Here is a 57,671-nt window from a genome sequence, read left to right on the forward strand (position 1 = left end):
TCAGTAGTGGGTACCTAAGTATTACCCTAGGTAGGTTTCCCCATTCGGAAATCCACGGATCAAAGCCTGCTTGCGGCTACCCGTGGCTTATCGCAGCTTACCACGTCCTTCATCGACTCCTGGTGCCAAGGCATTCGCCCTATGCTCTTAATAACTTGACCAGAAATTGTATTTCATTTCATTTGCATTGTTTAATTTTCAAAGTACATTGGTGGGCTTGGGAGGACTCGAACCTCCGACCTCACGCTTATCAGGCGTGCGCTCTAACCACCTGAGCTACAAGCCCATGGAGAGTTAACCTCTCAAAACTAGACAGCTCAAGAAATGATTTGCTCCTTAGAAAGGAGGTGATCCAGCCGCACCTTCCGATACGGCTACCTTGTTACGACTTCACCCTAGTTATTGATTTCACCTTCGGCAGCTTCTTCCTTGCGGTTAGATCGCTGACTTCGGGTGCCCCCAACTCCCATGGTGTGACGGGCGGTGTGTACAAGACCCGGGAACGCATTCACCGCGACATTCTGATCCGCGATTACTAGCAACTCCAGCTTCATGTGGGCGAGTTGCAGCCCACAATCCGAACTGAGACTGGCTTTTAAGATTGGCTCCAGATTACTCTTTCGCTACCCGTTGTACCAGCCATTGTAGCACGTGTGTAGCCCAGAACATAAGGGGCATGATGATTTGACGTCATCCCCACCTTCCTCCGAGTTATCCTCGGCGGTCTCTTTAGAGTGCCCACCCAAAGTGCTGGCAACTAAAGACAAGGGTTGCGCTCGTTGCGGGACTTAACCCAACATCTCACGACACGAGCTGACGACAACCATGCACCACCTGTCTCTCTGTCCCCGAAGGGATTTCCCCGATTAAGGGTAATGCAGAGGATGTCAAGTCCTGGTAAGGTTCTTCGCGTTGCTTCGAATTAAACCACATGCTCCGCTGCTTGTGCGGGTCCCCGTCAATTCCTTTGAGTTTCAGTCTTGCGACCGTACTCCCCAGGCGGAGTGCTTATTGCGTTAACTGCGGCACCGAGGGGGGTAACCCCCGACACCTAGCACTCATCGTTTACGGCGTGGACTACCAGGGTATCTAATCCTGTTCGCTACCCACGCTTTCGTGCCTCAGCGTCAGTTACAGTCCAGAGAGCCGCCTTCGCCACTGGTGTTCCTCCTAATATCTACGCATTTCACCGCTACACTAGGAATTCCGCTCTCCTCTCCTGCACTCAAGTCAGTAAGTTTCCAAGGCTTACTACGGTTAAGCCGTAGCCTTTCACCCCAGACTTTACTGACCGCCTACGCACCCTTTACGCCCAGTGATTCCGGATAACGCTCGCCCCCTACGTATTACCGCGGCTGCTGGCACGTAGTTAGCCGGGGCTTCCTCCTAAGGTACCGTCATTATTCTTCCCTTAGGACAGAGTTTTACGACCCGAAGGCCTTCATCACTCACGCGGCGTTGCTGCATCAGGCTTGCGCCCATTGTGCAATATTCCCCACTGCTGCCTCCCGTAGGAGTTTGGACCGTGTCTCAGTTCCAATGTGGCCGATCACCCTCTCAGGTCGGCTACTGATCGTTGCCTTGGTAAGCCGTTACCTTACCAACTAGCTAATCAGACGCGGGCCCATCCTATACCGATAAATCTTTGACTCCTATATGATGCCATACTAGAGTTTTATGAGGTATTAATCCCGGTTTCCCGAGGCTATCCCTCTGTATAGGGCAGGTTGCCCACGCGTTACTCACCCGTCCGCCGCTAACTCCTTTTTATTCCACCCGAAGGCTTCCTAAAAATTTGTTCGCTCGACTTGCATGTGTTAGGCACGCCGCCAGCGTTCATCCTGAGCCAGGATCAAACTCTCAATTAAAATCTTCGAGGTTTGTGCTTCTTGCTCAAAATATCATTTTGGCATTTTGCATGTTTTTGCTTGTCATTTCTTGTGCTGTTTAGTTTTCAAAGGTCAATCTCTTTTTCAAGGCCGCCGTTGTTTTGACGACTTAATCATCTTAGCATTTTTTGTCGAACATGTCAACACTTTTTACAAAGTTTTTTAGAATAAATTTTCTTTTTATAGGTCATACTCTTACATAATGTATATTATCAATGAAAGGATTTTTATAAATGGTTATCATTTTAGTTCGTACATTATTACTATATATATTTGTTTTAATTGCCCTTCGCTTAATGGGAAAAGGTCAGCTTAGTGAAATGCAACCCTTTGAACTTGTCATCATCTTAATGATTGCAGAGCTTGCATCTTTACCAATGGAAGAGACGGGTGTTCCTTTGATCAATGGATTTATAGCCATATCTACCCTTTTATTTTTACAAGTCACCATCTCTTATTTAAATTTAAAAAGCGAAAAAATAAGAAGATTGATATGTGGTAAACCAAGCATATTAATCAATCACGGAAAAATTAATGAAAAAGAATTAAAACGTCTTCGTATCACTATAAATGATTTGGTAGAACAATTAAGAATAAAAGATTATGCGAATATGGCCGATGTGGAATTTGCCATATTAGAGACCAATGGAGATTTAAGTGTGATTCCAAAACCTGAAAAAAGGCCGCCTACATTAGGTGATTTAAACATTGCTGCTCCTTTTGACGGTCTTCCTGTTACTTTAGTTATTGATGGTCAAATATTATATGACAATCTCCAAAAGCTTGATGTTTCAAAGGATTGGTTGATGGATCAACTTCACATGTATAATGTTAAGGATCCAGAAGAAGTACTTTTTTCTTATATAGATGCTTCTAAAAATATTTATGTACATAAAAAAAGCAAAGGATGATTGATTATGAAAGTATTCATCGCTTCACTTCTTATTATGTCTTTTATTGTAGGAGGATGGTTCTTTGTCTATGATCGTGTTGAAAATACATCATATTCTTTCATAAATTCTTTAGATAAAATCATAGAGAGCATTCATAAAAATGATTGGGCCAATGCTTCCCATGAATTTGAAGAAGTTCATAAAAAATGGAGTCGTACGAGAAATACATGGTCTATCCTACTGCCTCATCACGAAATTGATAATATTGATTTAGCCAGTGCAAAAGCAAGAGAATATATCAATGCCCAGAATACATCTTTATCTCTTGGTGAGATCGGAACATTAAAAAAGCTTTTTCATATTGTAAGAGAAAATGAAGGTCTTACTCTTACCAATATATTGTAATCATCAATCAAATACAATCAAGTCTCCATCAAATACAGGACCATCTTTGCATGTAGTTGCATATGGATTCTTTTCTTTTTTTAGTTTGCATACACATACTAGACAGGTTCCCACTCCACAAGCCATTTTTTCTTCTACAGAAAGCTGTGAAGAAATATTTTTTTCTTTGCAGATTCTTTGGACTACCTTTAGCATGACTTCTGGTCCACAAGCATAAACTCTGTGAACTTTTTCATCTGCTATGTTTTCTAAAAGATCTACTACATAGCCTCTATATCCATTACTTCCATCTTCTGTAGCAACCTCTACATGTCCATATTTTTTGAATTCCTCTACAAGATATGGATCACTCCTATAGCCTAATAAAATCTTTGTATTTTTATGATTCATCTCTTTTGCTACTTGAAGTAGAGGAGCTACCCCTATTCCTCCACCTATAATAATAGAATTTTCATTTTGATCTATTGAAAACCCATTTCCTAAAGGACCTAAAACATCTAATAAATCTCCTTCTTTTTTTCTGCAAATTTCCTCTGTTCCCTTTCCTGCTTGTCTTATCACTAAACGCAAAGAATCATCTTCTACAGAACTAATACTAATAGGGCGTCTTAATAATGATCCTTGACTATCACATTTGATATGAAGAAACTGTCCAGCTTTACTATCTACAAGAGTACCCTTTTTCTCAATAAAAATTTCATAAATATCTTTGGCAATCTCTTTATTTTTTAATATTTTACAAATTACAGCTTTCTTCATTCTATCCCTCCTACCAAAATTTTTTGTTGTTTTCTTCTAAAGTATGATTAATGTCATTCATCATTTTAATAGTTTCACATCTTGCTGCTTCCCCATAATTTTCTTCCCTATATCCATCCTTTTTATAAGCAAATATAATTCCTCTTGAAGAATTGATGATAGCTCCTAATCCATCTTCATTAAAACAATCTATAATATCCTTTGCAGTACCTCCTTGTGCTCCGTATCCTGGTACTAGTAAATAAGAAGTTTTCATAATTTTTCGAAGCTTTTTAGCTTGTTCAGGAAAAGTTGCTGCCACCACTGCTCCTACCTGTCCATAGCCATAACTTCCTAAAGTTTCTTGACTAAAATCCTCTACCATATTTGCAACTACTTCATAAATTTTCCTGCCCTCTACTTCCAGATCTTGTAATTGTCCAGATCCTTTATTAGAAGTCTTGACAAGTACAAACATCCCTTTTCCTTTTTCTTTGATATCTCCCATAAACTCATCCATACTATCTCCACCTAAATAAGGACTGACAGTTATGGCATCTACTTGAAAGGTTTTAAATTTTTCTCCTTCTATATCTATATCTCCTATATGGGCATTTGAATAAGCTTTAGAAGTTGTTCCTATATCTCCTCTTTTAATATCTCCTATAACAAGCAATCCCTTTTCTTTTGCATAATCACATGTTTTTATATAAGTATCTAGCCCTTCTATCCCATATTGTTCATAAAATGCAATTTGAGGCTTCACTGCAGGAACCAAATCATATACATGATCAATGATTGTTTTATTAAACTCTAATATGGCTAGAGATACCGCTTTTAGATTTTTTCCATACTCTTGAAAATATTTTTCTTTTATCATACTTGGAATAGATTCAATTCTTGGATCTAACCCTACCACTACATTACTTCTTTTTTGTTTAATTTTTTCAATCAATTCATCTATAAACATATTAACTCCTCCTTTTATAGTAATTTGCCTAAAATTATCATAAAAAATTCGCACAAAAAAACCTTTTGCTAGAGGCAAAAGGTTAGAATGATCCTATTTTAAACAAAGATCTCGTTATTTTCTCCTTTTTGGCCTCTCTGGACCAAGTTAAAGGCTATATAGATTTTTATTATCATATCACATAAAAAAGTCAGTTGTCAATTCTATTTATTTTTCCAAAAAATCAAATATATTATCATATTCACTGTGTACAAATTCATAAATCAAAGAATGGTCTACCTCTATTCTTTCTCTAAAATCAAGGTAAGTTGCCCATTTTTTCTTTCCAAATTCCCTTTGTATTTCTTTTAAATTCTTTTCATTATAACAAGCAACTACAAATTGATGGGCCAATGTAATATAATACACTCCATATACATCTCCATTTAAATAATAGGTCTCTTGTTTCACGTGATCATTGGTAGGATAAAACTCTGTATATAAGTATCCTGAAGGATAACTATGTTTCATAGCGTGCATCTTCTCTTCATCTAATATACTAATCATCTCTATCAAATCTTCTACATCATATACAAGTAAATATTCTCTTCTAGTCAAAGTAAAGGCAGCCTCTGTCATTGTAATACGCATATTAGATTGAATAACAGCATCTATAATTTTACAGCTTTCTTCATCTACTTTAATCTCTGAAATGACCATTTCATAATGATCCTCTACATCGATTAACGACTCTGTCATGTAGGATACTTCCTTGTTATGTTCTATTTTTTCAATCGTATTTTTAATAAGTGCTGAAGGTCTATCTACTGGCATATAACCTAGATCCTTTGTAGATAAATAATCCATTCCTATCTGATCCATTCCTACCCCTCTCATAACAAAATAATGAATCAGTTGTGTCACACTCTCTATAGGTTCACAAATTTTATCCCACAGATTCTTTGTTTCTTCTTCTGATAAAACAATCTTTTTATCAACAAGAAATAAATACTCTTCTTCTGGCTCGGGCAGAGGTTCTTGCCAATTCTTATTTTTATCTATAAATTCTTGTACTAAATAGAGCGCTTGTTTTTTCGTTAAAGAAATTAATCTACCTCCTAATCCCCCCATCATACTTGCCATAATTTTTTGTACTTGATAAGTTTGTTCTCCCATCACACTTTTGTAATCATCTAGTCCAAATTCTTCAGAATCTAAATGAAAAAATTGATAAAATATTTCTTCCTCTTCATTTTTCCACTTGATCCTAAGACCCATAACCCCCATAAGTCTTGTATTGGTCACATGTGCACTTACAAACTTATATTTATGTTTTTCTAATTTTTTCTGTGTTCCTTTGATTACTTTCAGTCTACTTTTGTTCATTCCATTCTCCTTTTATTTCTATCAAACCTTCCGGTCAATTTTGTAAATCAATATTCATTTTATTTAGATTATCTTTCATAGTAATTATAGTATTTTTATAAAAATAAAACAATGGATATAAGAAAAAAGCCTCAATCCATAAGATTAAGACTGTCTTTATACATTATCTATTCTTCACAACTTGCTGCAACTTCTAAACATACTTCCTTCAATATTCCATTGGTCATTAGTTCTCTTAAGTATGCTTTAAAATCATCTTTAATATCTTCTCTTTTTAGAGCAAACTCAATGGTAGCTTGCAAAAATCCAAGTTTATTTCCTACATCATATCTTTTTCCACTAAAGGTATATGCATACATGGCTTGACTTTCTGATAAAGTTTTTAATCCATCTGTCAGCTGAATCTCTCCACCTGCTCCTGGAGTAGTATTCTCCAAAATTTCAAAAATCTCAGGAGTGATAATATATCTTCCTAATATGGCAATATTTGAAGGTGCATCCTCTACCTTTGGCTTTTCTACCAAATTCTTCACCTTATATACTCCATCTTCTATATACTTTCCATCTACAATTCCATATTTGTCCACATCTTCATTCGCTACCGTTTGTACTCCTAAAATAGTAGTTTTATACTCATTATATACATCTATCATCTGCTTTAGACAAGGAGTATCTGCATCTACAATATCATCTCCTAATAAAACTGCAAAGGGCTCATTTCCTATAAAGCTTTTGGCACAATGAATAGCATGACCTAGTCCTTTTGGCTCCTTTTGACGGATGTAGTGGATATTCACCATATCAGAAATATTTTGCACCTCTTCTAAAAGATCTGTTTTTCCTTTTTTCTCAAGCTCTAATTCAAGCTCTATAGATTTATCAAAATGATCCTCTATACTTTTTTTATTTCTCCCTGTAATAATTAGAATTTCTTCTATTCCAGATGCTACAGCCTCTTCTATAATATATTGTAGAGTTGGTTTATCCACTATTGGTAGCATCTCCTTTGGCTGTGCCTTTGTAGCTGGTAAAAACCTTGTTCCTAGTCCTGCTGCTGGAATGATAGCTTTACGTACCTTCATAAAATTGCCCCCCTAAAATATTTCAACTCCAAAATGGATCTTTATATTTTATTTCATATATCATCTTATTTTATCATATAATACGAAAAAACAAAAAAGAGAAACCACCTCAAATGGTAATTTCTCTTCACTTTATAAAATTACTTGTGACTTGCAATCACATGAGAAAGTTCTTGAATGCTACTACTTAGCTTATCTAGCTTTCCTTCAATTCGTACCAAAAGATATATAGATACAGCAATAGGAAAACCTAAATTTGCTATATAAGTATATAGATCCTCCATATTACCTCCTTATGAAAAAGGCTTGAGAAATCTCCCCAAGCCTTTTATTATACAATCATCTCTTCTACTTCTGTAGTTACAATCTTTGCTTGATGTACTCCCACAAGCTCTCCACTGCTTACAGAAAATATATTTTTGCTCATAATACTTTCCATAGCCTTTTGTATCTCTTCTTTTGTCAAATTCTCTTTTGCATGATCTACAGAAATTTTTGCTGTTTTTCCTTCTGTTGTTTTAAAAATCATATCTAGTCTTCTCATCTAAATCCTCCTTTCTTTAAGCTCCTTGGCTTATTTCTTTTTCATCCACTCTACCTACTTCTAATGCTTCATTTTCTTGAAGATCAATCAGTGTAAGAGCCACATTATATAGATCTTCATCTGTTGCAGTAGGTTTTACATTTGGATAGGTTTTACTTCTTTTTTTCTCCTTTCCATTCTCATCTACTCCGTTGCTAAAAATAACTTTTAGCTTGGAAGGTGCTAGGTTTACGTTCACTGCCATTCTTATCACCTCCTTTCACTTATATAGATGATTATTTTTCATAAAAGTTAGTACTCTTATTTTAAAATTTTTCTTTTAATTTTTTTATAGCTCTATTCTTTATCTTTACAATGCTTTGATAATGAACACCTTCAAGCTTTGCAATTTTTTTCATATTCATACCTTTTCCATAATAATAGATCATCACTTTTTTCTGTTTTGGACTTAGAGCTTTTAATGCATCCTTTAGCCTCATACATTGTTCTGTCTCTAAAAGCTCCTTCTCAATATTCATATCCTCATCCTTTAATAAATCAAGGAGTTCATCCTCCCCTTCTCCTATAGGTGTATTAAGTGAAATATCATACACTCTTTTTCGTCTTTTTTCCATATAAAAATACTTAAGCTGAATCTTTACATACCCTAAAAAATGAACCTTTCTCTCTTCATCAAAATCATCCATACACTCCAATATCTTTATATATCCATCCTGCAAAAGATCCGAAAAATTTTTAGCATCATAAAAATACCTCTTCATAGAAGCAATCACCAAAGGCCTTAATCTTTTTAATATCTCTTCTTTCATAGATTCATCCTCTTTTTTACAAATTCTAACTAAATCATCTATATTATTCACAATTATCCTCCTAAGTGGAGGACCGGTCCTCTTTTGTACCATGGTCTATAGAAATATTAAGACTTATTTGCAAAAAAGAAAAAAGCCAACCTCGTAAAAGTTGACTTTCCAAATAAAAAAAAGAACTCATCCCAAAGGATAAATTCTCTCTTTTCTATTGCCATCTTTCAATCATTTTACTTGTTTTAGTCTTGCAATATCTGCCCAATTATTAGCTGTAGCTTCTTCAACTCTATACATATCTTTTTTAATTGTTTATACGTTTCCTTTAATATATGCTATATCATTTAGCATATTATCATGTTCTGCTTTGTTCACTTGTGACGAATGTTCTAAGCCTTTCACGATCTCATAAGTTTCATCCATTCTATTTTTCATCTCTTTTATTTCATTTTTCAAGGGAGCAAATTCTTCTTTAAGCATTTCTCTAATTGCTAATAGTAATTCTTTTTCCATTCCTTCACCACCTCAGCGGTATTATAAATTCTCTCTTTTCTACAAGTTATAAACTAAATAACTAGATCTTGTTCTGTTTGTTGTTCTTTATGTTTAATAAAATCCATATCATCAGATATTTTATCAATTTTCATATTACTTTCAGTTATATCTTCTGTTATTTTAGCTGTATGTTCATAAACAGAATCTAATTTTTTCTCTATTCTGTCTTGTCCTTCTTTAATACCTTTTAATTCATCCAATATTTGTTGTATCATTTCATTCATGCCAACACCCCCTTTTAAATCTGTTCAAAATATTTATTAAAAGTAGTGCTATTCCAATTCCAACAGTAGCCCCAGCACTATCAATACATACATCCTTTATACCTGGTCCTCTCCCTGGTACAAACATTTGATGAACTTCATCTGATATAGCATACACCACACAAATCAACAAAGCCCATCCAAATTTCCTATATCCACTACTTCTTAAAGCATTTATAACCAATATACCAAGGATTAGATAAGCGAAAAAATGTGCATTTTTTCTAACTATATGATTCAATTTGCTCATATTAAAATCTGTCTTGGGAGCAACTTTTTCCACTGTTTTTACAATAACTTTTGTGACTTCCTTGCTTAGTTTGTTTGATTCATGTGATACTTGGGATGATAAATTAAAAATAACAGCCATCCAAAAGATTACTAATATCCACAAAATCATCATTCCTATTTGTTTTTTAGTTTTCAACATGTTTTTATAATTCCTTCTCAATAAATTAATACATTACATATCTATTACCATGACTTCCATTTTCACTATTATTTTATCAGAAAGAACACTTTTATTCTATATCCAAAAATAAGAAAAGAAAGAACTCATCCCAAAGGATAAATTCTCTCTTTTAAAAGCTCATGTCATACACCAAAATTCTACTTCTAGTCATATCCTGGTTTTCCTAAAAGCTTAAACATATTATTCTTATAAGCTTCTACTCCTGGTTGATCAAAGGGATTGACCCCCAACAAATACCCACTCATTCCACATGCTTTCTCAAAGAAATATACCATATAACCAAAATAAAATGGAGATATTTCAGGTATATTGATGACAATACTAGGTACATTTCCTTCTAAATGAGCATTTAAGCTTCCTTCTAGTGCCTTTTGATTGATAAAATCCAAAGACTTTCCCGCTACATAATTAAGTTGATCTAAATTATCATCATCTTCTTTTACTATCATTTCTTCTTTAGACTTTTCAATATAAAGTACTGTTTCAAATATATTTTTTCTTCCCTCTTGTATGTATTGTCCCATAGAATGTAAATCTGTTGTAAAATTCATAGAGGTAGGAAATATTCCTTTTCCACATTTTCCTTCACTTTCTCCAAAGAGCTGCTTAAACCATTCTCCAAAATAAAATAGACTTGGTTCAAAGCTCGCCATAATCTCTATAGTCTTTCCCTTATCATATAATAAATTTCTAATAGCCGCATATTGATAAGCTGGATTATCCTCTAAAACAGGAGTAAAAAGTTCATCATATGCAATCTTTGCACCTTCTATCACCTCTTTGATATCAATTCCTGATACAGCCATAGGCAATAATCCTACAGAGGTAAGTACAGAATACCTTCCTCCTACAGCTCTTGGAATCACAAAGGTTTCATAGCCCTCTTTTGTAGCTAGCTCTCTAAGTGCTCCTTTTTTCTCATCTGTAGTAGCATAAATTCTTTTTCTTGCTTCTTCTTTTCCATATTTATTTTCCATATATTCTTTTAAGATTCTAAATACCAAAGCAGGCTCTGTAGTAGTCCCTGATTTAGAAATTACATTGATAGATACATTCTCTTCTTTGATAATCTCTATTAGATGCTTTAAATAAACAGAACTTATATTATAACCTGCAAAATAGATCTTGGGTCCATTTCTTCTTTCTTTAGGAAGTTCATTATAAAAAATATGATTTAACATTCCTACGGCAGCTCTTGCCCCTAAATAAGAGCCTCCTACCCCTACTACTATAAAAACATCTGATTGATCTTTAATTTTATTAGCTGTAGCTTCAATTTTTTTTATTTCATCTTGTGAAAAAGTATTTGGTAGATCAACCCATCCTAAATATTCACTACCTTTTCCTGTCTTTTTATGAAGCATATTATGGCATAGATTTACTTTTTTCTCTATAATATTGATTTCATCTTTACTAACAAAATCAAATACCTTTGAAGCATCTAAATTTATCTTTTTCATCCCTTAGACTCCTTTGATTCATCCCCTTTATTTTTTACCTTCAGCTCGTTCTTGTATAAGTAGGTACCATATGCTCAATATAATCCTTTAGGTCTTCTTTTTCATCTATTAATATTTCTTTTAATCTATTCAGCTCTGTTATCAATACTTTATGATCCATAAAAATAGGCTGCCCTATAAAAATCTTATGATGACTTGTATTTTGAAGTCCCTCTTCATCCATCAGAAGCTCTTCATATAATTTTTCTCCAGGTCTAAGTCCTGTAAACTCAATATCAATATCTACATAAGGCTCAAAACCTGATAGACGAATTAGATTCTCCGCTAAATCCAAAATCTTTACAGGCTCACCCATATCTAGTACAAAGATCTCTCCACCCTTTGCCATAGCTCCTGCTTGAATTACTAGCTGTACAGCCTCAGGAATCGTCATAAAATATCTAGTAATCTCTTTATGCGTAACAGTCACAGGTCCACCATTTGCAATCTGCTTTTTAAAAAGAGGAATCACACTTCCATTGCTTCCTAATACATTTCCAAATCGAACGGCTACAAACTCCGTATTACTCTTTTTACTCATACATTGTACAATCATCTCTGTAATTCTTTTGGTAGCTCCCATCACATTGGTAGGATTTACTGCCTTGTCTGTTGATATGAGTACAAACTTCTGTGCTCCATAATAATCTGCACATTCTGCCACGTTTAATGTACCAAATACATTATTTTTTATAGCCTCTTGAGGATTATCCTCCATAAGTGGTACATGCTTGTGAGCTGCTGCATGAAATACTACCTGGGGCTTGTATTTAGAAAATATCTCTTCTATTCTTTTACGATCTCTAATAGATGCAATAAGTACTCTTAAATCTAGCTCTGGATCATTTCTTTTTAATTCATTTTGAATATCATAAGCATTATTTTCATAAATATCTAAAATCAAAAGCTTTTTAGGATGAAAAGGAGCAATCTGTCTACATAACTCAGACCCAATAGACCCTCCTCCACCAGTCACTAGTACTACTTTATCTTCTATATATCCACTAATTTCTTCTAAATTTACTTTTACAGGATCTCTTCCCAACAAATCTTCAATCTCCACTTCTCTGATTTGTTTTACGCTCACCTGTCCATCAATGAGTTCATAAATACCAGGAACAATTTTTAATTTGCATTTTGTTTTACTACATTCCTCTACAATACTCTTAACTTCTTGTTTAGAAGAAGAAGGAATCGCTATAATGATTTCATCAATTCTTTTTTTCTCTGCAATTTTTTTAATATGATAGCGATCTCCTAGAACCGCTACTCCATTGATCTTTCTACCAAGTTTGTTTTCATCATCATCTATAACAGCTACAGGAATACTTTTTAAATCATCATGAATTCTTAATTCTTTGATAATCATAGCCCCAGCTTGTCCAGCTCCTATAATCATGACTCTTTTAAATCCTTTTTTACTAGAAATGTTTCTGTTTTTTATTCTATTGATAGCCTTATAGCTAAATCGGATCCCACCTATGAGTATAATATCTAGTATAAAGGTTAGAATATAAATACTACGAGGAAGGTTTTGCTGCATAATAAAGGTATAGCTTAGGATAGCAGTATTTGCTACAAAGGATGTTGTAACAATCTGAATAAGCTCTTCTACACTTGCATACTTCCATAGATTATTGTATAGCCCAAAGATATAGAATACAGCAAGCTTTATGAGAGTAAAGGTTACAAAATGGTGTAGATAAATATCCACATACTTAGAAGCCTCTACTGCATACATAAAATCTCCATCAAACCTTAGTATAAAAGCAAGTATGTAAGCTACATTGATTAATACTAAATCAGCAAACACCAGTATGATATTATATATTTTTTTTAACATATTCCTCACTCCAAAATGGGTACTTAGATTTTATTTAAAATAGTTTATATACCATTTCATTCTATCATAGATTATAGAAAAAATAAAAGATTTACAGAAATGCATTTCACAATTACATAAAAAAAGAGAATAGATCCTATGGATTCATTCTCTTTTTTCTCCAATAAATTAATAAACTAAGTAACTAGAATAGATATCAAAAATTCATAAAAAATCTATTTGTTATATCCGTTAGGATGATTACTATGCCAATTCCATGCATCTTGTATAATTTTTTTCAATGAATTAAATTGTGGATTCCAACCTAAAATCTTTTTCGCTTTTTCAGATGAAGCAATCAACACTGCTGGATCACCTGCTCTTCGTTCTTTAATTTCCGCTGGAATTGAATGACCTGTCAATTTTCTTGTAGTCTCTATTACTTCCTTAACTGAGTAGCCATTTCCATTTCCAAGGTTAAATATGTCACTATCATTACCATTTCTCAAATACTCTAATGCTTGATAATGAGCTGAGGCAAGATCCATTACATGAATATAATCTCTTGCACACGTACCGTCTTCAGTTGGATAGTCATCTCCAAACATATAAATCTTATCACGCTTTCCAATAGGAACTTGAAGAATAAGTGGAATGAGATGTGTTTCAGGATGATGATCTTCTCCAATAGTCCCAATCTCATCCGCACCAGCGGCATTGAAATATCTAAGTGACACATACTTTGTCCCATAAGCCTGGTCAAACCATTTCATCATTTTTTCCATAGCAAGCTTTGTCTCACCATAGGTATTGGTTGGTCTTGTCTCATCTGATTCCATGATTGGAATGTTCTTTGGCTCTCCATATATAGCTGCTGTAGAAGAAAATACAATCTTATCTACATTATTTTCTCTCATAATATCTAGTAGACACATCATCCCAAATACATTGTTATGATAATATTCATATGGCTTTTCCATACTCTCGCCTACAAGGGAATTCGCAGCAAAGTGAATTACTGCTTCGATATTATGTTTCTTAAAGACCTTATCTAGCTCATCTTTATCTCTAATATCAATCTTGTAGAGATGATCCACATTAATAGCCGCTTCATGGCCACTTTGCAGATTATCTACAACGATGATTTCTTCATTCTGGTTTTGAAAGTATTTCACTGTATGGCTGCCTATGAAACCAGCTCCTCCTGTTATTAGTATTGGCATGGTTGGTCACCTCCTTGTAATTATAAAATTCTAATTAAATACTTCTTGATATCCCTAAACTCTTTTGACCTAAAAGATAAAAGTATAAATACAGTAGTTACAGTTATAAAAATTACAATTCCTTTCATTATTATTCCTCCAATGGAAGTAACAGATACATAAAATCCAACTATTAAAATTGATGTTAACGCACTAATCAGAGTAATAAATACGTATTTGATTTGTAATTTCCAATAATTCCAAACACTTTTATTGAATTTGCTTTTGAAAAGTATCCTTGGCTCATACCATATTGTTGTTAAAGCTCTTGATATCATTGTTGAAAATAATATTCCTGCCATTCCATACAGCATTCCTAACACTATCGACAAAACAATGTTTATGAAAGCAGCAACTAGCATCGTGAATTTTATTTCATTAAATAACCCCATAGTTTCTCTGTATATCCAAACAGGATTTATAATATTCTGAATGTAAAAATTGAACACTATGGCAACTAAAACAGAGTATTCAAGAATATATTCTGAACCAATCCATAAAGATATGAAATCATCAAATAGCAAGAAAAAAGAGACAGAACAAAATGCACTTATCCATTGAAAAAACACTACAAGTATTCTAAAAAATTCATATGATTTTTCATTATTGTTTTCTGCATTTAAATTCCCTATGCTAGAAAACAAACCCTGAATTATTACATTTATAAAGGTTGTTATTGCCATCACAATTAACCCATAATTAGAGTAGTAACCCACATATATAGTACCTACAATCGAAGAAATTAATATATTGTCTGTGTTATTCATAACAACTACACCAATTTTATATAAGAACATCGATTTGATTTTTTCCAAAATATTAAGGTCTCTAATGTCTACTTCATGACTATTATTTGTGATATTGGGATATAACTTATTCGTAATGAAATTGTTAATTATATTATTCAAAATAGTAAAAAAAATCATTACAACTAAAAATAAAAAATAGCTATTATAATATACAATCACAAAAATTTGTAATAAATCTCTTCCAACTATAACAACAGCATTTACAATTTTCAATTTATAAATTTTTTGATCTGCATTTATCAATGTTGTTTTGTATACTATAAGGTATGATGATACTGAATTGATTAAAAAAAGAAGATAATAAACTATTATACTATTTCGATTTAACTCACTATTAATAAAAGTACTTAAAAAAGGAATAAGACATAATCCTAAAATTAAAATTGAAAATGCTATTTTATAATAGATTTTTCTAAAATACCTAAGTAAACCTGATACAACGTCCCAGTTTTGCTTTGCTAATGGAGAGTACAAACTATAAATCATAACATTTCCTAGCCCTAATTCTGCTAAAGAAAGTACCGTAAGGATGTTTGACAATAATCCATTAACACCTAAATAATCTGCACCTAGATACCTAATAAAAAAAGTTCTATGCACGAAGGATATTGCTAATATGATAAATTGACTAACTATTCCAACACCCATATTTCGAATTGAATTTTTCTTTCTAGAAGTTTCAATCATTCTCTTCTTATTCCCTTCAAATTGCGATATATACTCCTAAAAAAATTATAGCAATTTATTTTTTTTAAAGTTTTGAAAAATATTTGTTTAAAAACATAACTTGTATTTCGATGAAAAAGTCTCACTTTGAATATAATATTAATAGCTACAATCCTTAGTTTTCGCTCATTGTGAGTAATCGAATTAATTAGATCAATATCTAACTTGTCTTTATTCTCATTTCTATTAATTTTGAATTGCTTCACTAACTCTAATTTCGTAAATTTTAAATCATTATAGATAAAAAAATTCGTCGGATCAAAAATAATATTTTCTAGATTATCACCATAAAACTTAATATATTCATTATGGTTGCCTACTACATTGCTATTGAGCTTATTAAAACTTTCGTCTATTGACAAATAATCAATGTCTTCTGCATTTCTGAGTCCATATAAAGCCATGACGCTACTTGAGTCTATGACTAAATTTTCATTATCTAATTTAAAAGTATTCAGTTGCTCTTTTAAATTTTTCAACTTTGTAACAAAGCTAGTATATTTACATGGCTGTCCAACATTTAAATATTCAATTGAATTTCTATTCAACAGTAGTGAAGTTAACTGATAAGATTCTTCAGAATTATCTGTTATATGAATAGAATGATTTTCAATTTTAAAAATGTCTCGTACTTTTTCTTTTAATTCTAATACTTTTATTAAACTCTCACACTCAAAAGTATATAGAAGTAATGGCGCACCTTTTTCATAGCATTTAATAGCTTTATTATCAACCCCCTTAAAATTATTTTCATAAGTTCCAATCCAATCTTGATGAGAATAAATTTGACTCATCAGGTTTTTAAGACCTTGATAATTTAAAACAGTATTATGTTTTGATATAACTTTCGTTGATTTATTAATTAATTTATCAGCTAAGTCTCTTGATTCCCTATTGCTCGCTTTAGGCCATATGCATGCTACATAAACATTATTCTTAATCTTTGTGTATTGAGTTATCAAATAATTTAAATATTTTTCATCCAATAACCTTCTCTTAAAAAAATTAATATCATATTGCACTCCTATATGTTCAAATCTAATTATAGAAATATCCATATTGAAATAAGCTGCTATCGCAACACGATGTGCACCATCTAAAATAGCATTGCTTTTCCCGACTGGTATAACTGATATAGTTTCATCAAATCCACAAGACTTTATACTCTCAATTGTCTCATGAAAATCCTGAAAGAAAATATCAATTGAATTTTTCTTTTTATTTCCTGGTTCCTCGTATTTACCCATGGTAAAAGCTTCAACATGAGCTTTATATAATTCTTTTATAAAATTTACTTTGTAACCTTTTTCATAAAATTCAACATATTTATATTTCGCTACTAAGTCAATTCTCTCAGGAACAATCAACTCACGTGCATTAATTGTTTCAATAACAAATTCAAAATCATCATCTATATTATAACTATCACAAAAATAATCTGTTAAAAGGCCCCTAATTCTTTTCAAAATATATTCCTCTCCTATTCTTAAAACCCTTATTCTTCTTGTTCCATAAGAATAAAATAATTATCGCTAAAATTGGTGCAGGTGTACTTAGCTGAAAATTCATAATCCCTCTTATTACAGCATCAAATACAATCATTGAAATCATCATATTTTGTATTGTACACTCTTTTAGATAATTCAAAAGCGTTTTATGAAAATAATACCCAAATATGCAAGATAGTAGTATGACTCCAACTAATCTAAAATCTAAATAAAATCTTAAAATTTGAGTGTATAGGGCATTGTGATTGTGATTAGCTCCAATTCTTATGGTTTGCTTCGTTATATTATCTATATAATAATTCGCTACTCTATAATTTAATCCAAATAGATTCAAAAAACTACCAATTAATTGGTCTATCCAAGCTAAAGTTGCTCTTCCCCAAAAAATATCCTCATTAAATAAGTTTCCTTGAATTACATAATCAAGTGCTCTAAACGCTCCAATAACATAAGTACCTACTTGAGAAAACAATGATTGAATTACTTTATTAAAAATATCATATGTTAGTTCTTTATATCCCATCCTTGTTGCTGTTAAATACATCATATACGAAAAAAATATCAGTACTGATGCCACAAGTATTATTAATCTTTTGGGATTAAAACTCAATTTCTTAGACTGATAAAAATTTTTGTGCGCTATGAATGCAAAAAAGAAAAACAGTAATAAAGCAACTATTGTTCCTCTACCCGCTCCAATACCTGAAAAAAATAGAACATTCATCAAGGAAACATAAAATGAATAAGTTTTAATCCTTTTAAATAGGGTGGAGAATGCACATACAGACATATTAATATAAATAAAAGCAGAAATAATGTAATTAAAACAGTGTGCTTCAACTGCTGTTGAAAATACACCTCCTACACCATATCTAAGGCTTCTTGATTCTAAAATCCCGTAAATTGAGAGTAAAAGATTATATCTGTACAAATAGTATGTCAGTAAAACAAGTACCAATGTTGTTACTATTTTATATGTTTTATTATTAATAAAATACCTGTCAAAACTTTTTTCCAAATCTAGAACGGAGTATTCAGTAATCATTATCTTTGATCTTTTATGAATTAAAAATCCAATAAAGAATGACCACATATGAATCAAAACTAGTGCATAAGTGAAAGATGACACCTTATACATCTCATGCGGGTTAAAAGTGGAGTAGAAAGACCATCCCCCCCACCAAATTAAATATATATATATTAAATCTCTTTCGATGCCTTTTCTTATAACAATTTTTGCTAAGAAAATCATCAATATAGAGGACACTAAAATAAGAATACTCATCTAATTATTCTCCTTTATTATTCAACCATTTATTAATCTATTAATATTTTTAAACAACTTAGCTCATAAGTATATCTAAACTATCTTTTTCACTAAGAAACATCCTCTATTACCTAAATTACAATATTAAGTGACTTCGAAAATATTATATCGTAAATTAGTATTCAAAACATCGTTGTCGGTAGTTGTTTTTCATTATCTGTAAATTATGCATTCAATATCTTTTATGTTCATATTCACTAACCATGAATCTTGTTTTAAGAAAATCAATTACTTCACAACACTTAACAAATAGTATTGGACTAAAAACATAAAAAATAGATTGAATTTTGTTTTTTGTTCTTTTAGAACAAGAAAAAACAAATTTTTTATTCGTATAATTACTTCCATATAAATGTAATTTTCCTTTTTTAAATGCAAATAAATATATGCTTACTAGGTAATCATTCAAAAGCAATTTCAATTCTTTATCATCAAGTTCTTTATAAATAGGTAAAAGCTCGTTAACTATAGAAATGATATGTTCAGCATTTTTTGTAAAATCCTTTGCTTTTGATATTGAATCATCTCTTATTATATAGTTATAGAATTCATATCCTAACACTATAATATTCTTTGACTTTAAAAAAACTCTAGGAGTCCATTGCTCATCCTCATGTAATAGACCTACTTTAAATAAAAAATTATTCTCTAATAAAAATTTCCGTCTATATAAATTTAACCATACTGCCATTTTAGCATTAAGATTTCTAAGTTCAATTTCCAAGTAGTCTGACCCTTTATACTGCTTGTTAATTGTCTCTTGTGATGGTTGCATTAAGGATATTTTTTCTCCAATTATTTTTTTAGCCCCTGCAACTACAATATCCACTTTTTCATTTCCAATTGTATTTACAAACTTTTCACATGAATCTAATTCGATATAATCATCAGAATCAACAAATAATACATAATCACCTTTTGCAGCTTTTAATCCTGCGTTTCTGGCATCTGATAGTCCTCCATTAGATTTATGTATGACAGTAATTCTAGAATCTTCTTTGGCATACTCATCACACATTTTGGGACAATTATCAGGACTTCCATCATCAACTAATATTATTTCTATGTTATCAAAAGTTTGATTTATTAAACTCTTTACGCATCTATATATAAGGTCTTCTACCTTATATATAGGTACTACAATAGATATAATAGGTTTTATCATTTCCTCTTTATACCTCCCAAAAGTAAGTATCAGGTTTTTCTAGATTAAAGGACTCATTTGCCCACATAATAGTTACCATATCTGTATCTCCCAAGTTTTCAATATTATGTGTATAACCTGTTGGTATATCCACGACTTCCATCTTTTCTCCACTCACGAAGTACTCCAACACTTCTTCAGAATCAATTTTTCTAAAACGAATAACACCTTTACCGCTTACAACTAAAAACTTCTCATTCTTCGTATGGTGCCAGTGATTTCCTTTTATAATGCCTGGTTTTGATATGTTTACAGAAACTTGTCCTCTATCTGTAGTCTTTAAGAATTCTGTGAAGGATCCTCTCTGATCTACATTCATCTTTAAGTAGTAACTAAATTGATCTTCAGGTAAATAACTCAAATATGTACTGTAGAGTTTTTTTGTAAAAACATCGGACATGTCTGGAACTGACCGTTCTTCTCTACTCTTCTTAAATGAATAAATCAAATCCACTATCTCTCCTAGAGTTATAGTATGTACTACCGGTACTTCACAAAATTCTTCTATTTGAGCCTCATTACCTTCTAAAGCATTAATCAGCTCATTTACTACATCATCGATATAAACAAGATTCATTACAACGCTTGGATCGTTCACTTGTATCGATAAGTCATGCGCAATGTTGTGACAAAACGTCGCAACAACACTATTATAGTTAGGCCTAGCCCATTTACCAAACACATTAGGAAATCTATAAACAAGCACTTTTGCTCCGGTTTCTTTGCTATAGTTAAATAATAGATCTTCTCCTGCCTTTTTACTTTCACCATAAGGATTATCTAGTTCTGCTTGAATAGATGAAGAAATCATTACTGGACAATTATTCTTATGCTTCTTTAACGTATCTAATAAATCTAAAGTAAATCCAAAGTTTCCCTCCATAAACTCTAATTGATTCTTTGAGCGATTTATTCCTGCAAGATGAAATACAAAATCAGCTTCATTACAATACTTATCAAGGAGTGCAGGATCTGAATCTCTCTCATACTTAAAAATATCATCGTATTTTCTGTTCTTAAGCTCTGCTATTAAATTTTTCCCTATAAACCCCTTTGCCCCAGTGACTAATATTTTCATTATCTAGCCTCCCAGTTGCATAGTTCTTCTCTAATTTCTTCTAAAGTCAACAAGCGTTCTTTAATCTCAGCAACAGTTAATATTCTGGTATTATTCGAGTTATACTCATCTGATAAAGTTATCTTTGGTGACCCTTGCTCTAAATATTTTTCATAATTTAAATCTCTATTATCAGCAGGTATTCTATAAAAATTACCTTTATCAATAGCTTTTGCTGCCTCTTCCTTTGTTAACAACACTTCATACCTTTTTTCACCATGTCGTGTACCTATCACTTTAACTTCATTGTCAACTTTAAAGAGTTCCGTAAGTGCTTGAGCTAAATCTCCAATATAGCATGATGGTGATTTTTGAACCATAATATCACCAGTTTCTGCATTTTCAAATGCATAAATAACTAAATCAACCGCATCCTCTAAGCTCATAATAAACCTTGTCATTTTAGGGTCTGTAACCGTAATTGGCTGTCCACTCTTTATCTGTTCAATGAATAATGGAATAACTGATCCTCTAGAAGCCATAACATTACCATATCTTGTACCGCATATTAAAGTTCTATCCGGTGAGACAGTTCTAGATTTTGCAATAAAAGTCTTTTCCATTAATGCTTTAGATATCCCCATAGCATTTACAGGATAAGCTGCTTTATCAGTTGATAAACAAATTACTTTTTTTACACCTGCCTCTATTGCAGCAGTTAATACATTATCAGTCCCCATAACATTAGTTTTTACAGCTTCTATAGGAAAAAACTCACATGAAGGCACTTGCTTTAAAGCTGCTGCATGAAAAATATAGTCCACATTATGCATTGCATTTCTCAAACTTGAAATATCCCTAACATCCCCAATATAATACTTTATCTTTTCATTCTGATAATATCTCCTCATATCATCCTGTTTTTTTTCATCCCGAGAAAAAATTCTAATTTCCTTAATATCCGTATTTAAAAATTTTTCTAGTACTACATTCCCAAAAGAACCTGTTCCACCAGTTATTAATAATGTTTTATTATTGAACATAACTACTATACCTTCTTTCCATTTAATATATCTTGAAGCACATCCATGCCGTTATTATATTCTTCAACTATCTTTCTTAACTTGTCATCGCACTTTTCATTAAAATTTTTCCAATTTAGTGTATTATAATAATTGAAAATTTGATCTGCGAAGCCCATTTTATTTGGATCTAACATAATCCCTATACCAGCTGATTCTACCTCCTGCCCCATAAAAGAACCCTTGTTGCAAATCTGAGGTATATAAAAAGTTAATCCGTCATAATATTTATTTCCCATCGCATATGTCGTTTTAATATCATTTTCATAAATATTATGGAGTAAGTCCGTTCTAGCAGCAAAATTAATTCTTTCATCTGGTTTGTACTCACCATGAAAAAAAATATTCTTAATTCTATTGCTTTCGACATATTTTTTTAGAGTTTGTCCAGATTCTTGTTCACGTCCATGATAATGCAATTCAAATCTTAGATCATTCCCTAATCTATCAATTAAAAGTTTATTTACATCTACATGCCTAATAAAACCCCAAAATCTAATCCTTATAGGCTCCACATTTCTATCAATATTTTTTCTTGCATTTCTTTCGTTGATAGAGTGTATCAGAAGATTATGTGAAACAAATATATTATTCGATATAGGAAGATATTTTAAATAGCCCTTTGAACTTACAAATGTCGCTATTGAATTATGCACAAGTTTATGAATTATTTTTTTATATACTCCAAAGTTTTCGTAGGTAAAGTCTCTATAATCTAGGATGTATTTTCCTGTATATTTTCTTGTTAAAATATCAGATAATAATACTCCAGGTGTTGAATGCAAAACAATAATCAAGTCAAATTTATTATTCTTAATTATTTTTTTTATATAATTTCTATATTTAATAAAATGTGGTACTTTCTTAGCTAGTGGTTCACTATCTAGCATATAATCAGCATGCTGAAACACTTTAACCCCACTTGGTGGATCTATATCTGGTTTTCCATCTCTGTCCCAACAAACTAAACTTATGTCACAATTTGATTTTTGAAGTTGATTTATATAGAAGTGCATATAAGGCATGTATGCAATTTTCGTGAAGCCAATTACCAATACTCTCATATCACTTCTCCTTCGTCATTTCTTCAAAGATTTCAATAAACTTCTTCGTATTAACACTTCTTGAGTAGTATCTTTCTCCAAATTCCTGACCTTTTTTGGCGTAATTATCTCGTTTATCTTTATCTACAAATAATTCAATTATAGCTTCTGTAACTGCATCTGGATCATTATTAGATACTGAAATCCCTATTTCATTATCATTAAAAATCCTATAGTAATCTGAGTCTACATCAACTGAATTTACTATGGCTCTATTACAAGCCATCAAAAGTCCCGCTTTACTCGGAACAGAATTACCTATAATACCTCTTTTCAAAGGAATCAAACAAATAGAACAAGTACTATATACATCAGCAACCATATGTTGAGGTTCAAGAGGAAAGAATTTTATATTAGTTAATCCTCTATCGTTTGCCTCACTAGCAAAGCTATCTTTCTGACTTCCTTGACCTATCATATGAAACTCGATATCTTTGTAATCTCTCAATTTCTCTGCTACATTAAGCACCATTTTATAATCAAAAACATATCCCATAGTACCCGCATATTGAACATAGAACTTTTCTCTACTCAAATCATACTTTTTTACAAATCTATTCTCTGACCAAGCAACTTCATGAACCGACCGATCATCAAACCAATTAACAATTGGGTATATTTTATCTTCATTGACACCTTGTTCTACAACTTTCATTTTCATATCCTCAGAAATAACAGTTAAGACATCACTATATTTATAGGCGAACTTTTGCAGACCATAAAAACAGTTTGATATCAACTTATTCCTTAATACACCACTATTTACTGCACTCCCTGGCCACATATCTTGTATGCTATAAAGAATTGGATATCTCGTGAAAACTTTTGCCAATACTATAGAAAACAAGACTGTAGGACATGATTGGATGAAAACTGCATCAACGTCTTTTATTTTTTTCCAATTCTTGAAAGCCTTAAAGTGATAAATTGTCTCTTCAAAGTACCTTTTTACAAATGAACTCTTACTAATAATCCTTCTATCTATTGTAATTACTTCTAAGTTTGATTTGCCCTTTAGACTATCTGGCAAATCATCATTTATTCGTTGTCTCCTACTCTGTATCAGAGTTATTTGAAACCCATTCTCCAATAAATCTTCTATTAATGTACTTATTAGATGATTAGAGGGGCCTGGTGTATCAAAGCCTTCAGTACAGATAAATAGAATTTTTTTCATCAGAATCTCCCATCTAAGCAAAATTTCTAATAGCTAATCATCTTCTCCACAAATGATACACACTCCCACAACTCACGTATGTAAAGCCCATCTTTGAATAAAACTGAGCTGCTGATATGTTATTCACTTGCGTTCCAACTTTTATTTTATTAATCCCTTGATCTATAACAAATGACTCCATTGTTTGAATCATTGACTTTCCAATTCTCTGTCCTTGGTACTTCTCATCAACAGCAATAAGTTCTATTACGCTATTATCTTCATTGATTGAAAATAAAATATAACCTGCTACACTTTCGTCTCTCTTACAAATTACAAAGTACTTGTTCTCTTGCCCAAAAGCGCATTCTGTCCAATAAAGATAAATATTCTTAGCCTGTATCTCTGGTAGCTTTGGATCATTGAAAAACCTTGAATACTGAAATGAATCTCTTGCTATTTCTACTACCTGTTCATTTCTAGATAAGTTATTCACCACATAAGTTTTCTCATCTTGATAATCTGGCTTACCAGCTAAAACTTTTAAGAACTGAATATTCATATCTGTTAGAAAAGCATTTGTTCTATTGCCAATCCATTGGTTATTCTCTTTTACATTATCGAGATTGAAAATTGTAACAAAGTCATAGTCTATACAAAACTCAATGATTTCTTCTTGCCCTTTTTCATCTACAATACCACTGAGATTCACTCTAGCAGAACTGACTCCGAAGTAGTCAGTATCCCACTGTAGTAGTTTGCACTTATAATTTATTCTAGACATTAGCTTTCTCACCATTCTTATTTTCTGATTTTTGCTCAACAAACACATCTTCCCTTTTAAGAACTGATACAGCTGTCTTAAAGAACACCTTGATATCCATCCACATTGTCAGGTGATCAATATAGTAAATATCATTGTTTATTCTCTCTTTCCAGGGGATTGTGTTTCTAAAGTACGCTTGGTTATAGCCCGTTACACCTGGTCTAATCTCAAGTTTTCTAGCTTCGTTTCCTTCATAAAGCTCCATGTGCTCCGGAAGATCCGGTCTAGGACCAATGATACTCATGTCACCTTTTATAATATTGAAAAGTTGTGGTGTCTCATCAAGGCTTGTCTTCCTTATAAACCTACCTATCTTTGTAAGCCTTGGATCTTCCTCAGAATTGAAGGTTGATCCATCTTCATTTCTAATGTCAGGTGCATTCATCTTCATTGACCTAAACTTATACATTTTAAATACTTTGCCATCCTTACCTAAGCGAGAGGCATTATAAAAGATTGCTCCTTTATCCTGAAAATAAATCATGGGGCCAACGACTAGAAGTATAATTAGCCAAAATGGAATTGCTATAATTGCTAGTACTAAATCGAATATTCTCTTAAAAAAATTGCGATACACACCTTCACCCCATTACTTAAACTCATCTATTGATTGTTTCAAACTCTCCACCACATACTCAATATCCTCATTAGTTAACAACGTATGCAGTGGCAATGTAATCTCATTTTCATACATATCAAATGCATTTGGATAATCTTTCATTTCAAATCCTAAATTCTTATAAGCTGTATGCATTGGAAGTGGCTTATAATGAACATTTGTGGCAATACCCTTCTTAGCCATTTTCTCAATAACTTTATTTCTAAAAACTTCGTCTTGTCCATTCATTCTTAAAAGATACAAATGCCCACAAGAAGAAAAGTCATCTCCATAATGCTTTAGACTTGTCACCTCTAAATTGGAAATCAATCTATCATACATTTTAATAATTTCTTTTCTTCTTCTAAGAATCTCAGTATATCTCTTTAATTGAACAATCCCTAAAGAAGCCATAATATCTGTCATATTACATTTAAAATTTGGAGCAATAATATCATACTCCCATGCCCCTAATTTTGTTTTTGCAAGAGCATCCTTTGATTGTCCATGAAGCGTCAAAAGCATAAACTGTTTATAAAGTTCTTCATTATCTACTCCATCAATATCCTTCCAAGTAACCGCTCCCCCTTCAGCAGTAGTTAAATTTTTTACTGCATGAAATGAAAAGCTTGTAAAATCAGCTACTTCACCACTCATTTTTCCTTTATAAATAGAACCAAATGAGTGAGCTGCATCAGCTAAGACGACAACTCTCCCAATAGCTTTCTGAAGCTTGTTTGATGGTTTAAATAAGTATTTTTTCTTATTTACTGCTTCAAATACCTTGCCATAATCACACATTACACCTGCAATATCTACTGGTATAATAGCTTTTGTTTTCTCTGTAATGGCATCTGCAATAGCTTCATAGTTTATATGAAATGAATCTTTACCAGAGTCTACTAAAACTATCTTTGCACCAACATGATCAATAACACTTGCTGATGCAGTATACGTATACGCAGAAGTTATAACTTCATCCCCTTCACCAACTCCTAAAAGCCTTAATGTCATTTCCATACAAGCTGTTGCTGAATTAAGACAAACTGATTTAGATGTATTACAGTACTCTGCTATTTTATTTTCAAACAATTTCGTCTTAGGTCCTGTTGTAATCCAACCAGACCTTAATGTATCTACCACTTCATCAATTTCTTTTTTGGTTATATCTGGTGGTGAAAATTGAATATTTCTTACTTTCTTCATATTAGTCAGCCTCACTTTATCTATTCAATGTTATTAACCTCTTACACATTCAGATAATCTTAAGTACTGAAGCATTATCAAATGAAAAAGTCATCTTATTACAATTAATACTATCAATTAAATCAAGGTTATTCTTTTATTATAAATTTTTCTGCTCTCATTTCTATTTATCGTCTACATTTGATAACCATCTTCAAACTTCAAAGTTATTATTTTGCTATTTAAGTATCCGTGTCATACTCCATAATTAGTCGGTCAGCTCCATCAACTTCATCCTTCTAACCTTAATACTTCCTGCATCATTTTCTCTGTGAATAATATATACTCTTTGTTTTTCTTTTACTACATCTTTAGGAACTACAAAATCTATTTCTAGCTTTTGAAAATCTTTAGATGATTTAACGTTATTGAAAGCTCCTATAATTCTTGATTTTTCTGATAAATCTCCTATTATTACATCAAAACCTCTTTCTTCTAAATTGCTACTATACTCTATTTCTAGTTTGTATTTTTTTTCTGGTGTAAGTGTTAAATTCTCAGTAAGTAATAAACCATAATTATCTCCATTATTGGTTATTTCTAAATAATCACTTTCTTTCCTAACTTTTACATTTCCACCTTCAGCATTCCATATCCCAGTTCCATCTGGTACTCCATTTTTGTCTAAATCTAAGTCAAATTTATTGTATATTACTATTTGTTCTATCTTTTTTAATTTTTCCATATCATCTTTATAATCTAACACATAATTCATTTTTTGAAAATTTTCATTTAAATACCCATTTTGTTTAAATGGTTCTAACGATTTATTCATGTTTTTGTTAAATGCAGCTTTAATATTTTCGAACTTTTGTGTAATCTTATCTATCCAAGCTTTATCATTTTTGTTTGTAAAATACTTACATACTTCTAAATAAGCTGTAGTTTGATCTGCATATACATCTATATTCATAGGCTGTACTTTTACTTCTTGGTCCATAAGATTAAGCCCTTTTTCAAATTCTCCCATTTCTAAATACATCTGTCCTACTTTTTTTAATATCTTTGCATTATATTGATCTACTTTTATAGCTTTGTCCATAGACTTTATTGCTTTTTCTTTGTATGATGGATCTTGACTCGCTACTACCTTATATATGGTAGCTAAATCTATGTGATTTGAAGATGAAAATGGATCTAGCTTTGTAGCTTTTTCAAAATACTCCATAGATTCTAATATTCTGCTATTTTGAGCATATACAACACCCTTCATAGCATTTTGCTTTGCAAACTGTAGTGAACTTGCTCCTATTGCTAAAACTATACATGTAAAAATAGATACATATTTAAAGGGTCTAGCTATATTTTCTCCCTTGATATTTATATCTATTTGATCTGTCAATCCATACAATGTCCATAATACAATAGACATAGCCCCCAAGGATAAATCAAAGTCCATCACACTATGGATTAATAAAGTAAGCCAACCTGTACAAATTGCTCTTTGAAGGATACTACTTTTTTCTTCTGTATTTTTTATAGTTTTATATAAACTATATAATAATGTAGTCACTAATCCTATATATACCAAAAGTCCTATGGTACCGATCTCTATCCATAATTGTACAAAATAATTGTGAGCTTGTGTAGACCAATACATATATGATTGATATGTAAAGTATAAGGTTTCCCATCCGCCTCCACCTGCTCCAAACAGTGGATAGTCTCTGATGATTTTGAAAGCATCTTTATAAAAAGAAGTTCTTGCATTTAAACTATGATCACTAGTAGTGATACTGTTGATCCTTGTAACAAAGCTTTCTGGAATAAATTTATATTTTAACTTCAATTCTTGAATTTTTCGTCCCGAATTTTTTTCATAAATGATTGCTTTATCAAAAGTAACTTCTGTACCTTCATAATAATTTGAAAATTGTGTTTTAATTTTTTCTGTTGTATCTATAGTCTTAAAAGGTATTTCTAATTTACTACTTTCCAAAACATTCTCTGTAGCTAGAGTTTCTAACTTTCCTTCTTCATCTACACTATAAATATCTACTCTTGCTGCATAAGGTTTGCCTTCTTCATTTTTGACCTTTGTATTTACTTCTAATATATATTCTTTAGTTTTATCTATATCTAATATTTCTCTATTGGTTACCTGCCATTTATCCTCTGTGCTATCCATGTTTGATAATACTAAGGGCTCTGTTGTATGAAGTGCTATTCCTCCTAAAACCACTCCTAGTAAAAATAATATTCCTATACTCATTCCTATTTTCCTAAAAGAAATATTAGAAAGCTTATCCATATATTTTTCAATAAATATAATTAAACCTATTGTAGCTCCTATAGATACAAATACTAATCCCCATTGTATAAATACATTGCTATTTTCCATTTTATTTGAAAATATAGCTGAAAATACTACAGCTGGTATAACTGTTAGCATACTATACAAAATAGTTTCTAACTTTTTATTCATCGGCACTATCACAAAATAAAGCATGGAAATAATCGGTGCTAATACCCACATTCCTCTTGAAAAAGTAGGAATAAAAGTAAATATAAATAAGTTAGCTAGTACTCCATAAATCAATTTTTCTTTTACATTTTCACTATTTTGAAGTAATCCTAATGATAATATAAATAGTGCAAATAAATAAGAAGCTAATGCATTTGGATATTGAAATGTAGAATTAATTCTTCCATCTACAAAAGCTCCATTATAGTCAAATATACCTATAGCACTTCCTAATCCAATGATTGCTACAATTGCTCCACTTCCAAGTAATACATGAAGTATCGTTCTTTTATTTTTTTCATGATCTTGAGTAAAATCTCTTACTAATAAATAAATGATATAGTAGTTTGCATATTTTAAAAACTCACCTATTGCAAGTCTTGTATTTACTCCATAAAAAATAGAGATAAAATACATACCTACAATACAAAGTCCTAATAAATCTGGTATGGATCTTAATATTTTTTCATCTGATTTGATCTTTGTATATAACCATATAGTCGCTAATAAAAATGAAAATATATGGGTAGGTAAAAGCTCTTTTTCAAAGAACAATCCTCTGAAAAAGGGTGGATAAAATAATAATATACATAATAATCCAAATAGTATTCCGCCTTTAGAACTTTTGTTTATATTCATTCTATTTTTTGATTTTGTAGTCATAACTACCTCCAAAAGAATCTTCTTTATTTTGCATCTACTTTGGTACTTTCCCAATATGCTTTGAAAAACGCTACAAATACTCCGATCATAAGTCCTAATACTAAAGCAATAGCTACATTTAGAGCTTTTCTAGGTTCTACTGGATGCTTTGCTTCAAGAGCTGGTGATGAGATGACTACACTAGATTCTCCTAAATCTGCTTTGTCTATCAAATCAATTTGCTCATTTTTTTGAACCAATGCACTATATGTGTTGTTGATCACTTCTAGTTTTGCATTTAATCTTTTTTTCATAGCATTTTGTTTTAAATCATTTTCATCTAATACTTCTATTTGTTTATTCATTTCATCTAATTTTTTTTCTTCTACTTGAATAATTTGTCCTAAATAATCTTTCATTTTTTTTGTATATTCTTGATTTTGCTGACTAATATCTTTTACTATTTCTTTTCCTACTGCATTTGCAATATCTGCTGCTACTTTTGAATCATTATTTTTCACTTTGATCTCAATCATATTTGTCTTTTCAATGGCAGTTGCTTCAATTTGTCCTTGTAGTCCTTGTACTGTATAAATTTCTTCATCTAGTTTTAATTGTTCTATTACTTTTTTTAATATATACGGACTCTTCATTTGTGCAATGACACCTTCTACAGTAGTAGTAGGGTATTTAAATAATGAGTCAAACATAAAAGATATATCTCTTTCTACGTCTTTGTTGGCATACTTTAGTGCTTCTGAAATCTCTGTTTTTTCTCCATCTGATAATACTACATTTGTATTTGATGTATTAAAGGTTGTTACTGGATTTACATTTGTAATTGACATGGTTGTTGCTGACTCATATTGAGGATCTAGCACAAAAAAACTTATCATTCCACTTAAAAGTACCATAATCATTGTAATCGAAAAAATGATTTTTTTCCCTTTTAATAATATTTCTATTATTTCTCTTAAACTAATTTCCTCATATTGATTTGTATTTTGTTGTTCCATTTTTTATTCCTCCGTATTTTTATTTTCAATTATCGCAAACTTAATTGTAGCTTTTGCTGCTACTTCATCTTCCACATAAGCTACAGCTTCCCCTTTTCCCATACCACGTCTTAGACTTACCATATTGACTTCGATCTTTAGTGTATCTCCTGGAACTACTTGTCTTCTAAATTTAGCATCATCAATTCCAGTAAATACTGCAAGCTTTCCTTTGTTTTCTTCCATTGAAAGAACAGATACTGCTCCTACCTGTGCCATAGCTTCTACCATAAGTACTCCTGGCATGATAGGGTTTCCTGGAAAATGACCTTGAAAGAAAGGTTCATTGATGGTTACATTTTTAATTCCTACTGCTCTTTTTCCTGGCTCCATTTCTACAATTTTGTCTACTAATAAAAATGGATATCTATGGGGAATAATATTTTGTATTTCTATGTTATTTAACATTTTTTTCTCTCCTTTATTTTATGTACTCTTTTTATTTTACAGTAATATACAAAGAGTTTCAACAAATGATACGATTTTGTAAATATTTCATATTTCCTACCAAATAAAAAAGAGCTAGCTTGATCCCTAACTCTTCTTACTTCTACATTTTTTAATTCATTCCTTTATTATCTTTGTTGGATATTTTTGTTGTATTGGGATAATTGTGCATACATTTGCTTTGCAAGTCCCATGCCTTCTCCTTTTGCTACTTCTTCAGATAATTGTTCATCTAACATTCCTTCAAATATTTCTCTTCCATGACTTTTTTGTATAAAGCTATCTGTTTGAATAGTATTTCTCATATTTTTAAGTAGCATATTTAAAAATACAGATTCAAATTGTTTGCACACATCCATTAATTTTTCTTCATCTTTATTTTCTTGTGCTTTTTTAAATGTTTCTTCAAAAGATTTTTCTTCTACTTTTGTTTTTTGTGATTGAACTGGATTCATAGAATATGAAGAAATAGGATTAATATTCATATCTTCTCACCTTATCTTCTTAAGTTATTAGCTTGTTCTAACATTTGGTCTGCTGTTTGAATGGACTTTGAATTAATTTCATACGCTCTTTGTGCTGTAATCAGTTTTACCATCTCTTCTACTACTTGTACATTAGAAGTTTCTAAAAAGCCTTGTTTGATATTTCCGCCTTCTCCCTCTTCAGCTTCTACCGCTTCTCCTGATGCAGTAGTTTGCCTATATAGATTCCCTCCTATGGCTTCTAATCCTGAAGGATTTGCAAATTGTGAAAGATTGATTTGTCCAATCTCCTCCCACTCGTTTTCTCCTTCTCTTTTTACATTAATCATTCCATTAGCAGAAACAGAAATATCTTTTACATCTTCCCCTAATTCTATATCTCCTGCATCACATTGAACAAAATATCCTTCTGATGTTACCACTCTTGCTTCATTATCTTCTACACTTAATTTAAAGCTACCATCTCTTGTATAAAATAAATTGTCATTTTCATCTCTTACGGTAAAAAATCCATTCCCATCAATGGCTAAATCTAATGAATTGTTCGTTTGCTCTAAATTTCCTTTTGTAAAACTACGAAGAGTAGCAACAGGCATAACTCCATGTCCAATTTCAAGGTTAACAGGTCTACCTTGTCCATCTTGTATGTTTTTACTATTTAATTGCTCATACAAAAGGTCTTGAAACTCTACTCTTTGTTTTTTAAAGCCTACTGTATTTACATTGGCTAAGTTATTGGATATGGTATCTACATTTAATTGTTGTGCTTTCATTCCTGATGCAGCCGTCCAAAGTGCTCTCATCTTTTTCCCTCCATTTTGTCTTATTCTTTCAATCAAACTTCATAGATTTATTTCAAACTATTCGTTTTTCTTTTATGAAAACTAAATATTCTAACTCCATCAAACTTTTACTTAATAGATTGATTAAAAAATAAGCTGTTACTTATAATAGATTTTACAAGAAAACATATTCTAAACTATTAACTTTTCTTTTATGAAAACTAAAAATATAACGAACGACTTAAAAAAATTTTTCTAGAAAATCTGCTAGTTGAATAGCATCATCCACCTAATAGATTTATTTAAAAATAGATTGTGACTTATAATAGATTTTACAAGAAAACTTATTCTAAACTATTAGTTTTTCTATTATGAAAATAAAAAGTATAGCGAATGACTTAAAAGAATTTTTCTAGAAAATCTGCTAGTTAAATAGCATCATCCACCTAATAGATTTATTAAAAAATAGATTGTGACTTATAATAGATTTTACAAGAAAACTTATTGACATCTATTAGTTTTTCTATTATGAAAATAAAAAGTATAACGAATGACTTAAAAGAATTTTTCTAGAAAATCTGCTAGTTGAATAGCATCATCCACCTAATAGATTTATTTAAAAATAAGCTGTTACTTATAATAGATTTTACAAGAAAACTTATTGACAGCTATTACAAAATCCGTAAAAACAGCAGGAGGCTGTTTTAGCAACTACTGACACGATGTCAGATTAGATGCGTTAGGATTTTTAAAATAGATGGAAATACTAGTTTTCTAAAAGCTATTATAGAAACACTATTTTTTTATAAATCTATATTCTATACCTTTCCAACCTCATTAACAGCCTTCCCTAAAGTATCATCATAAGCTTTAATAACCTTTTGGCTAGACTCATAATTTCTAAAAATACCAATCATCTCTACCATTTCCTTGATCGGATCTACATTAGATTTTTCTAAGAATCCCTGAAGAATTTTACCTTCAAATGGAATTTCCTCCGCTTGGGCATCTTCTGCAATCTTATAAAGATTCATTCCTTCTTTTCGCACGTCTCTAATATTTTTAATATCTGTCATAGCAAGCTTGTCCACAAACTCTCCATCTGCCATGATCTGACCATTTTCATCAATGGCAACATCTCCTCCATTGATATAGATCGGTCCATTTTCTCCAACCACAACATGTCCATCTTGGGTAACTAATTGATGCTGATCATTTAATACCAAGCTTCCTGATCTTGTATATCTTAATCCATCAGGTGTCTCAATCTTAAAAAAGCCTTTGCCCTTTATACCTAAATCCAAATTATTTTCAGTCTCATAAAGTTGTCCCTGATCATAATTGATTTGAAGCTGATCTAATTTTACTCCAGCATTTAAAGTCCCAATCACTCCAGGCGGAGTCATCATAATGAGTCCATCCACTATATTTCCACCTGCTAATACCTGTCCACGTTCATTAACTTGCAATGCTCCATTTTCTGCTTTTATAGGACCTCTATTTCCTAGTATAAGATAACCTGCTTTTGTATCTCTGTTTCCATTATTATCTAAAGTGTAAGTACTTAGGTACCCATCTTCATTGACAGTGCATTTTACACCTTTTTCATAACTTATTCCATGAGGAGTTTGAATACGTATAAATCCACCTTTTGTGTTTATTTCATATGCTCCGTTTTCTTCTTTTACTTGTGTTCCTTCAAATGTATCTAAATTTTGAAAAGGATTACTTCCGTTTATCTTTTTAATAAGCACTTCTGGAAAAGATTCAGTCACTACCACATCTTTTTTATAACCTGTAGTATTAATATTTGCAATATTATTTGTAATCACATCTAACTTTTTATCATTGGTCTGCATAGCAGAAGTAGCCGTATAAAGTCCTCTGAGCATTGTGTCACTCCTTTATATACACATATATACATAGATTTTCTTTTTATAGTATCGACACTTCATCCTTAAAACTTTAATCCTAATTTTTATTTACTTAGTCACCGTTTTTGTTTTGTGCATTATAAATTGAAAAAGATATAAAAATAAGGAACCATTATTGAGAATTTGTGAAAATATAGAATAAGCGAGAAAATGATTAGCATTACACTGTTTGAGCATAGCGAGTTTGTAATGCTATTTTCGATCGTTTCTTTATATTTTCCAAATTTGAAAATTTAGTGACGTTTTTTATAACTTTATCTACAAGCTATACTAGAAACTCTAGTAGTTTTTATTTTGTACACTTTACATTGAAAAAGACATAAAAATAAGGAACAATTATTAAGAATTTTATTGTAAAACTTATATAAAAATAAAATCTAATAAAATAATTTTAGCCTACAGGCTTATTATTTTATCAGATTTTATTTGGAATCTATCTTGATTTTCTAAATTGTTTACTACTCATCATGCTTTTTTCAAGAACTTGTAAAGACTCAAGTGATGCTCCTGTTCCCTTTGCCACACACTCAATAGGATCTTCTGCAATATAAGTAGGAATTCCTGTTCTTTCCTCAATCAGCTTATTGAGTCCATCAAGGAGTGACCCTCCTCCTGTCATGACAATTCCTCTATCACTAATATCTGCTGCAAGCTCTGGTGGAGTTCTCTCAAGAACAGAATGAACTGCATCTGCAATAGCCATTACAGGCTCCTCTAGTGCATAATACATCTCCTCAGAAGTTACTTTAAGTGTTCTAGGAAGTCCTGACACCAAGTCTCTTCCTCTACACTCCATAGTTTGAAGCTTTGTCTTTGGATAAGCAGTTCCAATATTCATTTTTAAATTTTCCGCTGTTCTTTCTCCTATTAATAAATTATGTTTTTTTCTCATATACCGTACAATAGCTTGATCAAATTTATCTCCTGCACTTTTTATAGATCTATTGGCTACTACCCCTCCTAGAGAAATAACTGCTATATCTGCAGTACCTCCTCCAATATCTACTACCATATTTCCATCAGGCTTGGATATATCAAGTCCTGCCCCGATAGCTGCTGCAATAGGTTCCTCAATTAAATATGTAATTCCCCCACCAGCCTCTGTTGTAGCTTCAATGGCTGCTCTTTTTTCTACTTCTGTTACTCCACTTGGTACACAAACAATAATTTTGGGTTTGAAAAGTTTTCTTTTTCCACAAGTTTTATGGATAAAATATCTAAGCATTCTCTCTGTTACTTCATAATCAGAAATAACACCATCCTTTAATGGTCTAATGGCCACAATGTTTCCTGGTGTCCTTCCAAGCATTTTTCTTGCTTCTTCTCCTACTGCCAAAAGCTTATTTGTATTTTTATCAATGGCTACTACTGAAGGTTCTTTTAGTACAATCCCCTTCCCTTTTATAAATACTAAAACACTTGCTGTTCCTAAGTCAATCCCAACTTCCATTCCTAATCCAAACATATTGATCTCCTTCCATCCTATATCAATAAAACTCTATTTCCATATTATCGTCATTTCCTTAATTGCTAATTTTTAAAAAGTTTGTTTCATTTAGGATAAATTTGTCACATCAACTTAAGTATATTCTATATAAATCTTATAAATCCTTTTATTTTTTAAAGATTTTTCCATTCATTTTTTGAAATTCATTTTTTGTTCTATGAAATAGAAAAGGTGCATATTATGTATCAAAGGCCTTAATAAAGGGGGGTTCACAATTGAAAGATTATATAGAAGAAAGAGCAATGGAAATAGCTGAATACATCATAAATGAAAAAGCTACTGTTCGCCAAACTGCTAAAGTCTTTGGTGTAAGTAAGAGTACTGTACATAAGGATGTTACCGAACGCCTTCCTAAGATAAACCCTCTAGTAGCACATCAAGTAAAAACTATATTGGATAAAAATAAAGCAGAAAGACATATACGAGGTGGTAAAGCAACTAGGATGAAATATAAAACAACTCATGAATAATTCAAGAAAATAAATAAAACAGGGATTTTCCCTGTTTTATTCTTTTTTGATTGGAAGGAATGGAGATGGATCTATAGTTTTTCCATCTACCAATATTTCAAAATGAAGATGGGGTTCTTCAGAACTTTCAAATAAAGCAGTTTTTCCTATTCCACTAATAACCTGTCCTTTTCTTACTAGATCTCCTACTTTTACCATTTCTGTAGTGCTTAAATTAGCATATCTAGTAATGACATCATCATCATGGGATATAGTAATCATAGTCCCTAGTTTTGGATCCTCTGTAATTTCTACAACTTTGCCTTTTAAAGCAGCTACAACTGGTGTATTTAGGGGGGCTATTAAGTCTATTCCATCATGAGTAGTGTATTGTTCTAATGTCTTTGAATATACAAGCTTTTCTGCTGCATAATCCATACCTTTTTTCCCTTTTACAGGAAGGGCTATGCTTTCTATTTTTTCTTCTTTGGACTCTTCTTTTACATCCTCTTTCACTATATTTTCTTTTACTGGTTTTGATTCTATAATTTGAGTCTGGTCTTTCTCAGCAGAAACTTGTTGTGGTTCATTCACACTTTCTATGACGCTAGCTGATTCCTTTTCATCTGTCTGCCAAAAATCGTCCATTTCTTCTGTCATAGATGGCTCTTTGACTTCCTCTTTAGGAACTTGATCTATATGTTCCTTTGTTACCCATGCAGATACAGTTCCTACAATACATACACATAGAAATAGAATAATATAAAAGCCTTCTTTACTCCATACTTTTTTTGTGAATTTTTTCATATTCTCACCTCCATCTAGTATTCTTGCCACCTAGATGGATTTCATACATCAGAAATACACATTTTTATTTGAGTTTTTCAATTTCTACTCCTACATAATAATGCTTTAATATATCTTCAAAAGAATATCCTTCTTTGGCCATTCCATTAGCTCCCCACTGACTCATACCTACTCCATGACCATACCCTACTGTAGTAAATTTCACTTGATCTCCTTGGATATCCATTTTAAAATTTGCTGAGCGGAGGCCAAATAATTCTCTAATTTCTCTACCCTTTAGGATCTTATTTCCTACCTTTATTTTTAAAATCCTTCCTCCTTCACTTCTCTCTACTATTTGTATATCTGTTGAAATGGTAGAAGGTGAAATGATACAATCATTATATTTTTGCTTGATTTTACTTACAAAATCAGAGACAGATATCATTTGGTTATCTGTAAAATGAGGTGCGTCCTTTTCATAAGGACTTTCTACACTTCTAAGATAAGGCACCCATGCAGCAAAAACATCTTCTGAATTTTCCGTTTTTCCGCCACTCGTAGAATGAAACAAAGGTTGATCAATAGGTTTATCATCATAAGTCATAATCATTCCCCTTGTTTCTTCTACAGCTTCTTCTATCTTTGACCAGTAATTGCTCATCCATTGTTCTGACTTTATACTAGTCAACTTTTCTTTAGAAAGCCATACCTGACAATGAACCGTATCACAAAGCTCTGCCTTTGGATGAACTTGATTTCCATTTTTTTTATAAGCATTCATTCTAGACACCGCATAGCTTCTTGCTGCTACCGCTTGTGCTTTTAGAGCCTCCATTTCAAAGGTTGCTGGCATTTCTCCAGATATGACTCCTTTTACATACTCTTCTAAATCTAATGTTTCTACTTTCTTTTCATTTTGTAAATAAACATGAACTTTTTGATCAATTTTTAAAATTTTTTCTTTTGATTTTTGTATAGGAGATTTTTGAATATCACAGCTTTGTATCAAAATCATAGGAATAATAATGATAATTCCTAAAATACTCCCCATCCAAATGAATAAATTCTTCATAAGTTCTCCCCCTTTTGTATCTTCTGTATAATCTACCTCCTACATTTTATGACTATAAAAATATGGATAGAACAACAAAATCGCATGTTGCTTATGCAACATGCGATTTTTTATTCTTCTCTTCTTATTTTTGCTCCTAAAGCCCTTAGTTTATTTTCAATTTCCACATATCCCCGATCAATGTGATATATATCTCCTATTTCTGTAGTTCCCTCTGCTACCATGCCTGCAAGAATCAATGCTGCTCCTGCTCTTAAATCTGTAGCCTTCACTTGGGTTCCCTGAAGTTTGTCCACTCCTTGGACTACAGCACTTCTTCCTTCTATCTTAATATTTGCACCCATTCTTTTGAGTTCTGCTACATGCATAAATCTATTTTCAAAAACTGTTTCAATCACTACACTTGTTCCCTTAGCCACACTCAAAAGTGTCATAAATTGTGCTTGCATATCTGTAGGAAATCCAGGGTAAGGTAATGTTTTAATGTCTGTAGGAATAGCCTTTCTTTTTCCTATGACTCTAATACTATCTGGATTTTCCTCTATTTCTATTCCACATTCTCTAAGTTTTGCAATCATAGGTTTTACATGATCACTTAGACAATTTTCTATGGTTACATCTCCACCACTAAGAGCTGCTGCTACCATGAAAGTTCCCGCTTCAATTCGATCAGGAATCACTGTATGTCTAGTTCCTCCTAATTCTTTGACTCCCTCTATCTTTATAGTATCTGTTCCTGCTCCTTTTATTTTTGCACCTAAACTATTTAAAAAATTAGATAAGTCCACAATTTCAGGTTCTTCTGCTGCATTTTCTATTACAGTTGTTCTCTTTGCCATGGTTGCAGCCATCATAATATTTTCTGTCGCCCCAACACTTGGAAAATCCAAGTAAATTTTATCTCCTATCAATTCTTTTGCTTTTGCCTCTACATATCCATGTCCTACATCAATATGTGCACCTAATGCTTGAAGTCCTTTAAGATGCAAATCAATGGGTCTAGTGCCTATAGCGCATCCTCCTGGAAGAGATATCTTTGCTTTTCCTTTTCTAGCAAGAAGAGGTCCCATTACTAAAAAAGATGCTCTCATCTTTCTGATGAGTTCATAAGGTGCTTCATATTGATCAATATTTGCTGCATTAATTTCTATAGATCCATTTTTCATATTTCTTTTCACTTTTGCTCCTACAGATCCTAAAACTTCACCAATTACCTCTACATCTCTAAGAGCTGGTATATCTTCTAATATACAAGTATCCTGTGCCAATAAAGTTCCTGCTAAAATAGGCAATACAGAATTTTTTGCTCCACTTACTCTGACTTTTCCATATAATGCTGGACTTTTCTCTACAACAATTTTTGCCACATCACGATCCTCCTTTAGCTTCATATTCTTATGCTTGTGGCCTAACTCAAATCAATAACTTATAGCAATAAGTGGTGTTCCTATCCAAATATATGTTTTCTTTTCATAAGAATTATACCTTATTGCCAAATGTATATTTACTTTATTTCCTCCATAGCTTATATGATCTTTTATTTTGTTACTATATCCCGTAGTACTGATCATATTTTGATTTTCAAACTTTTCAACCTCTTTGATTTTTAAATTCTTCATTATATCTTCTATCATTTGATCTTTTGTCTCACGTTCTAATTTTCCCACATAGCTTCCTGTAATGCAAGAGGTAAATGTAGTTGTTCCAAAATAATTTAATACTTTTTTTATCTTTTCTGTTTCCTTATGAATATCTATGACTTCATGATAAACCACATCTACTACTATATTTGTTTCCTTTATATCTTCATTTTTCATAGATTGAATGATCAAAGATATATCTTCTTGATTTCCTTTTTTTCCTTGAATACAAATTTGAGTATTTTGTTCATCTGATGTATTTAGTATTTGTATATCTTTCATCATTAATTCTTTCGAAATAGACAAAGCCATTTTTTCCCCTTGTTTTGGGTCTGTATATTTTCTTATACTTGTATGACCATTGAGATTGATCTGTTCTAAATTCCCCTTAGACATTTCAAAAGCTTTTAAAATTCCCTCTTCTTTTGTAAAAGCATCTGTATGATTCATAGTCAATGTAAAACATATTCCAAATATAAATGAATAAAGACAAATCTTTTTTATCATTTTTTTCAAAATCTCATCTCCCTTGAAAATAGAAAGGGAAGAGAATTTATTATCAAATATGTTAAAGGGGGACGAAAACATATTTTAAAACTTCTCTCTTCCCTTGTTATTAAAAGTATTGACTGAGAGAGATGAGAATATACATTTTTTAAAATTTTTTTAATCCTTTTTTGTACGCTCACAAACTTCACACTTTATTCCCATCAATTGATCTAAAAAATTAATTTCTTTAAATTCATCTGCAAAAAAAGAAGCATCCCTTTGTAAAACTTCCATATGCTTTTTACATATTTTTTTATTTCTAATATTTAAAAATTCTTTTGGTAAAGAAGGAATTTTATCCATAAGTACATTTTCTTCATCTACTGCATCATCATTTGCAAGTACTAATGCAATTTTTCCTCTTGTCTCTCCCATATCTACTGTTTTGTAATCTTTTTTGAATTCTTTAGATAGATCCATAAATTCTTCTGCAATATCTAATCTTACACTATTTTCAATAATAATTTTTTGTACTCTTTCATCTTTACATTTTTCTTTGATTACTTTTATGGCTTCTTCTTGATAAATTTGATCATAAGTTAAAGCAAATACTACTCTTTCTCTAAATTCTCCAAGCCAAACTTTCTTTTCATCTGCCTTTATTTCAGGTGTTCCAATCACTCCATATTGTACATATTTCTCCAAATCATTATTGGTCATAAAAAATCCTCCATATTTTAAAAATTATTATTACTTTATTATGTATCCATTTATAGTCATTGCATTTTTTTTATTAGTTATTCATATAAAAAATAAAAGACTTTCAATTGAAAGTCTTAAATAATCAAATCCAAACTCACTATTTGTTCCGTATGTCATATCACATCTATAAGTTTTCTTTTTCTCCTGTATGTTCATTTGACTTTGAATAATTCCTACAGAAAGCCCTAAAGACTCATGATTTAGGATAGGTTTAAATCATAGTAACTGTTCCTGTGATTCTTCCTATTTTATAGCTTTTAATTTTGCTATGTCATTCCAATTTTTTGAGGTTACTAATTCAACAGCACTTAAATCCTCTTTTATTGTATCTAATTTTACATTAACTTCTGTTCTAAATTCAGTTAAATCAGCAGTTTGTTCATAAACTGTTTCTATTTTATTGCTTATATTATCAAGTTTGTGATTTATTTCATTTCTAAACTCTTTATTATCTTCTTGAATTTGTTTTATTTCATTCCTAAACTCTTTATTATCTTCTTGAATTTGTTTTATTTCATTCCTAAACTCTTTATTATCTTCTTGAATTTGTTTTATTTCATTTCTAAACTCTTTATTATCTTCCTGAATTTGTTTTATTTCATTTCTAAACTCTTTATTATCTTCCTGAATTTGTTTTAATAATTCTAAAATTTCTTTATCCATATTTTCACCACCATTTATTGTCTTATAAATGAATTATATCACTTTAGCCTATTCTCATCAATATCTCATCGAAAAAACCTCGAAGACAAAACTTAGTTCGCCTACGAGTTTTTTTATTTAAGATAAGTTTGAATCACGATACCTGTCCCTATGATTCTATAATAATTTTTTTAGCTTTTAAAGATTTCATATTCTCCATACATAGATGATGTTTTCCCTGTTCCTATACGTTCCATTGTTTGATCTAATTTATCTATTTTCTTTCCTAATGTATCAAGCATTCCTACAATGACATTTAGCGCATCCTTTAAATCTTGATCCATATATATCCCACCCTTTATTTTGAGTATACCAATTATATCATATTTGTGAAATCAATTCTATTGTGAAATTATTACAATTATTTTTTCTAGTATTTTACACTCAAATAAACCAACCCTACCAAATACTTCTTTTAATCTATGAGGTCTTTTGTTGTCTAGGATAGACTTCAATCATGGTACATGTTCTATTTAATTTTATTCTTTCTAAAAAAATCTCATAGATAAACTAACTTCTTAGTCTTTCTATGAGATCTTTTTTATTTATATCTTTGTAATTTCATCTTATAGTTTAGTTTATTGCATTGATAATTACAGTTACTGCTTCAGCTCTTGTAGCATAATTACTTGGCCTAAAAGTATTATCTTCATATCCACCAACAATTTTTTGAATTGATGCTACCCTAATTGCATCTAATGCCCATAAACTAATTTGATCTTTATCTGTAAAAGAAACATTTCCTATTACTTGATCTAATCCTATAGCTTTTACAACCATAACTGCCATTTGTTCTCTAGTAATTAAATCATTAGCTCCAAAAGTATTCTCATTATATCCACTCACTATACCTTTTGCATAAGCTGTTGAAATATAATCTTTTGCCCAATGATTTTGTGTATCTGTAAATACTTTTCCTGATGTTAATTCTAAGTCAAGTGCTTTTACTAATACTGTAGCAAACTCAGCTCTTGTAATCTTGTTATCTGGTTTAAAAGTTTGATCTGGATATCCACTAATTGCTTTTGTTTTCACTAAATCATTAATAAATGATTCTGCCCAATGTCCTTTTATATCTGTTAGTACATTTACTATTTCTTCTTTTTCTTTTTCTTCTTCTTTTTCTTCTTCAATATTTTTTTCTACAGCTAATACTGCAAACTTTGTAAAATGATCTGTTTGTCCGCTTACCTCTTCAGAAGATTTGTTTACTTTTATATGATCTAATTCTATCCATTTATCAGTTTTTTCATTTAACCAGAAAAGAGATACACCATATTTTTCAAAATCTACTTTAGATTTATCAAAAGGCAATATTAATTTCACTTCTTTTTTAAAATCACCATCTTTATCTTTTGTGATTTCAAATACATCTCCAGCAAATTTTGCATTCTTATTCATAGGTAGTTTAGAAATATTACTTACTTTTTCAATTTTCACTTTAAAGTCTGAACTCATTGCATTAGAAGGAATATCTAGTACAACACCTTTTTCTTTTACAGTCATAGATTCAGATGCTTTTATTGTATTATCAGAGGTTGAAGTACTACTTCCACTACTACTACTTTTACTAGAAGATGATTTTTTTAAAGTTGTACCTTTTATAGTTATTGTATTTGATTCAAATTGCTCAGCATCAATTACTCTTACTCCAAATTTATATATTGTACTTGAACTTAAACCTGTTATTAAATATCCTTTTTCTACTTTTTGCGCTGTCACTTTTTTATCGTTTACTGAAAATTCAAGTTTTTCTCCCGCTTTAAGATTTCTTTCAACTTTTAAAACAACATCATTTCTTCCAATTCTTACAATCTCTAATTTTTCAGGTGCATACACTGCTTCTCCTACTAAAACCGTACTTAAGTTTGTACTAAAAATAACATTGTTTCCACTTCTAATTGCTTCTCTGTATTCCCAACGTCCTGCTCCTCCATCATGAAAACCTGCTACAGCTTTATTTTCTAATTCTTTAGGAATAGGAAGATTCAATTCTACATTTTCTAATTTTGCTAAACCTGTTACTACTACTTTTAAAGCGTTTACAGGTCTATTTACATTCAATTGTGGTTTTTTAATTTCAATAACAGGTTTTTCTCCTTCTCCTAAATTTAGGGCTGGTAATTTTATTTCTATTACTCCTAAATTTTCTATTTCAATTGGTACTATGGCTGGATCAGTTTTTCCATCTTTAACTTGAAGTTTTTGGTCAAGGTCTATTTTACCATTTTCATCAGGTGTTTGCTTGTCTATTACTACAACTTCTTTTTGTTCAACATGTACTGTATATTCTGCTTTTGAATCATCTTTTGCAACTACAGTAATTTTTACTGGATTGCTAAAATCTATTTCCATGTTGTCTGTATATGCTTGGTCTCCTATTGAAACCTTTGTACCTTCTGATGCTTCTATGTATGTTTTCATATTGCTCAAATTTTCTTGTTTATTTACAGCTACTGTAATTTCTTTTTTATCTTCGTCAATTCTTCCTATATATTTATCATTCAGTCTAAATGCTTTTATTGCTTTTTCATTAGAAGGCTTTGTCGGTTGATCAGCTGCTTTTACTATTACTTTTACTTCTGCCATTAGCATGTCATCATTTTTAATATTTCCTTCAAGTATTAATTCACCCTTCAATGTATATGTACCTGTTTGATCTTTTTTGTACCCCTCTGATTGCCATTCTACTTTTATTGATTCTTTGTGTGAATAGTCTTTTTGTCCTGTCTTTTCATCATAAACTTCAAGTGTTACGGTTACTATTTCTGGCAATCCTATATTTTTAAACTCTGTACCCAAATCTACTTCAATATCTTCAATTTCATCTACTGCATATACTTGATCATACACTACCCCTGTTACTGTTTCCTTTGCCTCAGCTGTTATTGGTGATGCCATAGGTAATAAACTAAATACCATAGCTACCACTAACAACATAGCTAAATCACGTTTTTTTTGCTTTCCTACTTTCATTTTTTATCCTCCTTTTTTTATAAAATATCACCTTTCAATTACCTTCTCTCTATTCCTCTCACCTCCTCAAGTATATATCCTGTTCTATTTGTTAATAAAATACAGTATATACATATACTTGTATTTTAACATATATCAGGATTATTTTTTTGTTTTTTTAAAAAATATTCATTTTTTCATATGTTCTTAACATTCAATTTTTAAGTTTGATGAGGTAAATCAGTATATAATTCAAGAGACAGGTATAATGTAAAATTTAAATCACGGTACCTGTCCTTCTGATTTTCAATAAAAAAAATCCTAAACCTTATAAGGTTAGGATTTTTTTATGACTCTTAGTCTTATTTCTGCTTTTTTTAATGCTCTTTGTGCTCTTTTTTTATCTATCTCTTCGCTACCACTTTGAAGTCTTTCCTCTGCTCTTTTTAAAGATTCCTGTGCCCTTTTTTCATCTATTTCTTCTGGCCACTCAGCAGCATCTGTAATAATAGTCGTCTTGTCTTCTTTTATTTGAATAAATCCTCCTGCACAAGTTGCCTCTTTATATTGTCCGTTTTCTTTAATCTTTATGATTCCAATTTGCAGAGGACTTACTGTAGACATGTGATCTTTTAAAATTCCTAGATCCCCTTGTGTAGTTCTAACTACAATTTGCTGTACAGAACCTTCAAAAAACTTTTTATCAGGTGTAACAATTTCAAGTTCAAAGGTTGAAGCCATTTGTATTCACCTGCCTAACTTTCTTTCTTAGCATTCTCAACTGCTTCCTCAATAGTTCCTACATATAAAAATGCAGATTCTGGAACATCGTCATGCTTTCCTTCAAGAATTTCTCTAAAGCCTCTGATTGTTTCTTTAAGAGGCACATATTTTCCTTGCATTCCTGTAAATTGCTCTGCAACACTGAATGGTTGAGATAAGAATCTTTGCATTTTTCTTGCACGAGATACTACAAGCTTGTCTTCATCAGATAATTCATCCATTCCTAGGATTGCAATAATATCTTGAAGCTCTTTGTATCTTTGTAGTACTTCTTGTACTTGACGAGATACTCTATAGTGTTCCTCTCCTACAATAGCAGGGTCCATAATTCTTGATGTAGAATCTAGAGGATCCACTGCTGGATAAATTCCAAGCTCTGATATAGAACGGGAAAGTACTGTAGTTGCATCTAAGTGAGCAAATGTAGTTGCTGGAGCTGGGTCCGTTAAGTCATCTGCTGGCACATATACAGCTTGTACAGATGTAATAGAGCCTTTTTTTGTAGATGTAATTCTCTCCTGTAATGCACCCATCTCTGTAGCTAATGTTGGTTGATATCCAACAGCACTTGGCATACGTCCAAGAAGAGCGGATACTTCTGATCCTGCTTGAGTGAACCTAAATATATTGTCAATAAATAAAAGTACATCTTGTCCTGCTTGATCTCTAAAATATTCAGCCATTGTAAGACCTGTTAGAGCTACTCTCATTCTCGCTCCAGGTGGCTCATTCATTTGTCCAAATACCATAGCAGTTTTATCTATAACTCCTGATTCTATCATTTCATGATAAAGGTCATTTCCTTCTCTGGTTCTTTCTCCAACCCCAGCAAATACAGAAAGTCCTCCATGTTCTTTTGCAATATTGTTAATAAGCTCCATGATAAGTACAGTTTTTCCAACTCCTGCACCACCAAATAGTCCTACCTTACCACCTTTTGCATAAGGTGCGATAAGATCTATTACCTTAATTCCTGTTTCAAATATTTCAGAAGAAGTTTCTTGCTCTTCAAATTTAGGTGCTGCTCTATGAATAGGAAGCTTTTCTTTAGCCTGTGATGGACCTTTTAAGTCAATAGTCTCTCCTAATACATTAAAAAGCCTTCCCAAAGTTTCTTTTCCTACGGGTACAGAAATAGGAGCCCCCATATCGATTGCCTCTGTTCCACGAATTAGTCCATCAGTAGATGACATGGCTATACACCTTACTGTATCATCTCCTATGTGTTGTGCAACTTCTGCAACTATTTTTTTACCTTCCACATGGATTTCAATAGCATTGAGTAGATTCGGAAGGTTCCCTGGCGCAAATTTTATATCCAAAACAGGACCGATAATTTGAACAATCTTTCCCACATGACTTGCCATGTTCATTCACATCCTTTCTTTTGGTAGAGCTATTTAAGGGCTTCTGCTCCACCAACAATTTCAGCAATTTCTTGAGTAATTGCCGCTTGACGTGCTCTGTTATAATGTAGTGTCAATTTTCCAATCATTTCTTCTGCATTATCTGTAGCATTTTCCATAGCTACTCTTCTTGCAGCTTGTTCACTTGCGGCAGCTTCCACCAACGCTCCATAGATGGTACTTTCTATGTACTGAGGAACCAAATATCCTAAAAGTCCTTCAAGAGATGGTTGATAATCTATATACTCAAACTCTTCTTCCTTTTGATCTGTCTTTTCTACACTTAAAGGAAGCAGCTTAATTCTTTCAGGATTTTGAGATACAGTACTGATAAATTTCGTATAAACCAAGTAAACTTCGTCTACCATTTCTTTATCATATAATTTCCTTGCCAGTTCCCCAATCTTTTTTGCATCTGCATAAGTTGGGCTCTCTGATATATGCACAAATTCTCCATCTATTGTATATTTTCTATTTCTAAAATAATCTCTTGCCTTTTGACCAATAGAAATAATAGATGTATTTTCTTGATTGTCCATATTTTCTACTGCTTTTTTTATGGAATTGACATTATATCCACCACACAAGCCTCTATCCCCAGTAATGACAATGTAACAGCTTTTTTTGACTTCTCTTTGAGTCACATAAGGATGTCTTATTCCATTACCTTTTGAAAAAATATCTTTTACAGTTTTTTGAATGGTTTCAAAATAAGGTCTTGAGGTGTCAGCTTTTTCTCTAGCACGTCTTAATTTTGCAGAAGATACAAGCTCCATCGCTTTTGTAATCTGCTTTGTATTATTTACACTCTTGATTCTTCTTTTAATATCTCGCATACCCATTCCTGCCATGTATTCACCTCCATACAATGGGGTCTATATGATCTTTGCTACTTAAAACTTTTTATAAAGGATTCTATGGCGGATTTTAGCTTTTCTTCTAATTCATTTTCAAGCTTTCCAGTACTTTTTATTTCTTTTCCTACTTCTGGATGGTTCTGATCCATAAAATCAATAAATTCAGATTCAAATCTTTTTACTTCTTTTACTGGAATTTCTCTTAAATATTTGTTTATGGCTGCATAAATAACCATTACTTGATGCTCAACCTTCATAGGAGCATATTGAGGTTGCTTTAAGATCTCCATAAGTCTTTCTCCTTGCTCCAATCTCTCTCTTGTATCTTTATCAAGTTCTGAACCAAATTGAGCAAATGCTGCAAGTTCTCTATATTGAGCAAGCTCCAATCTAATTTTTGATGAAACTTTTTTCATAGCTTTAAGCTGCGCATCTCCTCCAACTCTGGATACAGAGATTCCTGAGTTTACTGCAGGTCTTTGTCCTGCAAAGAAAAGCTCTGATTCTAAGAAAATCTGACCGTCTGTTATGGAAATTACATTTGTTGGAATATAAGCAGATACGTCTCCTGCTTGAGTCTCAATGATTGGTAAGGCAGTTATTGATCCTCCACCTAAATCATCATTTAATTTGGCAGCACGTTCTAGTAGTCTACTATGAAGGTAGAATACATCTCCAGGATAAGCTTCTCTTCCTGGTGGACGTTTTAGTAATAAAGACATGGCACGATATGCAACCGCATGTTTTGAAAGATCATCATAAATAATAAGTACATCTTTTCCACTATGCATAAACTCTTCACCCATGGCACAGCCTGCATAAGGTGCTATATATTGAAGGGGTGCTAATTCACTAGCAGTAGCAGATACGATAATGGTATAATCCATTGCCCCATGATTTTGTAGAGTATTTACAATTTGAGCTACTGTTGATTTTTTTTGACCAATAGCGACATAAATACATATTACATTTTCTTCTTTTTGATTAAGTATTGTATCAATTACAATAGCAGTTTTTCCTGTTTGTCTATCTCCGATAATCAACTCTCTTTGACCACGTCCAATAGGAGTCATGGCATCTATAGCCTTAATTCCTGTTTGTAATGGTTGATGAACAGATTTTCTCTCTATAACTCCTGGAGCATTTGTTTCAATAGGTCTATATTTTTGAGTTTGTATAGGGCCTTTTCCATCAATAGGTTGACCTAGAGAGTTTACAACTCTTCCAATCAATGCATCCCCTACAGGTACTTCTACAATTCTTCCTGTTTGCTTTACAGTGTCTCCTTCTTTGATGTTTTCATCAGATCCTAAAAGTACACATCCTATGTTGTCTTCTTCTAAGTTTAGGGCCATTCCATAGACTTCATGAGAAAACTCCAAAAGCTCTCCAGCCATACATTTTTGTAGTCCATGAATTCTTGCAATTCCATCGCCCACCTGAATAACAGTTCCTATATCTGTTGCTTCTAATTTATTTTCATATCTTTTAATCTGCTCTTTAATTACTGAGCTTATTTCTTCAGGTCTGAGATTCATTTTTTATCACCGCCTAAACGATTATTTGCGTAAGTTCTTTTTTTAGTTGATCCAAACGATTTTTAATTGTATGATCAATCACTCGATCTTCTATTTTCACGAAAACTCCACCTATGATGGATGAGTCCACTTCATTCTTAAGTGTCACCTGACTTTTCGTAATGGTAGAAAGTTTTTCTTCTATGGTAGCTTTATATTCATCCTTTAATGGTATAGCTGTAATAACTACCCCTTCTACTTGATTATAATGCTTGTTTACAAGATTTTTGTATTCTTTGTTAATACCTTCTAAAGCAGTAGTTCTATTTTTATCTACAAGAATTTTTAAAAAGTTCATTACTTCTTTACTGATTTGATTTTTAAATACATCCTCTATCATTTCTTTCTTTTCTTCTTTACTCATTTGAGGTGTATTATATAATATAGAAAACTCTTGATAAGTTTTGAAAGTTTCTACAATAAAAGATAATTCTTCCCTATATAAGTCCAACCCATTCATCTCAGTGGCTACTTCAAATAAAGCTTGAGCATAGGTTTTTTCAATTAGTTTTGCCATTTGGCATCTCCTACCTCATCTAAAAAATCTTGGATTAATTTTTGATGATTTTCTTCTTTTAAGTTTTCATTTACAATTTTACCAGCAGCCATAACTGCAAGGGAAGCCACTTCATCTTTTAATGTATGAATTAATTTTTCATGTTCTCTTTTTGTTTCTTCTTGTACTCTTTTCATTACTTTAGAAGCTTCTTCTTCTGCTTCTTTTACGATGGAAGAAGCCCTTTGTTCCGCTTTTTTAGAAGCCTCCTCTATCATTTTTCTTCCCTGTTGTTCTATTGAATCTATTCTTCCTTGATATTCTTTTTTCATCTCATCTGCAAATTTATTTTTCTTTTCTGCTTCTTCAATAGACTTTACAATATTGTTTTGTCTATTTTCCATAAATTCTTTTACGGGTTTAAAAAGTAACTTTTTAAGTACTATATACAATATGAATGTATTTAACAATTGAAGTACTAATGTCCATCCATGTAATGATACTAATCCCATAATTCTTTAGCGCCTCCTTTCTAGTAGGTCCTTTGTTTTAAATCATTATCCCAAAAGCTTAACTAGTGGATTTGCAAACAATAAAATTAAAGCAACGATTAATCCATAAATACCTGTTGTCTCTGCTACAGCAGCACCAAGTAACATAGTTCTTATAATATCTCCTTGAGCTTCTGGTTGTCTTCCAACTCCTTCAGCCCCTTTACCTGCTGCATACCCTTGTCCAATTCCAGGTCCTATCCCTGCGATCATAGCAAGACCTGCTCCAATTGCTGATGCTGCTAATATTAATGCTTTTCCTGTAATAGGTTCCATTATGTATTCCTCCTCTTAATTTTTATCATTTTTATTTTTTGTTTCTAACCTAAAAGCTTTAATAATGGATTTGCAAATAGTAACAATAAAGCAATAATCAAGGCATAAATCCCTGTTGTTTGGGCTACTGCTTGACCTAGCAACATAGTCTTTATGACAGTAGATTGAAGCTTTGGCCTTCTTCCAACTGCTTCAGCTCCCTTTCCTGCTGCATATCCTTGTCCAATTCCTGGTCCTATCCCTGCAATCATAGAGATTCCTGCTCCAATTGCTGATGCTGCTAGTACAAATACACTTCCCTTTTGACTTACTAATGGATTTCCAAAAAGCATAATCAGTGCTACAACTAAGGATAAAATCCCTGAAGTCTCTGCAATCCCTGCTCCTAAAAGCATTACCATAGTAGATTGGTTAGAATCTTTAGGATTCATACTTGTAGCTTCAGCAGCTTTACCTGCTGCATACCCTTGTCCAATCCCAGGTCCTATTCCTGCTATAACTGCAAATCCTGCTCCTATAGCAGAGGCTGCTAAAATAACAGCTTTTGTATCAAAGGATGCAATCCAATTTAAAAATTGTATCATAAAATTGGCATTTTCCATTTCTTCACCTCCCTTTTTCAGTGGAGTATTAATCCATAGCCATGGAGACAAATACCATTGTCAACATTGTGAAGATAAATGACTGCAATATTCCTGAAAACAAATCAAAATAAAGATGAAATGGTGCAGGAATTGCGGCTTGAAGTATTGGTATACTGATTCCAAGTTTTGTACTAAAAGCTCCTAAAGCCCCATACAAAAGGCTCATGATAATAACTCCTCCTACAATGTTTCCAAACAAACGAAATGCTAAAGAAACAGGAGTTGCAAGTTCTCCAATCACATTTAAAGGAGTCATTACAACGAATGGTTCTGTAAATCCTTTTAAGTAAGTTCCTACACCTTTACTTTTCATTCCAAATCCATGAATCATACAAAAAGTAATAAGCGATAAACCTAATGTAGTATTTACATCTGCTGTAGGAGGTCTAAATCCAAGAAGTCCTGATAGATTTGCACATGCAATAAACAGCATAATAGTTCCTATGTAAGGTGCAAAACCAATTTTATCGTCTCCCATAGTCTGTCCTGTGAGACTATAAATTCCATCTACCACAAGTTCTATAAAATTTTGCATTCCTTTAGGTATTTTCTCAAAATTTCTTGTGGCTAGATAAGAAATTATGATTAAACCTGCCATAATAATCCAAGTAGTAGTCACTGTTTCTGTTACAGGAATTCCTCCAGGTAGTGTAAATACAATATTTGGTCCAAATCCTCCTTCCACTATTATTCCTCCTTTCTTGCAAAAATTTTTTTATAAAATGATAAATCATTAAATAGATTTGTAACTAATATAACACATTTTATCATTACTAAACCTATTATTACCCCAATGATATGTAAATAATCAGCACGAATAGATACAAAAATTACTACTCCATTGATCAAGTACCGAATATAATATTGGCTTGCTGTATACACTTGAGCTTTTCTTGGATCCATAAAAGCTGCTTTTTCTAAAGTAATGGCTAAAGCTCTGAAATTTAACATACCAATAGCCGTTCCAAATACCAAGCCTAATATCATAGATTGAGGATGTTTTAAAAAAATTGCAAACCCAACATTTAAACCAATCATAACCATTGTGGTATATGTAAAAATTTTTTTTTGTACTGCCCATGTATGTCCCAAGGAGTCACTTCCTTTCTACTGAGTGCCTCATATTTACCATTTGTAGACTTTTGAAGTATCCAAAGGTTTTCGTGGCCGATTTCTAATGAATTGAAATATTGTGAAACTTTTAACTAAAAATTTTTACTTGTTTTTAAAATCTCTCATGACCATTTTATAAACATGTAAAAAAGATGTGCCTATCCCTAAAATAATACAAATCAATAAAAATATAAAATTTGTTTTAAATTTTGCATCTAACCAATTTCCAGCATATACACCTGCAAGGATTGGAATGACCATGCTGATGCCTATTTGTGTAATTAATGTTATATTCTTCATAATGTGAAAAGTCGATCTTCTCATAAAAAAAAATCCTTCCCCTTATATCATTATATCATCTATCGGGAAATATACAAGCATATATATTTATTACCCATTATAATTTTGTACAATTTTATTATACCATTTTTCTACTTTTTTAGTATATATTCAATAAAAATTCCCAGTTGTATACATCCATACAACTGGGAATTGATTATATTTCCATATTTTTTAAATCATCAGCAATGATTAACTTTGCTTCTGTAGCTTCTTGTACTTGTTCTATTGTATATTCTGGGTTGATTTCAGTTAAAACAATCCCTTTATCTGTTACTTCCATAACTCCCATTTCTGTAACAATCATATCTACTTGTCCTGCTGCTGTAAGTGGAAGATTACATTCTTTTAATATTTTTGCTTTTCCTTTTGCAGTATGTGTCATAGAAATGATTACTTTTTTAGCTCCTACTACAAGGTCCATAGCTCCACCCATACCTGGTACCATTTTTCCCGGAACCATCCAATTTGCTAAATTTCCTTTTTCATCTACTTGTAATGCTCCAAGTACTGTAGCATCTACATGTCCCCCTCTGATGATTCCAAAAGATACTGAACTATCAAAGAAAGCTGCACCTGGTACTACTGTTACTGGTTGTCCACCAGCATTTACTAAATCTTTATCTTCTTTTCCTTCTTCTGGTACGGATCCTAATCCTATAAATCCATTTTCAGATTGAAACATTACATCCATATCTTTTGGAATAAAGTTCGCTACCATAGTAGGAAGACCTATCCCTAGGTTTACAACGTCTCCATCTTTTAATTCTTTTGCAACTCTTCTAGCAATAATTTCTTTTGCATTCATTTTCTACACCTCCACCATATAATCTACAAATAGTCCTGGAGTCATAACATCACTTGGGTCAATTTCTCCAACTTCAACGATTTTTTCTGCTCCTACAATTACTAGATCTGCTGCAGTAGCCATAAGTGGATTAAAGTTTTTTGTTGCTTTATTAAAATATAGGTTTCCCTTTTTATCTGCAATAGAAGCTCCAATTAAAGCAATGTCTGCTTTTAATGGTTTTTCTAATAAGTATTCTTCTCCATCTACTTCTACTTTTTGTTTTCCTTCTTCAACAATAGTTCCTACTCCTGTTTGTGTTAATACTCCACCTAAACCATTTCCGCCTGCTCTAATTCTTTCAGCTAAAGTTCCTTGAGGAGTCAATTCAACTTCAAGTGTTCCTGCATTCATTTGATTTCCTGCTTCTGGATTTAATCCAATGTGAGAAGCAATCAATTTTTTTGCTTGCTTGTTGATTAATAATTTTCCAATTCCTCTATCAGGCCAGCCTGCATCGTTTCCAATAATTGTTAAATTTTTTAATCCCTTTTCTACTAAAGCATCCATAAACTTTTCTGGTGTTCCAGCTGCCATAAATCCACCTATCATAATTGTCATTCCATCTTTAATATGACTCATAGCTTCTTCTAATGTTACTATTTTATTCACAAAATACACCTCCATTAATTACTCATGCCCAGCCCTTACCATTTTATCATAACTAAATAATTTTTGGACATTTTTTTTAAATCTTTTTAATATAATGTCCACTTTTGTAGATTTTTATATTTTAAAGTATTTTTTTATATGTTCAACTATTCTACAAGATGCTTGCCCATCTCCATAAGGATTCACTGCATTGGCCATTTGTTCATAATATTCTTTGTCATGAATCAATGTAGAAGTAAGATCATAAATTTCTTTTTTTTCAACTCCTACCATTTTTACTGTTCCTGCCTTTACTGCCTCTGGTCTTTCTGTTTCTGTTCTAAGAACTAGTACTGGTTTTCCTAAAGATGGAGCTTCTTCTTGAATTCCTCCTGAATCTGTCAAAATCAAATAAGATTTTCCTATTAAGTTTGCAAAAGGTTCATAATCTAATGGTTCAATCAGATGTACCCTTTCTACATCTCCTAAAATTCCATAAGCCAACTCTCTTACCTTTGGATTTAAATGGACTGGAAACACTACTTCTACCTCTTCATTTTCAAGAACAATTTCTTTTACAGCTGTAAAAATATTTTCCATAGGCTTTCCTAAATTTTCTCTTCTATGACTTGTTAATAATATAACTTTCTTATTTTCATAATCAATTTGATTTAGTCTTTCATCTTCAAAGTGATAATCAGGACGAACTACTTGAAGAAGTGCATCAATTACAGTATTTCCAGTAATTATAATTTTTTCTTTTTCTATTCCTTCTTTTAGTAGATTTTCTTCATTTCCCTTTGTAGGAGAAAAATGAATATGACTCAGTCTTCCTGTCAAGCTTCTATTCATTTCCTCAGGATAAGGAGAATACATATTATGGCTTCTTAGTCCTGCTTCTACATGTCCTACCTTTACCTGCTGATAAAAAGCTGCCAAGGCTCCTGCAAAAGTAGTGGACGTATCGCCATGAACTAAAATCATATGAGGCTTTACTTCTTTAATTACACCTTCAAGTCCCATAAGGGCCCTTGTAGTAATTTCTCCTAAGCTTTGTCCTGCTTTCATAATATTTAAATCATAATCTGGTGTAATATCAAATAAAGAAAGAACCTGATCAAGCATCTGTCTATGCTGTGCTGTCACACATACGATAGATTCTATTTTTTCATCTTTTTCTAAAGCTTTTACTACAGGAGCCATTTTAATAGCTTCTGGTCTTGTCCCAAATACAGACATTATTTTTAATTTTTCCATTTTCATCCCCCTTGTTCCTATTATATAAAAAGCCAGGAATTATCCTGGCTATTCTTTATGGCTACTTTTTTGTTTTTGCACTTCTTTATGCATACCTATACTAATATACATCAAAGCACTTGTTGCAATGACAATAAGTAAAATATCCCACGATGTACTATCACTCATAAGTGCAGCACTTGCTCCAAATATAGCACTAATTCCATACAGCACCAAAACTGTTCTTTTTTGTCCCATTCCAGTTGCCAAAAGTTTATGATGCAAATGTCCTTTATCAGGTTCCATAATAGGTCTGCCATTGATCATTCTTCTTAAAATAGCAAAGGTTGTATCAAATATAGGAAGTCCTAAAGCTAAAACGGGAATCACTGTTGCAATAGCTGTTGCTCCTTTTACTGCTCCATGAATAGATATGGCCGCAAGCATGTATCCTAAGAATAGTGACCCTGTATCTCCCATAAAAATTTTAGCTGGATTAAAATTATAAGGTAAAAATCCGATACAAGCTCCTACAATAGCCATTGTCATAAGTGGCGTAATATCCCTGCCATTCACGATAGCTACATAAAAAAGAGAAGCTCCTGCAATACTTGCCACTCCTGCTGCTAGTCCATCTAATCCATCTATTAAATTTAGTGTATTGGTAATTCCTACAACCCAAAAAATTGTAATCATAATACTTGCCCAAATAGGAAATACAATAGGTTCCTTTATAAAAGGAATATTGAGCATTCCTATTCTAAGACCACAATATACTAAAATCAAAGCACTTACAATTTGTCCCATTAATTTAGTTTTAGCAGATAATGGTCTTAAGTCATCTACAATGCCCATAAGTACAATAAAAGTTCCTCCAATAAACATCCCAATCATAGGCTTATCAATCACTGGCAAATTCATCAAAACACTAATCATAAATCCAAAATAGATGGCTAAACCACCCATTCTAGGAATAGGTTGTTTATGTACTCTTCTATCATCTTTTGGAATATCTATGGCTCCAATTTTACAAGCTAATTTTTTTGCCAAGGGTGTCATCAAAAAAGACACAAAAGCCCCTATGAAAAACACTAAAAAGTATTGTTTCACAAAAAACACTCCTTATTTATATAAGTATCCAATGTCATTTTACATGAAAATTTAAAATAACTCAATGATTTTTGTCTACTTGTCATCAAATTGTATCAATTTTATTCCTGCTTCTTCTAAAATATCCATAGATAATTCATCTGGATAATTCCCTTTAAAAACAATTTTTTTAATTCCTGCATTAATAGCCATTTTTGCACATAATACACAAGGTTGCAAGGTAGAATATAATGTAGCTCCTTGTACACTTACTCCATGATAAGCTGCTTGAATCATAGCATTTTGTTCTGCATGTAAAGCTCTACAAAGCTCATGTCTTTGTCCTGATGGAATATTTCTTTTTTCTCTTAAGCATCCTATATCTAGACAATGAGCAGTATTCGATGGAGCTCCGTTGTATCCTGTAGATAAAATTCTTTTATCTTTTACAATAACTGCTCCTATTTGTCTTCTTAAACAAGTAGATCT

At 31.9% G+C, this 57,671-nt stretch carries 60 protein-coding genes, 1 tRNA gene, 2 rRNA genes and 1 pseudogene (1 of these 64 running past the window's edge); 3 read left to right on the plus strand and 61 right to left on the minus strand.

Going from position 1 to position 57,671, the window contains the following annotated elements; genetic code table 11:
- The 3 genes from BN2409_RS00400 to BN2409_RS00410 all read right to left on the minus strand — a co-directional run.
- A 23S ribosomal RNA gene (locus BN2409_RS00400) occupies positions 1 to 161 on the minus strand; the annotation flags it as partial.
- A gap of 48 nt (positions 162 to 209) precedes the next feature.
- Positions 210 to 286 (minus strand) — tRNA-Ile (locus BN2409_RS00405).
- A 54-nt stretch (positions 287 to 340) separates the two neighbouring features.
- Positions 341 to 1,868: ribosomal RNA gene (locus tag BN2409_RS00410) — 16S ribosomal RNA — on the minus strand.
- A gap of 254 nt (positions 1,869 to 2,122) precedes the next feature.
- On the opposite strand from BN2409_RS00410, the gene BN2409_RS00415 reads away from it, so the two are divergent.
- Both BN2409_RS00415 and BN2409_RS00420 read left to right on the plus strand, forming a co-directional pair.
- Positions 2,123 to 2,800 (plus strand): YetF domain-containing protein, encoded by a 678-nt coding sequence (locus BN2409_RS00415; RefSeq protein WP_053954690.1) that lies wholly within the window; start codon positions 2,123 to 2,125, stop codon positions 2,798 to 2,800.
- A 6-nt stretch (positions 2,801 to 2,806) separates the two neighbouring features.
- Positions 2,807 to 3,187 (plus strand): DUF4363 family protein, encoded by a 381-nt coding sequence (locus BN2409_RS00420; RefSeq protein ID WP_053954691.1) that lies wholly within the window; start codon positions 2,807 to 2,809, stop codon positions 3,185 to 3,187.
- A gap of 3 nt (positions 3,188 to 3,190) precedes the next feature.
- Here BN2409_RS00420 and BN2409_RS00425 read toward each other — a convergent pair whose 3' ends face one another.
- From BN2409_RS00425 to mreB, 32 genes are all read right to left on the minus strand, one after another.
- Positions 3,191 to 3,946 (minus strand): dihydroorotate dehydrogenase electron transfer subunit, encoded by a 756-nt coding sequence (locus BN2409_RS00425; protein WP_053954692.1) that lies wholly within the window; start codon positions 3,944 to 3,946, stop codon positions 3,191 to 3,193.
- Positions 3,947 to 3,956: 10 nt separating this feature from the next.
- Positions 3,957 to 4,895, minus strand: coding sequence for an orotidine-5'-phosphate decarboxylase (gene pyrF, locus BN2409_RS00430; RefSeq protein WP_053954693.1), 939 nt, complete (start codon positions 4,893 to 4,895; stop codon positions 3,957 to 3,959).
- Positions 4,896 to 5,102: 207 nt separating this feature from the next.
- Positions 5,103 to 6,260, minus strand: a complete 1,158-nt coding sequence (locus BN2409_RS00435) for a hypothetical protein (RefSeq protein ID WP_053954694.1) — start codon at positions 6,258 to 6,260, stop codon at positions 5,103 to 5,105.
- 167 nt (positions 6,261 to 6,427) lie between these two features.
- Positions 6,428 to 7,342: a UTP--glucose-1-phosphate uridylyltransferase GalU gene (gene galU / locus BN2409_RS00440; RefSeq protein ID WP_053954695.1), complete on the minus strand. Its 915-nt coding sequence runs from the start codon at positions 7,340 to 7,342 to the stop codon at positions 6,428 to 6,430.
- 140 nt (positions 7,343 to 7,482) lie between these two features.
- Positions 7,483 to 7,626: a YvrJ family protein gene (locus BN2409_RS16650; RefSeq protein WP_110942853.1), complete on the minus strand. Its 144-nt coding sequence runs from the start codon at positions 7,624 to 7,626 to the stop codon at positions 7,483 to 7,485.
- Positions 7,627 to 7,673: 47 nt separating this feature from the next.
- Positions 7,674 to 7,886: a DUF2922 domain-containing protein gene (locus BN2409_RS00445; RefSeq protein ID WP_053954696.1), complete on the minus strand. Its 213-nt coding sequence runs from the start codon at positions 7,884 to 7,886 to the stop codon at positions 7,674 to 7,676.
- A 16-nt stretch (positions 7,887 to 7,902) separates the two neighbouring features.
- Complete coding sequence (locus tag BN2409_RS00450; protein WP_053954697.1) at positions 7,903 to 8,130, minus strand: DUF1659 domain-containing protein; 228 nt, start codon at positions 8,128 to 8,130, stop codon at positions 7,903 to 7,905.
- A 61-nt stretch (positions 8,131 to 8,191) separates the two neighbouring features.
- On the minus strand, positions 8,192 to 8,746 hold the full coding sequence (locus BN2409_RS00455; RefSeq protein WP_053954698.1) for a sigma-70 family RNA polymerase sigma factor: 555 nt from the start codon (positions 8,744 to 8,746) through the stop codon (positions 8,192 to 8,194).
- A gap of 255 nt (positions 8,747 to 9,001) precedes the next feature.
- A complete protein-coding gene (locus tag BN2409_RS00460) occupies positions 9,002 to 9,202 on the minus strand; it encodes a hypothetical protein (protein ID WP_053954699.1) in 201 nt (66 codons plus the stop codon).
- Positions 9,203 to 9,255: 53 nt separating this feature from the next.
- A complete protein-coding gene (locus tag BN2409_RS00465; protein ID WP_053954700.1) occupies positions 9,256 to 9,468 on the minus strand; it encodes a hypothetical protein in 213 nt (70 codons plus the stop codon).
- Complete coding sequence (locus BN2409_RS00470; protein WP_110942855.1) at positions 9,461 to 9,937, minus strand: VanZ family protein; 477 nt, start codon at positions 9,935 to 9,937, stop codon at positions 9,461 to 9,463. Before BN2409_RS00470 ends, BN2409_RS00465 begins: the two co-directional genes overlap by 8 nt.
- Positions 9,938 to 10,122: 185 nt before the next feature.
- Positions 10,123 to 11,439, minus strand: coding sequence for a glucose-6-phosphate isomerase (locus BN2409_RS00475; RefSeq protein WP_053954701.1), 1,317 nt, complete (start codon positions 11,437 to 11,439; stop codon positions 10,123 to 10,125).
- 40 nt (positions 11,440 to 11,479) lie between these two features.
- The gene (locus tag BN2409_RS00480) at positions 11,480 to 13,321 is read right to left on the minus strand and encodes a polysaccharide biosynthesis protein (protein ID WP_053954702.1); all 1,842 of its coding nucleotides are present in this window, start codon (positions 13,319 to 13,321) and stop codon (positions 11,480 to 11,482) included.
- Between the two features lie 215 nt (positions 13,322 to 13,536).
- Positions 13,537 to 14,523, minus strand: a complete 987-nt coding sequence (gene galE, locus BN2409_RS00485; protein WP_053954703.1) for a UDP-glucose 4-epimerase GalE — start codon at positions 14,521 to 14,523, stop codon at positions 13,537 to 13,539.
- 20 nt (positions 14,524 to 14,543) lie between these two features.
- Positions 14,544 to 16,058, minus strand: a complete 1,515-nt coding sequence (locus tag BN2409_RS00490; RefSeq protein WP_053954704.1) for a lipopolysaccharide biosynthesis protein — start codon at positions 16,056 to 16,058, stop codon at positions 14,544 to 14,546.
- Positions 16,055 to 17,563, minus strand: coding sequence for a hypothetical protein (locus BN2409_RS00495; protein ID WP_053954705.1), 1,509 nt, complete (start codon positions 17,561 to 17,563; stop codon positions 16,055 to 16,057). The genes BN2409_RS00490 and BN2409_RS00495 overlap by 4 nt, the downstream gene beginning before the upstream one ends.
- A complete protein-coding gene (locus BN2409_RS00500) occupies positions 17,550 to 18,890 on the minus strand; it encodes an O-antigen polymerase (protein WP_053954706.1) in 1,341 nt (446 codons plus the stop codon). Before BN2409_RS00500 ends, BN2409_RS00495 begins: the two co-directional genes overlap by 14 nt.
- Positions 18,891 to 19,104: 214 nt before the next feature.
- A complete protein-coding gene (locus BN2409_RS00505; RefSeq protein ID WP_053954707.1) occupies positions 19,105 to 20,097 on the minus strand; it encodes a glycosyltransferase in 993 nt (330 codons plus the stop codon).
- Positions 20,098 to 20,104: 7 nt separating this feature from the next.
- Positions 20,105 to 21,214 carry a capsular polysaccharide biosynthesis protein CapF gene (locus BN2409_RS00510; protein WP_053954708.1) on the minus strand — a complete coding sequence of 370 codons (1,110 nt, stop codon included), beginning with the start codon at positions 21,212 to 21,214 and terminating at the stop codon, positions 20,105 to 20,107.
- Positions 21,214 to 22,236: a polysaccharide biosynthesis protein gene (locus BN2409_RS00515; protein ID WP_053954709.1), complete on the minus strand. Its 1,023-nt coding sequence runs from the start codon at positions 22,234 to 22,236 to the stop codon at positions 21,214 to 21,216. Before BN2409_RS00515 ends, BN2409_RS00510 begins: the two co-directional genes overlap by 1 nt.
- A 5-nt stretch (positions 22,237 to 22,241) precedes the next feature.
- Complete coding sequence (locus tag BN2409_RS00520; RefSeq protein ID WP_053954710.1) at positions 22,242 to 23,339, minus strand: glycosyltransferase family protein; 1,098 nt, start codon at positions 23,337 to 23,339, stop codon at positions 22,242 to 22,244.
- Position 23,340: 1 nt separating this feature from the next.
- Positions 23,341 to 24,555 carry a glycosyltransferase family 4 protein gene (locus BN2409_RS00525; RefSeq protein ID WP_053954711.1) on the minus strand — a complete coding sequence of 405 codons (1,215 nt, stop codon included), beginning with the start codon at positions 24,553 to 24,555 and terminating at the stop codon, positions 23,341 to 23,343.
- 37 nt (positions 24,556 to 24,592) lie between these two features.
- Positions 24,593 to 25,318 carry a GNAT family N-acetyltransferase gene (locus tag BN2409_RS00530; RefSeq protein WP_053954712.1) on the minus strand — a complete coding sequence of 242 codons (726 nt, stop codon included), beginning with the start codon at positions 25,316 to 25,318 and terminating at the stop codon, positions 24,593 to 24,595.
- Complete coding sequence (locus BN2409_RS00535) at positions 25,311 to 25,937, minus strand: sugar transferase (RefSeq protein WP_053954713.1); 627 nt, start codon at positions 25,935 to 25,937, stop codon at positions 25,311 to 25,313. Before BN2409_RS00535 ends, BN2409_RS00530 begins: the two co-directional genes overlap by 8 nt.
- A 12-nt stretch (positions 25,938 to 25,949) precedes the next feature.
- Positions 25,950 to 27,164, minus strand: coding sequence for a DegT/DnrJ/EryC1/StrS family aminotransferase (locus tag BN2409_RS00540; protein ID WP_053954714.1), 1,215 nt, complete (start codon positions 27,162 to 27,164; stop codon positions 25,950 to 25,952).
- Positions 27,165 to 27,411: 247 nt separating this feature from the next.
- Positions 27,412 to 30,330, minus strand: a complete 2,919-nt coding sequence (locus tag BN2409_RS00545; RefSeq protein ID WP_053954715.1) for an O-antigen ligase family protein — start codon at positions 30,328 to 30,330, stop codon at positions 27,412 to 27,414.
- 23 nt (positions 30,331 to 30,353) lie between these two features.
- Positions 30,354 to 31,325, minus strand: coding sequence for a YveK family protein (locus BN2409_RS00550; RefSeq protein ID WP_053954716.1), 972 nt, complete (start codon positions 31,323 to 31,325; stop codon positions 30,354 to 30,356).
- Positions 31,326 to 31,328: 3 nt separating this feature from the next.
- Complete coding sequence (fabZ, locus tag BN2409_RS00555) at positions 31,329 to 31,772, minus strand: 3-hydroxyacyl-ACP dehydratase FabZ (RefSeq protein WP_053954717.1); 444 nt, start codon at positions 31,770 to 31,772, stop codon at positions 31,329 to 31,331.
- Between the two features lie 167 nt (positions 31,773 to 31,939).
- Positions 31,940 to 32,296, minus strand: coding sequence for a rod-binding protein (locus tag BN2409_RS00560; protein ID WP_053954718.1), 357 nt, complete (start codon positions 32,294 to 32,296; stop codon positions 31,940 to 31,942).
- A gap of 11 nt (positions 32,297 to 32,307) precedes the next feature.
- Positions 32,308 to 33,099, minus strand: a complete 792-nt coding sequence (gene flgG, locus BN2409_RS00565; protein ID WP_053954719.1) for a flagellar basal-body rod protein FlgG — start codon at positions 33,097 to 33,099, stop codon at positions 32,308 to 32,310.
- Between the two features lie 797 nt (positions 33,100 to 33,896).
- Entirely contained in the window at positions 33,897 to 34,970 is a 1,074-nt protein-coding gene (locus BN2409_RS00570; RefSeq protein ID WP_053954720.1) for a flagellar hook-basal body protein, read from the minus strand.
- 475 nt (positions 34,971 to 35,445) lie between these two features.
- Complete coding sequence (mreB, locus tag BN2409_RS00575) at positions 35,446 to 36,477, minus strand: rod shape-determining protein (RefSeq protein WP_053954721.1); 1,032 nt, start codon at positions 36,475 to 36,477, stop codon at positions 35,446 to 35,448.
- A 257-nt stretch (positions 36,478 to 36,734) separates the two neighbouring features.
- Here mreB and spoIIID point away from each other — a divergent pair, with 257 nt between their 5' ends.
- Positions 36,735 to 36,989, plus strand: coding sequence for a sporulation transcriptional regulator SpoIIID (gene spoIIID / locus BN2409_RS00580; RefSeq protein WP_053954722.1), 255 nt, complete (start codon positions 36,735 to 36,737; stop codon positions 36,987 to 36,989).
- Positions 36,990 to 37,025: 36 nt separating this feature from the next.
- On the opposite strand, the gene BN2409_RS00585 is transcribed toward spoIIID, so the two are convergent.
- The 26 genes and pseudogenes from BN2409_RS00585 to BN2409_RS00695 form a co-directional block, all read right to left on the minus strand.
- A complete protein-coding gene (locus BN2409_RS00585) occupies positions 37,026 to 37,775 on the minus strand; it encodes a M23 family metallopeptidase (RefSeq protein ID WP_053954723.1) in 750 nt (249 codons plus the stop codon).
- Positions 37,776 to 37,839: 64 nt separating this feature from the next.
- Positions 37,840 to 38,829, minus strand: coding sequence for a stage II sporulation protein D (gene spoIID, locus BN2409_RS00590; protein ID WP_053954724.1), 990 nt, complete (start codon positions 38,827 to 38,829; stop codon positions 37,840 to 37,842).
- A 110-nt stretch (positions 38,830 to 38,939) separates the two neighbouring features.
- Positions 38,940 to 40,196: a UDP-N-acetylglucosamine 1-carboxyvinyltransferase gene (gene murA / locus BN2409_RS00595; protein WP_199872883.1), complete on the minus strand. Its 1,257-nt coding sequence runs from the start codon at positions 40,194 to 40,196 to the stop codon at positions 38,940 to 38,942.
- A gap of 51 nt (positions 40,197 to 40,247) precedes the next feature.
- Entirely contained in the window at positions 40,248 to 40,976 is a 729-nt protein-coding gene (locus BN2409_RS00600) for a YwmB family TATA-box binding protein (RefSeq protein WP_242847891.1), read from the minus strand.
- A 159-nt stretch (positions 40,977 to 41,135) separates the two neighbouring features.
- Complete coding sequence (locus BN2409_RS00605; protein WP_053954727.1) at positions 41,136 to 41,678, minus strand: DUF1694 domain-containing protein; 543 nt, start codon at positions 41,676 to 41,678, stop codon at positions 41,136 to 41,138.
- 81 nt (positions 41,679 to 41,759) lie between these two features.
- Positions 41,760 to 41,927: a hypothetical protein gene (locus tag BN2409_RS17790; protein ID WP_199872890.1), complete on the minus strand. Its 168-nt coding sequence runs from the start codon at positions 41,925 to 41,927 to the stop codon at positions 41,760 to 41,762.
- A gap of 36 nt (positions 41,928 to 41,963) precedes the next feature.
- A complete protein-coding gene (locus BN2409_RS17445) occupies positions 41,964 to 42,383 on the minus strand; it encodes a coiled-coil domain-containing protein (protein WP_242847887.1) in 420 nt (139 codons plus the stop codon).
- Between the two features lie 170 nt (positions 42,384 to 42,553).
- Positions 42,554 to 42,706, minus strand: a complete 153-nt coding sequence (locus BN2409_RS17075; protein WP_199872884.1) for a hypothetical protein — start codon at positions 42,704 to 42,706, stop codon at positions 42,554 to 42,556.
- A gap of 289 nt (positions 42,707 to 42,995) precedes the next feature.
- The gene (locus BN2409_RS00615; RefSeq protein WP_053954728.1) at positions 42,996 to 45,398 is read right to left on the minus strand and encodes an S-layer homology domain-containing protein; all 2,403 of its coding nucleotides are present in this window, start codon (positions 45,396 to 45,398) and stop codon (positions 42,996 to 42,998) included.
- 315 nt (positions 45,399 to 45,713) lie between these two features.
- Positions 45,714 to 46,118 carry an ATP synthase F1 subunit epsilon gene (atpC, locus tag BN2409_RS00620; protein WP_053954729.1) on the minus strand — a complete coding sequence of 135 codons (405 nt, stop codon included), beginning with the start codon at positions 46,116 to 46,118 and terminating at the stop codon, positions 45,714 to 45,716.
- A 14-nt stretch (positions 46,119 to 46,132) separates the two neighbouring features.
- Complete coding sequence (gene atpD / locus BN2409_RS00625) at positions 46,133 to 47,527, minus strand: F0F1 ATP synthase subunit beta (protein ID WP_053954730.1); 1,395 nt, start codon at positions 47,525 to 47,527, stop codon at positions 46,133 to 46,135.
- 29 nt (positions 47,528 to 47,556) lie between these two features.
- Positions 47,557 to 48,417, minus strand: a complete 861-nt coding sequence (atpG, locus tag BN2409_RS00630; protein ID WP_053954731.1) for an ATP synthase F1 subunit gamma — start codon at positions 48,415 to 48,417, stop codon at positions 47,557 to 47,559.
- Positions 48,418 to 48,455: 38 nt separating this feature from the next.
- On the minus strand, positions 48,456 to 49,961 hold the full coding sequence (gene atpA, locus BN2409_RS00635; RefSeq protein ID WP_053954732.1) for a F0F1 ATP synthase subunit alpha: 1,506 nt from the start codon (positions 49,959 to 49,961) through the stop codon (positions 48,456 to 48,458).
- A 13-nt stretch (positions 49,962 to 49,974) separates the two neighbouring features.
- Positions 49,975 to 50,517, minus strand: a complete 543-nt coding sequence (locus BN2409_RS00640; RefSeq protein ID WP_053954733.1) for a F0F1 ATP synthase subunit delta — start codon at positions 50,515 to 50,517, stop codon at positions 49,975 to 49,977.
- On the minus strand, positions 50,505 to 51,008 hold the full coding sequence (gene atpF, locus BN2409_RS00645; protein WP_053954734.1) for a F0F1 ATP synthase subunit B: 504 nt from the start codon (positions 51,006 to 51,008) through the stop codon (positions 50,505 to 50,507). The genes BN2409_RS00640 and atpF overlap by 13 nt, the downstream gene beginning before the upstream one ends.
- A gap of 45 nt (positions 51,009 to 51,053) precedes the next feature.
- On the minus strand, positions 51,054 to 51,323 hold the full coding sequence (gene atpE / locus BN2409_RS00650) for an ATP synthase F0 subunit C (RefSeq protein WP_053954735.1): 270 nt from the start codon (positions 51,321 to 51,323) through the stop codon (positions 51,054 to 51,056).
- Positions 51,324 to 51,367: 44 nt separating this feature from the next.
- Positions 51,368 to 51,655 (minus strand): ATP synthase F0 subunit C, encoded by a 288-nt coding sequence (atpE, locus tag BN2409_RS17750; protein ID WP_334291707.1) that lies wholly within the window; start codon positions 51,653 to 51,655, stop codon positions 51,368 to 51,370.
- A 3-nt stretch (positions 51,656 to 51,658) separates the two neighbouring features.
- Positions 51,659 to 51,925 (minus strand): annotated as a pseudogene (locus tag BN2409_RS17755) (ATP synthase Fo subunit C); the annotation flags it as partial.
- Positions 51,926 to 51,953: 28 nt separating this feature from the next.
- A complete protein-coding gene (gene atpB / locus BN2409_RS00660) occupies positions 51,954 to 52,652 on the minus strand; it encodes a F0F1 ATP synthase subunit A (RefSeq protein ID WP_053954737.1) in 699 nt (232 codons plus the stop codon).
- A gap of 2 nt (positions 52,653 to 52,654) precedes the next feature.
- The gene (locus BN2409_RS00665; protein ID WP_053954738.1) at positions 52,655 to 53,059 is read right to left on the minus strand and encodes an ATP synthase subunit I; all 405 of its coding nucleotides are present in this window, start codon (positions 53,057 to 53,059) and stop codon (positions 52,655 to 52,657) included.
- A 123-nt stretch (positions 53,060 to 53,182) separates the two neighbouring features.
- The gene (locus BN2409_RS00670; protein WP_053954888.1) at positions 53,183 to 53,380 is read right to left on the minus strand and encodes an AtpZ/AtpI family protein; all 198 of its coding nucleotides are present in this window, start codon (positions 53,378 to 53,380) and stop codon (positions 53,183 to 53,185) included.
- Positions 53,381 to 53,576: 196 nt separating this feature from the next.
- A complete protein-coding gene (locus tag BN2409_RS00675; protein WP_053954739.1) occupies positions 53,577 to 54,227 on the minus strand; it encodes a 3-oxoacid CoA-transferase subunit B in 651 nt (216 codons plus the stop codon).
- 3 nt (positions 54,228 to 54,230) lie between these two features.
- Positions 54,231 to 54,878 (minus strand): CoA transferase subunit A, encoded by a 648-nt coding sequence (locus BN2409_RS00680; RefSeq protein ID WP_053954740.1) that lies wholly within the window; start codon positions 54,876 to 54,878, stop codon positions 54,231 to 54,233.
- 114 nt (positions 54,879 to 54,992) lie between these two features.
- Positions 54,993 to 56,114 carry a non-hydrolyzing UDP-N-acetylglucosamine 2-epimerase gene (gene wecB, locus BN2409_RS00685; RefSeq protein WP_053954741.1) on the minus strand — a complete coding sequence of 374 codons (1,122 nt, stop codon included), beginning with the start codon at positions 56,112 to 56,114 and terminating at the stop codon, positions 54,993 to 54,995.
- A 48-nt stretch (positions 56,115 to 56,162) separates the two neighbouring features.
- Entirely contained in the window at positions 56,163 to 57,203 is a 1,041-nt protein-coding gene (locus tag BN2409_RS00690) for a glycosyltransferase family 4 protein (RefSeq protein ID WP_053954742.1), read from the minus strand.
- A 75-nt stretch (positions 57,204 to 57,278) separates the two neighbouring features.
- A protein-coding gene (locus tag BN2409_RS00695) for a deoxycytidylate deaminase (protein ID WP_053954743.1) crosses the window boundary here: on the minus strand, positions 57,279 to 57,671 show its 3' portion. 54 nt of this gene lie beyond the right edge of the window; the window shows 393 of its 447 coding nt (coding positions 55–447); the start codon falls outside the window, past its right edge; the stop codon is at positions 57,279 to 57,281.

Source organism: Inediibacterium massiliense, from assembly GCF_001282725.1.
Classification (GTDB): Bacteria; Bacillota; Clostridia; order Peptostreptococcales; family Thermotaleaceae; genus Anaerophilus; species Anaerophilus massiliensis.

Excerpts from the sequence above, each read along its gene's own strand:
- BN2409_RS00460 (WP_053954699.1), bottom strand. The coding sequence starts at position 9,202 with ATGGAAAAAGAATTACTATTAGCAATTAGAGAAATGCTTAAAGAAGAA.
- atpF (WP_053954734.1), bottom strand. The coding sequence starts at position 51,008 with ATGGGATTAGTATCATTACATGGATGGACATTAGTACTTCAATTGTTA.
- atpA (WP_053954732.1), bottom strand. The coding sequence starts at position 49,961 with ATGAATCTCAGACCTGAAGAAATAAGCTCAGTAATTAAAGAGCAGATT.
- BN2409_RS00480 (WP_053954702.1), bottom strand. The coding sequence starts at position 13,321 with ATGTTAAAAAAAATATATAATATCATACTGGTGTTTGCTGATTTAGTA.
- BN2409_RS00465 (WP_053954700.1), bottom strand. The coding sequence starts at position 9,468 with ATGAATGAAATGATACAACAAATATTGGATGAATTAAAAGGTATTAAA.
- flgG (WP_053954719.1), bottom strand. The coding sequence starts at position 33,099 with ATGAGAGCACTTTGGACGGCTGCATCAGGAATGAAAGCACAACAATTA.
- BN2409_RS17075 (WP_199872884.1), bottom strand. The coding sequence starts at position 42,706 with ATGGATCAAGATTTAAAGGATGCGCTAAATGTCATTGTAGGAATGCTT.
- BN2409_RS00505 (WP_053954707.1), bottom strand. The coding sequence starts at position 20,097 with ATGATAAAACCTATTATATCTATTGTAGTACCTATATATAAGGTAGAA.
- BN2409_RS00540 (WP_053954714.1), bottom strand. The coding sequence starts at position 27,164 with ATGAAGAAAGTAAGAAATATTCAATTTTCACCACCAGATATAACCAAA.
- BN2409_RS00435 (WP_053954694.1), bottom strand. The coding sequence starts at position 6,260 with ATGAACAAAAGTAGACTGAAAGTAATCAAAGGAACACAGAAAAAATTA.
- BN2409_RS00600 (WP_242847891.1), bottom strand. The coding sequence starts at position 40,976 with ATGATAAAAAAGATTTGTCTTTATTCATTTATATTTGGAATATGTTTT.
- BN2409_RS00570 (WP_053954720.1), bottom strand. The coding sequence starts at position 34,970 with ATGCTCAGAGGACTTTATACGGCTACTTCTGCTATGCAGACCAATGAT.
- BN2409_RS00520 (WP_053954710.1), bottom strand. The coding sequence starts at position 23,339 with ATGAGAGTATTGGTAATTGGCTTCACGAAAATTGCATACATGCCTTAT.
- BN2409_RS00420 (WP_053954691.1), top strand. The coding sequence starts at position 2,807 with ATGAAAGTATTCATCGCTTCACTTCTTATTATGTCTTTTATTGTAGGA.
- BN2409_RS00425 (WP_053954692.1), bottom strand. The coding sequence starts at position 3,946 with ATGAAGAAAGCTGTAATTTGTAAAATATTAAAAAATAAAGAGATTGCC.
- BN2409_RS16650 (WP_110942853.1), bottom strand. The coding sequence starts at position 7,626 with ATGGAGGATCTATATACTTATATAGCAAATTTAGGTTTTCCTATTGCT.
- atpD (WP_053954730.1), bottom strand. The coding sequence starts at position 47,527 with ATGGCAAGTCATGTGGGAAAGATTGTTCAAATTATCGGTCCTGTTTTG.
- pyrF (WP_053954693.1), bottom strand. The coding sequence starts at position 4,895 with ATGTTTATAGATGAATTGATTGAAAAAATTAAACAAAAAAGAAGTAAT.
- BN2409_RS00450 (WP_053954697.1), bottom strand. The coding sequence starts at position 8,130 with ATGGCAGTGAACGTAAACCTAGCACCTTCCAAGCTAAAAGTTATTTTT.
- BN2409_RS00560 (WP_053954718.1), bottom strand. The coding sequence starts at position 32,296 with ATGAATATTAATCCTATTTCTTCATATTCTATGAATCCAGTTCAATCA.
- BN2409_RS00525 (WP_053954711.1), bottom strand. The coding sequence starts at position 24,555 with ATGAAAAAAATTCTATTTATCTGTACTGAAGGCTTTGATACACCAGGC.
- atpE (WP_334291707.1), bottom strand. The coding sequence starts at position 51,655 with ATGCTTTTTGGAAATCCATTAGTAAGTCAAAAGGGAAGTGTATTTGTA.
- BN2409_RS00500 (WP_053954706.1), bottom strand. The coding sequence starts at position 18,890 with ATGAGTATTCTTATTTTAGTGTCCTCTATATTGATGATTTTCTTAGCA.
- BN2409_RS00445 (WP_053954696.1), bottom strand. The coding sequence starts at position 7,886 with ATGAGAAGACTAGATATGATTTTTAAAACAACAGAAGGAAAAACAGCA.
- BN2409_RS00640 (WP_053954733.1), bottom strand. The coding sequence starts at position 50,517 with ATGGCAAAACTAATTGAAAAAACCTATGCTCAAGCTTTATTTGAAGTA.
- wecB (WP_053954741.1), bottom strand. The coding sequence starts at position 56,114 with ATGGAAAAATTAAAAATAATGTCTGTATTTGGGACAAGACCAGAAGCT.
- BN2409_RS00475 (WP_053954701.1), bottom strand. The coding sequence starts at position 11,439 with ATGAAAAAGATAAATTTAGATGCTTCAAAGGTATTTGATTTTGTTAGT.
- atpG (WP_053954731.1), bottom strand. The coding sequence starts at position 48,417 with ATGGCAGGAATGGGTATGCGAGATATTAAAAGAAGAATCAAGAGTGTA.
- BN2409_RS00605 (WP_053954727.1), bottom strand. The coding sequence starts at position 41,678 with ATGACCAATAATGATTTGGAGAAATATGTACAATATGGAGTGATTGGA.
- BN2409_RS00415 (WP_053954690.1), top strand. The coding sequence starts at position 2,123 with ATGGTTATCATTTTAGTTCGTACATTATTACTATATATATTTGTTTTA.
- BN2409_RS00585 (WP_053954723.1), bottom strand. The coding sequence starts at position 37,775 with ATGAAAAAATTCACAAAAAAAGTATGGAGTAAAGAAGGCTTTTATATT.
- BN2409_RS17445 (WP_242847887.1), bottom strand. The coding sequence starts at position 42,383 with ATGGATAAAGAAATTTTAGAATTATTAAAACAAATTCAGGAAGATAAT.
- mreB (WP_053954721.1), bottom strand. The coding sequence starts at position 36,477 with ATGTTTGGATTAGGAATGGAAGTTGGGATTGACTTAGGAACAGCAAGT.
- atpE (WP_053954735.1), bottom strand. The coding sequence starts at position 51,323 with ATGGAACCTATTACAGGAAAAGCATTAATATTAGCAGCATCAGCAATT.
- BN2409_RS00470 (WP_110942855.1), bottom strand. The coding sequence starts at position 9,937 with ATGTTGAAAACTAAAAAACAAATAGGAATGATGATTTTGTGGATATTA.
- BN2409_RS00615 (WP_053954728.1), bottom strand. The coding sequence starts at position 45,398 with ATGAAAGTAGGAAAGCAAAAAAAACGTGATTTAGCTATGTTGTTAGTG.
- BN2409_RS00550 (WP_053954716.1), bottom strand. The coding sequence starts at position 31,325 with ATGGAACAACAAAATACAAATCAATATGAGGAAATTAGTTTAAGAGAA.
- BN2409_RS00515 (WP_053954709.1), bottom strand. The coding sequence starts at position 22,236 with ATGTTCAATAATAAAACATTATTAATAACTGGTGGAACAGGTTCTTTT.
- BN2409_RS00530 (WP_053954712.1), bottom strand. The coding sequence starts at position 25,318 with ATGTCTAGAATAAATTATAAGTGCAAACTACTACAGTGGGATACTGAC.
- BN2409_RS00670 (WP_053954888.1), bottom strand. The coding sequence starts at position 53,380 with ATGAAGAATATAACATTAATTACACAAATAGGCATCAGCATGGTCATT.
- galE (WP_053954703.1), bottom strand. The coding sequence starts at position 14,523 with ATGCCAATACTAATAACAGGAGGAGCTGGTTTCATAGGCAGCCATACA.
- spoIID (WP_053954724.1), bottom strand. The coding sequence starts at position 38,829 with ATGAAGAATTTATTCATTTGGATGGGGAGTATTTTAGGAATTATCATT.
- galU (WP_053954695.1), bottom strand. The coding sequence starts at position 7,342 with ATGAAGGTACGTAAAGCTATCATTCCAGCAGCAGGACTAGGAACAAGG.
- atpC (WP_053954729.1), bottom strand. The coding sequence starts at position 46,118 with ATGGCTTCAACCTTTGAACTTGAAATTGTTACACCTGATAAAAAGTTT.
- BN2409_RS00675 (WP_053954739.1), bottom strand. The coding sequence starts at position 54,227 with ATGAATGCAAAAGAAATTATTGCTAGAAGAGTTGCAAAAGAATTAAAA.
- BN2409_RS00545 (WP_053954715.1), bottom strand. The coding sequence starts at position 30,330 with ATGACTACAAAATCAAAAAATAGAATGAATATAAACAAAAGTTCTAAA.
- BN2409_RS00490 (WP_053954704.1), bottom strand. The coding sequence starts at position 16,058 with ATGATTGAAACTTCTAGAAAGAAAAATTCAATTCGAAATATGGGTGTT.
- fabZ (WP_053954717.1), bottom strand. The coding sequence starts at position 31,772 with ATGTTAAATAACATAGAAATACAAAATATTATTCCCCATAGATATCCA.
- BN2409_RS00510 (WP_053954708.1), bottom strand. The coding sequence starts at position 21,214 with ATGAAAATATTAGTCACTGGGGCAAAGGGGTTTATAGGGAAAAATTTA.